Below are 56,642 nucleotides of genomic sequence, written 5' to 3' on the forward strand. Positions count from 1 at the left end.
GGCCACGGCCTCGCTGCAGTAGTCCACCATGATCGGGCCGTCAGGCACGTCCGCCGCCGCGAAGGCCGGCATCTCCGCATGCGCGGCGGGCATCAGGCCCACGGCCCCGCCCACGAAGTAGGCTTGGACGACGAACAGGCCGACCAGCGCCAGCGCGGTGAGCGATGCGTTGATGACGGATGCGATAGGGCGGCGCGGCCTCGCCATGGGATTCCTTCGGACGGTCGGCTCGGGTACGTTCGAATCAGTATAGGAACGGGCACCCGGACGATACCTATTCGTTGACAAAGCGAAACAAAGCTGAAGCTTGCGTGCCGAAGGTGTGGAGGGCGGACAAGTACCGGACGGTGCGTTGCAGACGTCCCTCTGGCGGGAGGAGCATAGGGTGACATCGGACGGCGTCGGGAAGAGCTGGGCGAGCGTCGGGCGGGGACGAAGTCGAATGCGCGACGAAGGAGAAGCAGGGCGCACGCTTGATCGGCAAACCAGGTGCTCAGGCGGCCTCGGGCAGCGCGGCGGTCGCTTGGCGGCGCGCCTTGACGTACGCGTCGATGGCGTCGGCGGTCTGCCCCTGCTGCTCTTCGGCCGAGACCGTGGCCTTGCCGTCGCCTTCCTGGGGGCCGTAGGCGCCGAAGCCCGCGTGGTTGCCGCCGGCGATCTCGATCGTCCGCGCGTCCCCTGGCATGAGCGCGGCGCTGTCGGCGAGTTTCCCGCGGTTGAGCACCTGGTCCTCCGAGCCGTACACGACGAGGGCGCCCAGGTCGCTGGCGGAAAGGTCGCTCGCGGTGTACGCGCCCAGCAGCACGAGGCCCGCGAGTGCGCCGTCTTCGGCGTGGTCGGCCGCGTAATGAGCCGCCATGGAGCCGCCGAGCGAATGCCCGCCGACCCACCACTCGCTCACCTGGGGAAAAGCTGCACGCACCTCGTCGGCCGCATCGATGCCGAAGAATGCGAAGTTGAAGGGCATCTCAACGACCACAGCCAGGTAGCCGCGTTCGGCCAAATCGCGCATGAGCGGGGCGTATGCCGTGTACTCCACCTTCGCGCCCGGGTAAAACACCAGCCCCGTCTCGGCCGCAGGGTCGCCGAAGGCCACGTAGTGTGCTCCCTGCTCGACGGGAAGCTGCGCCGTGGACGCAAGGTTCTCGTGCCCGGCGTCCGCGTCGCGGTAGTAGTCGCTCGCATACACGAGGAACGCCGCCACCGCCAGCACCGCCGCTACGACGAGCGCCACGAGCACGATGGCCACCCGCCGCGGCCAACGTCGGCGCGGCGCGACGGCGCCGGCCGTCGAAGCCGCAGCCGCATTTCCCGCCGCGTCCGAGGCGCTGGATTCGGCGACGGCCTTTCGGCCCTCGAAGTTGTTCTCGTTGCGTTCCATGCCCCCGATGATAGCAGGTTCCCGCCGCAAGTGCTTCCCCGGCTCCCGCACTTGCCGTACCGTCGACGTTCCGCACCCCTTGCGTTCCTTCGTTTTGCCAAGTATACTTAGCACTATGACAAGAAAACTTGTCATAGTGCGCAAACGAATGCTTAGTTTGAAACATTTGAGCGATAAGACTAGATAGCTCGGGAGGTGCGGCATGGGCAAAGAGGAGATCCTGAAGAAGAGCCGCGAGGAATGGGGCATCGCCGTCGAGCGCAAGTGCCGTGACGACCACTCTGCCGCAACGGCGCTGCTCTTCTTCGTCGCCTTCGTGAGTGTGCTTCTGTTCGCGTGGGACTTCGCTCACGGCCTCGATATAAGCGGTTGGGGCTCCATCTTGCTTTCCTTCGGGGCTGCCGGAGGTTTCTTCGCATGGCGAACAACCAGGTTCGGCGGCTATTTGTTCTGCGCTGCGCTCACAGGTCTTGGAGCACTCTCGATGCTGGCGGCGCACATCATGGGCACGTGGTAAGGAGGCATGGTCATGGACAAGAACGAGATCTTGGAGAAGAACCGCGAGGACAACCGCGGGGCTGACGAGCGGTTCCGCATCCTGAACCAGCGTCAAAGCTCGGTCATGGTCGGCGCCATGCTTGTGGTGTGGGCAGCGCTGTTCCTGTGGGATTTCGCTCACGGGCAGGATACGAGCGCGCCTGCCGCCATCATGCTGTCAGGCGTTGCGGCCATGGGCTTCTTCCAGTTCTACCAGATGCGCATGAAACTCAGCCTCGTGTGCGGTTTGCTGGCAGCGTTCGGCGTCGTCTCGTTCGCAGCAAAGCACATCATGCTGACGATGTAGGCGCAGGTTGCTATGATAAAGCTGCCTTCCTTCGGAATAGAAAAGGTGCATGACAACGACGGCGAACTGGAGCTGCGCAATCGCCTGAAAGCGGCGCGCGCCGAAGCGGGGCTGTCCCAGACCGACCTCGCACGTCTCGTCGGCGTGTCGCGCCAAACCATCTCTTCCATCGAAACGGGCCTGTTCAACCCTACCGCCAAGCTGGCGCTCGTCCTGTGCATCGCGCTCGACAAGAAGTTCGAGGACCTGTTCTATTTCGATTAACCGCATCAATTGAGGTGATTATCCTGGACATCAACTCGCTTATCATGTAGAGTAATAACATCAATTGAGGTGATTTTAAGCGAGGATCGATGTCGGGCAAGGTAGCCGAAAGATGGAAGGTCGAAGCCGTGCTGGCCTTGGTGCGGGCTGTACCTTATGAACGATTCGTCATCGCCGGATTGGGGAACCCGCAAGGAAAAACGAGGCGGTTCATGCAGCTTGTCGGATTCAGCGGTCGGCAGGTTCATGAGACCGTTTGCGACTTGCGCGTTTCCAATTACTCAACCGGTCCTCTTCCTGACGATAAGGGACGTCCTCATGACGTGTGAGGTGTACGTTAAGCTGGCTGCTTTCTTCTCGTCGGGATGCGTGCAAGCGGTGTGCGTCTCGTTTCATGAAGCCGAGCGCCGATTGTCGTATCCGTACCGAAGGGAGGGTTCCGAACTTGTCTGAAACCGTGAGAACCGTCTGCGATGCCTGCTACAACGAGGTCGATGCCCCGGTGGTTGCGGTTTGCGAGACGATCGATGTCAGGGGCGTCTCCGTAACCGACGAGTTCTGGTATCCTATTTGCCCCTTGTGCGGCAACCGCATCGGTTATGCGGCAACCATGGATCGCAATTTCGAGAAGATGTATGCGGCCTACCGCGAGGCCCGGGACGTTCCCCGGCCCGACGAGATCGTGGCCTTGCGGCGGCGCTACGGGTTCTCGCAGCGCGTTTTCGCAGCTATCCTCGGCATCGGGGTGGCCAGCGTGCAGCGCTACGAGGGCGGCGCCCTTCCCTCGGAGTCGCATGCCGAGCTGCTCCGCCAGGCGCGCGACCCCCAGATACTGCGCGAGCGCCTGCGCGGCGGCGCCCCGCGCCTCGGCGAGCGGGACCGGGAGCGCGCGCTGCGGGCCGTCGAGCAGCAGGCGGCCAGCAGGATAGACTATGCCGTGGTGCGCCTCGACCTGCTGGATTGCCTGCCGCGCACGGCCTCGCCGGAAACGGGCTTGCGCGCCTTCGACGCCGACCGTCTGCGAGAGGCGGTGGTCTACCTCGCGGCGCACGTGGGGAACCTGTTCGTGACGAAGCTCAACAAGGTGTTGTTCTATCTGGACTTCTCGGCCTACCGCGACGAGGGCGCCGGCTTCACGGGGCTGCGCTACGCCCGTGCCGACTATGGCCCGGTCCCCGATCAGTACGACCTCGTCATGGCCGCGCTCGTGGACGGGGCGGCGCTTGCGTACCGCGAGCAGGGCGACGGGCGCGTTATCGTCGCGCGCCGAGGCGCCGACCTCTCCGCCTTCTCCCCCCAGGAAGTCGCCCGCCTCGACGCTGTGGCCGCCTTCGCGAACGGCTTCGCCACCACCGCGGAGCTGTCCGCGTACTCGCACGAGGAACGCGCCTGGCTCGAAACTCCCTCGGGGGAGGTGATCGGCTACGACCTCGCCCAATACCTGCGCCTGCCCGAACCGTTGCCCGCCGAAGGCGCCCGCGCATAGGGCGCTTCCGCCTCCTGGATTCGCCCGCAGGCGTTCCCGTTTCGTGTGCACGGGGCGAGATGCGGTTCTTCGCGCGGGGCCCTCGTGCTAGAATAACTGGACGATGCGGCATCATGAGTCGCACGCAGACCGAAGGAAGAGGAAAGCACCATGTCAAAGGGAACCTACTCGTTCACCACCCCCATCTACTACGTCAACGCGGCCCCGCACCTCGGCACGGCGTACACCACCATCGCCGCCGACACCGTGGCGCGCTACCAGCGCATGAACGGTTACGACGTCGCGTTCGTCACGGGCATGGACGAGCACGGCCAGAAGGTGGCCGACACGGCCGCCGCCAAGGGCATGACCCCGCAGGCCTGGTGCGACTCCATGGAGCCTGCGTTCCGCGAGGCGTGGGACCTGCTGGGCATCACGTACACCGACTTCGTGCGCACCACCGAGCCCCGTCACGCGAAGAGCGTGCAGAAGTTCTGGCAGGACCTCTACGACAAGGGCTGGTGCTACAAGGGCAGCTACGAGGGCTGGTACTGCGTGCACGAGGAGACGTACTACGCCGAGAGCGACCTCGAGAAGAACGAGGAGGGGCAGCTCGTGTGCCCCGACTGCAAGCGCCCCGTGCAGAAGGCGGGCGGCGAGGAGAACTGGTTCTTCAAGCTGTCCGAGTTCGGCGACAAGCTGCTCGCGTTCTACGAGGAGAACCCCGACTTCATCCGTCCCGAGACGCGCAAGAACGAGATCGTCTCGTTCGTGAAGAGCGGCCTGAAGGACCTCTCCATCAGCCGCTCCACGTTCGACTGGGGCGTGCCGCTGCCGTTCGACGAGGGGCACGTGGCCTACGTGTGGGCCGACGCGCTGCTGGCCTACCTCACCGGCATCGGCTACGGCGACGAGGGCGAGCGCGCCGGCGAGTTCGACCGCCGCTGGCCCATGCAGTACCACTTCGTGGGCAAGGACATCACGCGCTTCCACTGCGTCATCTGGCCGGCCATGCTCATGGCGGCCGGGATGCCCATCACCCACACGGTGTTCGGCCACGGCTTCTTGCTCACGAAGGGCGAGAAGATGTCCAAGTCGAAGGGCAACGGGCTCATGCCGGCCGACCTGTGCCGCGTGTTCGGCGTGGACGCGTACCGCTACTACTTCATGAGCGACGTGCAGTTCGGCGCCGACGGCTCCATCTCGCTCGAGCGCATGGTGCAGGTGTACAACGCCGATCTGGCGAACACCTGGGGCAACCTCTGCAGCCGCGTGTTCAACATGACGAAGAAGTACTTCGACGGGCAGGTGCCGGAGGTGCCGGCGTCCGCCGCGGCGCTCGTGGAGGCCAACCCGCTGCGCGAGATATCGGACGAGCTCTACGCCGAGTACGACCGCGCCCTCGGCGACGTGGACTTCACGGCTGCGGCCGCCGCGGTGCAGAAGCTCGCGGGCCGCGTGAACCTGTACGTGGAGGAGTCCGCCCCGTGGAACCTGGCGAAGAGCGAGGAGACCGCCGACCAGCTGGCGGCCGTCATCTACAACGCGCTGGAGGCCATCCGCATCATCGCGCTGTACCTGGCGCCGTTTATGCCGAACACGTCGGCCGAGGTCTTCCGCCGCCTGAGCCTGGGCGACGTCACCGCCGTGACCGACATCGAGGCGGCGACCGCTTGGGGCCAGCTGCCCGCCGGCAACGCGGTGGAGATTGGCGACCCCCTGTTCCCGCGCCTGGACATGGACGCCGTCGACCTGGACATGGAGTAGCCTTCCGTGGCCGACGAAACGCAAACTGACCCCGTGTTCTTCGATACGCTGTTCCACCGCAAGCGCAAGCACGGCAAGTGGGACACCGTCGACGCGCCCCAGCTGGAGGGCCTTGTGGCCGACACGCATGCGCACCTGCAGCTGTTGGACGACCCGGCGCTTGCCTTGGCGCGCTGTGCCGCGCACGGCGTCGGTTTCCTCTGCACCATAACCGATGTGTACGAGGACGGCCCCGTCACGTACGACCGCCTCGATGCCTGGAGGCACGAGGCGGCGGTCGACGTGGCCAAGCTCGTCCACCGCTGTTGAGGCGACCCTTGCCCGCGCGTGCCGCGGGTGCGCATCGCAACCGGCTGCCATCCCCATAACGCGAAGCACTACGACGACGCGCTGGAGGCCGTCCTGCGCGAACGGCTGGCCGACCCGCGCACGGCTGCGGTGGGGGAGATCGGCCTGGACTCCCACTACGATTTCTCGCCGCGCGACGACCAGCGCTCGGCGTTCCGCCGCCAGCTGCGCGTGGCGAAGGAGTGCGGCCTGCCCGTCATCCTGCATGTGCGCGAGGCTCACGACGAGGCGCTGGCCATCATGCGCGACGAGGGCTTCCCCGAGGCGGGAACGCTGCTGCACTGCTTCAACTTGGATTGGGACGTGCTCGAGCCATGGGTCGAGGCAGGTTGCTACGTGGCATTCGGCGGACCGCTCACGTTCAAGAAGGGCGACGACACCCGCGAGGCTGCCGCCCGTGTGCCGGCAGACCGCCTGCTCACCGAAACGGACGCGCCCTACATGACGCCCGAGCCCCTGCGCGGAACCGTCTGCGGGCCCGAGCACGTCATCTTCACGGCCGAGCGTCTGGCCGAAGTGCGCGGCTGCGCGCCCGGCGAGGAACGCGCGGCGCTGCTGCGCCGGCTTTTGGAGAACGCCCGGAGCCTGCTCGACCGCGAGCCGACGGCTTGGCAGCAGCAGGCCGCCCGCCAGTTCTACGCCAACGCCTTCGCAACGCTGGGCGGAGCGGCCCCGGCCGCCGCCGACGGACAATAAGGAGCTGCCCTATGAACCGCCTGATCATCGTAGGTTCGCCCCGCATCGACGGCCGGAGCGCGCACCTTGCCGACCTGCTGTTCGAGTCGTGCATCGACGAGTGCCCCGACGACGAGCTGGCGCTCGCACCGGTGTCGACGCTTGCCATTGAGCCCTGTCAGGGGTGCGATGCGTGCAAGGCGCTCGCCGCGCGCGCCGCAGGCGGCGAGGCGGCGGAGGACGGGCAGACGGACGAGGCGCCCCGCCGCTGCGTCATCGACGACGACATGGCGGAGGTGTACGAGCTGATCGACGCCGCCGACGAGCTGGTCGTGGTGTCGCCCGTGTACTTCGCCGGCGCCCCCGCCCAGCTGAAAGCCCTGCTCGACCGCCTGCAGCCCTACTTCTGGACCGACGAGCGCCATCGGGAGAAGCGTCCGGCCACGCTGCACGTGGTGGGCGAGGGCGGCGACCCGCACGGTTTCGAGCCGCTGGTCGGCGTGGTGCGCTCGTCGCTGTCGTGCGCCGGCTTCGCCCTCGAGCGCGTATTGGACTGGGTGGGCAGGATCGACGAGGAAGGCGAGATCACGGCCGAGGCCGTCGAGCATCCGCTGGCGCCCCTGCCAGGGCGTTCCGCATCCGCCCCCGCGGCGTCCACGCCGCTCGGCGATGCCGAATCGGCCGATGACGGCAAGGATTACGCCCCCGCCTCCGTATCCGACGCCCCGTCCCGTCCCGCGCTGCGCCTCTCGCCGGAAGGCAAATCCTCCCCAGCGGCCGGCAACCCGCCTGCGAAGAACGCCTCCCGCGGCAAGCAGCACGCCTCCGGCACCGCTTCGCAGGGCACGAAGCGCCCCAAGCAGGGATCGGGCAAGCAAGGCTCCCGCAAGCCAGCCGCCGGCAAGCAGGGCCCCGGCAAGCAGGCCGACCGCCCGAAGCAGGGCGGCAAGCGCCGTGGGTAAGCTATCGCCGCTCGCAAGCGCTTCCGCCACGCGCGCCGTGCTGGAGGCCCACGGCCTGACCGCGAAGTACTCGCTCGGGCAGAACTTCCTCGTGAACGACGCCATCCTGCAGAAGATCGTCGCGCTGGCCGAGGTTGCGCCCGTCGACACGGTGCTGGAGGTGGGCCCCGGCATCGGTACGCTCACCATGGCTCTCCTGCAGCATGCGGGCCGCGTGGTGTCCGTGGAGCGCGATCCCGACCTGCCCGCTGTGCTCGCCGAGACGCTCGCGCCCTGGGCCGACCGCTTCGCCCTCGTGCAGAAAGACGCCCTCGACTTGACCGTTGACGACCTGCGCGACGCGCTCGGTCGGCTCGACCCTCCCGAGACCGCCCCCGGCAAGCTCGTGGCCAACCTGCCCTACGCGGTGGCCGCCACCGTCGTGCTCGACTACTTCGAGCGGTTCCCCTCGCTGGGAAGCGCCACCGTCATGGTGCAGAAAGAGGTGGCCGACCGCATGGCCGCGGTTCCCGGCACCAAGAACTACGGCGCCTATACCGTGAAGCTGCGCCTGTACGCCGAGCCGGCCGGCCGTTTCGGCGTGGGCCCCGGCAACTTCTTCCCGCCGCCGCGCGTGGAGAGCGCCGTGCTGCGCCTGGATCGCCGTCCGCTCCACGGTGAGGACGGGGCCCCGCTCGCCGCATCCACGCTCAAGGCGGCAGCAACCATGGCCGATGCGGCCTTCGCGAATCGCCGCAAGACGCTCTCGAACTCCTGCAAAACCTACTTCGCCTCCCGGGGGGTGCAAGGGGCACGCATCGCCGCCGCCCTCCCGCAGCTCCTCGAGCAAGCTGCCGTCGATCCGAAAATTCGCGGAGAGGCATTGGCTTTGGAGGATTTCATTCGCTTGGGAACGGCGCTGGAGGCATTGGGCGCATAAGGGGCGCGGGAGACGTAGAAAGGCTCCCCGTGTGCCGAAGGCGCCTGAATGCCGAATGGAGCCGAAAAGGTCATAGCCGATTCAGCCGAAAATAGTTCCTGAACGGCCGGCCGTCAACTTATGGTTTGCGAAAAGTAACATATCCGTGCAGATTCTGTAGAGTATTGACCAAGGTGGTATAATCTCGCTTTGTGATTTCTGCATAACGGCACACGCGAGAAAGAGTGAGCATGGATTTAGCTAAACAGGCCAAAATCGTCGACTCCATTCATGATACGTTACATGACTTCGTCGGTCAACGCCTGAAAGTGCGCGCCAATATGGGTCGCTCGAAGATCGTCGAGAGCGAAGGCGTGCTCATGCAGGTGCATCCCCAGCTGTTCATCTTGGAGGTCGACCGCAAGCGCGGGCGCACGGCACGGCAGTCCTACCAGTACGTGGACGTCCTCACCGGCATGGTGGAGCTCTCCCAGAACGGCGAGCCGCTGTTCGAGCCCTTCGTCCCGGAGAACCCGCTGGCCGACGCCTCGACGGCAGTCGACGAGCGTGAAGAGGAGACGGTGCTCTCCTAGCGCTCCTCTCACGAAAGACGCCTTTCGGAAGGCGTCGCAAGCTGCTCTCAAGACGGGCGCCGCATTGCGCGGTGCCCGTCTTGCATGCGGTGCCCGCAACTCGCTGACGGGAAGAGGGGGCGAGGCCGGTGGGGGACCTTCCCTACGCTGAATGCACCTTGCCCTCCGCGTCTACGAAGTGCGCCTCCATGATGGCCGGATGCGACTGCGCGAATGCCCGCCCGCGTTCGATGCCCAGCGCCAGCAGCGTGGTGGAGTACCCCTCGGCGTCCAGCGAGCGGCGCGCGATCACGGTGGCTCCCGCGGCATCCGTTTCTACCGGCAAGCCGGTTTCGGGGCAGAGTATATGGTGGTAGAAGGCGCCGTCGCGCTCGAAGCAGCGTTCGTACACCCCGCTCGTGACGGCCGAGGCGTCGCGCACCGCCACGGTGCCCACCACGCCCTCCTTGTCGCGCGGGTCCTGCAGCCCTATGCGCCAGGGCATCCCGCCCGGCTTCTCGCCATGCGCCACCACGTTGCCGCCGAGGTTCACGATGAACGCCTCCAGCCCGTGATCGGCCAGCAGGTCGGCCACGGCGTCGGCGATCCATCCTTTCGCGATGCCTCCCACATCCACCGCAGCCAAAGGGTCTTCCAGCTGCGCGAACGCCTGTCCGCCTGATCCGGTGACTCTATGTGTTTTCCCGCCCTCCGCGGCCGTCGCGGTCGGCTCGTCCCACACCCGCAGCGTGCGCCAGTCGACGTGCGCAAGCGCCTCGTCGATACGCTTGCGTTCGGGAACCGTTCCTTCGTGGAAGTTCCAGAGCCGCACGACGGCACCCATGGTGATGTCGAACCGTCCCTCGCTGTCCGCGCAATAGCCTTGGGCCGCGCGCAGCAGTGCGGCCGTGTCGGTCGCGATGGGCACGGGACGCCCCTTCGCGGCGTTCAGCCGGGCGATATCGGAGTGCGGCAGCGTGCGCGAGAGGCGCCGCTCGAACGAGCGACATGCGGCGCGTGCGGCAGCGTATGCCGTGCGACACTGCTCGGGAGTGCCGAATGCCTGCAGGGTGACGACGGTGTTGAACGCGTAGAACAGCTCCGTTGTCATTCCTCGCTCGTCGGGACCCGTCGTTTGGACGAATTCCTCCAAGGGGATGGGGTCGGATGTTTCCTCGAAGCTCATGCTCCCAGTATAGGCCAAAGGCCCCCTGCTGGAAGGCTGATCCGGATCGGTGTGCAACGCTGCAGCAGGCAAGCACGAAGCCTCGGCTGGAAAAAGGGGAAGGGCCGCTGCCTTAGCGGGCCCTTCCGCATGCGGTGTCGAGCTTAACCTTCGTGCGATGTGCGCTCGGATTCTGCGATGCTCTGGCGGGTGGCAGCGGCGCATTCGGCTATCCGGCGCAGCACCTCGTCGCGCATAGCGGCTACTTCTTCGGGAGTGTCCGCCGTGGAGAACAGCGCTTTTGCGGCTTCGCCGAAGGCGGTCAAGTCGGCGGCGCCGATCTCGGGATTCGTCTGAACGGGCATGATGGTGGCTTCTCTTTCCATAACGTGGTTGGACACAAGGGCTCGCAGGTTAGCGAGCCGAGGACCCGGCCGGGTGCGGGGGGGGGGGGGTTCTTTGCATGATCTCATTTTGATCGCCCCTTTCCGATGCGGGAGGCCGAACGCGCTGTCGCGGTGCGACAACGAGTCGCCTCGATAGCGTTGCTGGGGTAATGTATCATACTACATTAATCATTAAACGATAAATAGCGAACGGAAGCCGAGTTGTAGCGAACGGCATCGGCTTGTTCGGCTCGATTCCCCTTTTGAGCAACTGCGCTTTTCGCCTGAACTGATCGACAAGGCATAATCGAACCTATAGAATAACGGTTGACAACGGGTGCGTATCTGCCGCTTGCTCCTGGAGACGGCAAGCGGCTGGGGGAAGGCGCGAGGAGGCTCCATGAGGTTCAGAGACCAGGTGGTCGCGTTTGATTTCGCTGGCATTCCCATGGTCGGCAACATGAATACGGGATACGCCATCGGCCTGACCGCCGAAGGGGCTGACGTGTGCGAGCGCCTGCTTCGGGAAGAGGTCGCGGAAACCGAGGTAGCCGCCGTCGATGCGGCTCTGCTCGAGCATCTGGTGCGCGGCGGGTTCTTCAGCGACGAGAAACCGGCCGATGCCGTGGTGTCCGCCTACCTGCACGTCACGCAGCGCTGCAACTTGAACTGTGTGGGCTGCTACTCGTATGACGACCAGCGCAACTGCCTGCCCGATGCCCCGCTCGACGCCATCGAGCGCGCGCTCGACGAGCTGACGGCCGCCGGCCTGGCCACGCTCATCATCTCGGGTGGCGAGCCGTTCCTGCGCGACGACCTGCCCGACATTGTGGCCTATGCGAAGCGCACCTGCGGCATCAAGGCCGTCACCGTGCTTTCGAACGGCACCTGCCTTGCCGAAGGGGCCCTGGCTGCGCTCGCGCCGAACGTCGACTGCGTCTCCATCTCGTTCGACGGCTGCTCGGCGTCCGCCCCCGCCTACATTCGGGAAGAGCAGCGCTTCGACGAGCTGGTGGCCGCGGTCAAGGCCGTTCAAGCCGCCGGCATCCAGGCCCACATCATTCCCACGGTGCATGCCAGGAACATCGACGATTTGGCCGAATACGTTCGCCTGTCGAAAGACCTGGGCGCTACTTTGAACTTCAGCCTGCTCACGTGCGCGCCCGACGACGAGCTGGCCGCCCTGTTGCCCGACGAGGAGGCCCTGCGTAAGCTGGGCGCGAGCATCCTCACGCTGGACGGCGGAAAGCCGCTCGCCCTCATGGACGCCCCCGTCGGCCTGAACCTCACGGTGAAGAGGAGCTGCGGCGCCGGCTACCGTGGCGTGAGCATCGCCGCCGACGGCACCGTCTACCCGTGCCATATGCTTCACCGCACCGAGCTGGCGATGGGCAACGTCTTTGACGGCACGCTTGCCGAGGCGCTGGAGAGCGAGGTTTCCGCACGGTGCCGCGCCCTGGATGCCGCCAACTTCGAGGGCTGTGCCACATGCCGTTACGAGCGAATCTGCGGGGGAGGCTGTCGAGCCCGCTCGCTGTTCGCATCGGGCAGTCTGGAGTCGCCCGACTCCTACTGCGCGATGACCCTAGAGTTCTACGACCGTTTAGGAGCGGCCATGAACGCCGCAATAGAAAACAAGAAAGGAGGTGTGTGATATGCTGTTTTACAGTGAGGTTGAGCCGCGAGGGGCTTGTCCTGTCGTAGGGTTTGGTGGTATTTGTTTTGCGCCAGGCATTTAGTAATATTTTCGCCTATTACAGCAGAAAGGCTCTCGTTTCGCAGAGCCTTTTTTGTTTTTAGACATGAACCAGCAGGACGGTGAAATGATAGTATTCTCTTCGTCGCCCTACATAATTGAGAGGACCATAATGCTAAATGAGGATGCGCTCGAAACCCAAGAGTCAATCTCTAGAATAAATAAAGTATGCAAATTGATCAATGTGGTCTTCAAAGTTATTCTTGTCATCTTTTGTGCTTATTGGGTTGTCGCTATTGTGGGAATGATTTTTGGGGCCGCAAATAATGACTCGTCCCAACAGTTAGCGGGGACGATTTTTTTCCAGATACTCTTGTTTTCTACGCATGGTGTAGTCATAGCTTTTCTAATCGGGGTCTTGATAGCCATATTTTCTGACGCCTCCAAAGGAGAATCACCGTTCACTTTTATTCAGGTAAAGAGACTTCGGTGGATAGCGGGCCTCCTTTTGATTTATGCGGTTTTGGATTTCTTGATTACTCAAAACAATGCTTTGCTTAGTTACAGTGGTATGGATTCTGGTTATATATCGACAAGCGATATTTCGATTATTCAAGTAAATCTTGGTCCATTAATTGCAGCCGGAGCCGTTTACGCTTTTTCTTTCGTGTTCAAATACGGTGTCCTCCTACAAGAATTCTCGGACGAAACCCTTTAGGCGCCAACGATGTCCATCATCCTTCATCTGGATCGCATCATGGCCGATCGCAAGATGTCGCTCAACGACCTTGCGGATAAAGTCGGCATCACCAACGTGAACATGTCGCGCATAAAGACCGGCAAGATCAAGGCCATCCGCTTTTCCACGCTCAACGCCATATGCAAAGTCCTCGAATGCGAACCAGGCGACATCCTAAAATACCTCGACGACGATGACGATCCCGATCCCTCCGAAGAGGGCGAGGGCATCTAGCGCCTGCCAACACCCGCACGTTCTATGAACATTTCAAATCCCCATTTGACAAACGCCCCCAATACCGGCAAAATAAGTCCTCGCGCGAGAGCGCACATAACCCGTGGGGATGTAGCTCAGCTGGGAGAGCATCACGTTCGCAACGTGGGGGTCGTGGGTTCGAATCCCATCATCTCCACCACGGAAACTAGATCGGGTCGGAAGCTTGCTTCCGGCCCGATTTTCGTATGGAAGCTCTTTCTTGTCCGAGGGATGTACCTATTGGAATGCCTCCCAAAATGTGGTATAAGAATAGTGGTGGTTCCGAAAGGAGCTACTTCCAAGAGCCGGGGGAAGTCCCCCGGCAATTTCTTTTATGGGGGCCAATTGAGAGAGCTGTCGATCTTCGTTGACGAGTCAGGCGAGTTTGGTCCGGTCTCGAAATACTACCTGATAACTCTAGTCTTTCATGACCAAAGTGCAGCCATAGACTCTCACCTGGACAAATATCGACGCGTTCTGAACGATTGCGGAATGATGGACATAGCGTTTCACCTGTCGCCGCTCATGAACGGCCATTGCGAATATGCGGATCTCGGTTTGGGGGTCAGGAAAAGACATCTCTCGAAGTTCTTAGTTTTCACGCAGAGTCTTCCTTTCACGTATCAAACATTCGCATTCAAGAAGACGGGGTTTGACGGAGCGGACAAGCTGCTTGTTCGCATGAAACGGGATATCACCTCGTTTTTGTTCGATCACCTTGAATTCTTCCAAGCGTTCGATAAAGTTAAAGTATATTACGATGACGGCCAGCAGGCTGTCAGCGAAGTGATCCACGAAGCAATCCGCTATACGCTGTCGAAAGATGCGTACATGTTTAAGGACGCACATCCCTGCGATTATTGCTTATCTCAAGTTGCGGATTTCGCTTGCGGGATAGAGCTGACCGCTTTGAAGTATGATGCTTCTGAAGCCACTGCTACTGATGCAATATTTTTCGGCGGCTCAAATTCGTTCAAAAAGAACTACTTGAAAAAGATCCGCAAAAAGAGAATGGGATAGCTCGTATTCGGAGCAGGCCGTATGCGAGCGACAAGCAAAGGACGCGTCACCACTTTAGTTACTAAGGCAATTGTGATGGTGTGCGTACCTTCTGGGAGAGCATCACGTTCGCAACGTGGGGGTCGTGCGTTCGAATCCTGCCATCTCTACAGCGGAGACTCGATCCGCCTGGAAGCTTGCTTTCGGGCGGATTTCTGTAAACGAGTTGGTATTCCACACTTGATCGAGCCTCCCGTCCTCACTCGTCTTTGTAGAACTTGTTCAGGTTGATCGTCTCGCCTTGGAACTTGATCATCGTCCAAATCGCATAGGACTGCACGACCAAGATGATCCCGACGGTTGCGGAGACGAAAGACAAGAGGGCCTCCATGCTTGGATTGGGGGAGTTGGCGGCGAATGCGGCGGCGTATCCAAGGATCAGGATGACGGCGCTTGCCTTTTTGCTTGCTATCTCGGACGCCTTGATGCGCACCAGCTCGGTGGGCACCGAGTCTTCGGAAACCTCCCTCAAGAGCACCGGGGTCCCGAGCGTTCTGCGAAGCTGTTTTTCCTCGGACTCGCCGAAAACCTCGAGCACGAGGACCAGCGCTCCCGCGCATTGGGCGGCTATGGCAAAGATGTGCGCCACGTTCTCGGTGTTGCCCAACTGAGAATACGAGTACCAGATGCTCAGCAGCAGCACGACAACCGCCACCAGGCTGAATATGATGCAAACGACCTTCTCGTTAAACGAGGTCGAGAACAACTTCGCCCGAAGCGACCCTAGTTTCGTGACGTCGTCTTCCTGCATCTGCTCTCCTTAGCCAGGGGACCGGCGGTTTCGCTTCGCAAGTTGTGCCGCAAGAATGCAAGCGCGCCTTAAGGAGCCAGTTGCCTCCGCTCGGCATTATAGCCTGATCCCCGATGCGGGTCGGACGGCGAGCCGCCGTTGCATACGATTCCCACCGACAAAGCCGTGGGCGTCCATGCGGAAGCGGCGTACGCGCATCAATGTGAGGTCTTGCCGACGTGGCACCCGTTCCGTCGATCCGCCGCCCCAAGTTGGACCTCTTCGGAGGCGTTGCGCCCATGGCCTGCAAAGGGCCGAGGCGGGTTTTTCCCTATCCCGCCCGTGGGAATTCCCGACGTGGGTGCGGCGGCTCAGTATTCCCCGTTCGAAAAGTGTATATTTCGTGAAGGAGAGATCTATTGAAGGTCGAAGGGAGGAGATGCTTGATGAAAGCCATCTTTGCGAGCAAGAAGACGAGATTAGGGCTTTCCCTCACCTGCATCTGCGTTCTGGTCATGGGGTTGGCAGCGTGTGCGCCCCAGCAGCCCAGCAGCGAAGAAGCGAACAAGGGAGCCGAATCCGTGGTGGACTTCAAAATCCCCGCGGCGAACGAGAACGGCATCATCACTGCCGATGCGTGGCAAGAAGTGTACCCCGACGAGTACGCCACGTACAAGCAGAACGAAGAGAACAAGGATCCGGGCGATTACACGCAGATCTACCCGCAGATCCAAACCATTTGGGCGGGCTCGGCTTTCTCGAAGTTCTACGCCGAGCCGAACGGGCACGTCTACTCGCTGACCGACATCAGCGAGACGGGGCGCAACCCCAAGACGGCGAACTGCCTGACGTGCAAGTCGTCTGAGTTCATCCTGAAGCAGAACGCCGACCCCACGCTGAACACCTCGGACATCCACGAGATGGAGGCCCAGGTCACCGAGCCTATCAGCTGCTACGACTGCCATGAGAACAGCCCGGCCGAGGGCTCCAAGGCCATCCGCCAGTTCTTCGTGAACGCGGTGGGCGACGACGCGAGCAAGGTGCCCGAGGGCGCCATGTCCTGCGGCCAGTGCCACAACGAGTACCTGTTCCCGAACGAGAACAAGTCGGCCGAGAACCCGTGGAAGGGCCTGGCCGAGGCCACGCCGGAGAAGGTGCTGGCGTACGAGAACTCCATCAACTACGTCGACCACACGAACCCGACGAACGGCACGAAGCAGATCAAGGTGCAGCACCCCGAGTTCGAGACGATGTACGGTGGCGACATGGCCCCCATGGCCAAGCAGGGCTACAGCTGCTCCGACTGCCACATGGGCACGACGAAGAACGCTGACGGCAAGGAGTTCGACAACCACAACTGGTCGAGCCCGCTCGACAACGAGGAGCTCATCGCCAACGACTGCTCGCAGTGCCATGCCGACATCAAGGCCGAGGTCGCCGCGAAGCAGAAGGTTGCCATCGACCGCGTCAACAGCATCGGCAACAAGCTGGTCACGCTGAACAACAAGCTCTCCGAGATCGTTGCGAACGGCTCGATGGGCGAGGATCAGCTGAACAAGCTCCGCGACCTCAACCGCACGGCCCAGTTCTACTGGGATTGGGTCATGGTAGAGAACAGCGATGGCGCTCACAACTCCGCGCTCGCCCAGGACACGCTCAACAAGTCCGAGGCGGCGGTGGATCAAGCTCTGGCACAGATCTAAACGAAACGCGACCGGTCTCTCCGCCGCGCTGGAGAAGGGAAGGCCCTCCGCTTTCCCTTCCCGGCGTATTGCACCAAAACTCGGCCGCAACGGGCGTGCCTCACACGAAATTGGGGGCAAAACGGGCTAATTCCCCCCAAATGGGTGATAGGCGCATCGCCGGTCGAGGGCTAGTATGCATGAGGTAACGTGCCTGTGTCGAAGGTCGGGCGGGAAACCCGCGAGCCAGCCGGAACGCACGGGCAATCGAGGATGCAAGAAAGGGGGTTATGGAGATGAGCGAAGAGGAAACCAAAGTGGAAGCCGCCACCGAGACAGCCGCGACCAAGGACTCCACGACCGATGTGGAAACCACGGATGAAGCCGTGAAGGCGGAAGGCGCCGAAGCCGGCGAGGCCGCTCCCAAGAAGAAGGGGAAGAAGTGGCCGATCGTTGTCGGCGTCGTGGCGGTTGTTCTGATTGCAGCCGGTGCCGGCTTCTGGGTTTGGCATGAGCAGCCGAGCTTCTGCAATGCCATTTGCCACACGCCGATGGATCCGTATCTGCCGACGTACGAGGCGGAGCCGGGCCAGGCGGCTGTGGACAAGTGGGGCAACGACGTTGAGGACGCCAGCGGCATGATGGCCGCGGTGCACCGCGTCTCGAAGGATCAGGGCGGCGCCGAGGCCACGTGCATGAGCTGCCACGTTCCGACGATCGGCGAGCAGGTGTCCGAGGGCATGGCATGGATCACGGGCAACTACTACTACCCGCTCGAGGAGCGCGACGTCGACCAGCTGGTAGAGGCGCGCGGCTTGGAGAGCGGCGACGAGTTCTGCCTGAACGAGTCCTGCCACAATCTCACGCGCGAAGACCTGAAGCAGGCTACGTCCGAGCTGGGGCAGTACAACCCGCACCAGCCGCAGCACGGCGAACAGGAGTGCAGCAGCTGCCACAAGGCGCACCGCGCATCGGTGAACGCCTGCACGCAGTGCCACAGCGAGTCCTACGTGCCGGAAGGCTGGCTGACATACCAGCAGGCCAGCAAGCTTACCGCGTAAGGTTCGCCAGCGCCGAATAGCGTCCTCGGACGCAAACCGCATAACGAAGAGGGAGCCCGCCTCAAGCGTCTTGCTTGGACGGGCTCCCTCTTCAAAGGCTCGACGAACGGAAACGGCAAACCGGGCCGCATGGTCGGCGGGGGTTTGCACCGTGCCGAACGGGGAAAACCCGCGGCAACATGGTGAATCTTTGAATTCACCGTGCTTCCGTTCCTCGGAACTTTGGGGTACGTGACAATTGATCGTAAGACTCTTGAGGAGGAGGCGAGCGTGAACACGAAAACGAAGCGGCGGCTCGTGGTGGTCACCGGCATCATCGTCATCGTGCTGGTCGTTGTCCTGGCCGTCGTCGGGGGCAGTTCGTCGGCGAAGTCGGTGACGATTGCCGACATGGCGAACGGGCAGTATGCCGACCAGAAGGTCCAGGTGTCGGGCAACGTGGTGGAGAACTCCTTCTCCACGGAGGACAACGTGCTCACGTTCGATATGTACGACCCTGCGGGCGATCAGACGCAGTACCTGCGCGTCAAGTACGAGGGAGGCGTGGCGGCCACCTTCGGCAACGACGTCACGGCCATCTGCACGGGCAAGGTGGGCGCCGACGGCGTGCTGCATGCGACCGAGCTCGTGACGAAGTGCCCGTCAAAGTACGAGAATTCCAGCAACGCGCTCGGCGTGGCGCAGCTTGCGGATTACGGGGACAGCGTTCTGGACAAGCCCGTGAAGGTTACCGGCACGGTGAAGGACGGTACGCTTGCCGCGGCGGGACAGGGCGACCGCTTCGTCCTCGTGGACGCGGAGGGCGCGCCCGAGCTGTCCGTGCTGTTCGACGACGCGCTGTCCGACGAGGTGAGGGACGGCTCCACGCTCGTGCTCACCGGCTCGCTCAACGAAGACGGGAAGTTCCATGCCACCGAGGTCTCGCTCGCTGGATAGCATGAGCGGCCCGGCCATCTCGTAAGCTTGGCGGCCGCGCGCGCGGCCGCAACGAAGGGAAACCTACATGTCAACATTCGGTCTGATTGGACTGCTCATCTCGTTTGCGGCTGTCGTCGTGTCGATCGTCTGCCTCGTGGCGGGCGCGATTGCAGGGCACAAGCGTGCGAGCGGCGTGGCGGAGACGCTCACCTGGGGCGGCCATGTGGCGGCCCTCGTGTCCGCGGTGGGGCTCACGGCGTGCTGCGGCATCCTCGTGTACTGCTTCATGACGGGCGACACGTCCATCGAGTACGTGGTGCGCTACCACAGCAATGCGGCAGGCGCCGATGCATGGCTCTACCAGCTGGCGGGCCTGTGGGCCGGCCGCGAGGGCTCGCTTCTGTTCTGGGCCTGGCTCATCTCGCTGTTCAACTCCGTGGTGGCCGTGCGCAACCTGAAGCGGCAGGAGAAGCTGGATTCCATGGCGCTGCTCGTGGCGCAGATCGTGCTGGCGGCGTTCGTGGGCGTCACGCTGTTCTCCGAGAGCAACATGCCGTTCACGGCCCTGGCCGCCCAGTACCTCGACGCATCGGGCAACCTGCGCGGCGAGGCGGCGCTCTGGGGCATGAACACGCTCTTGGAGCACTGGGCCATGGCCATCCACCCGCCCACGCTGTTCGTGGGCTACGCCGGCCTCACCATCCCGTTCGCCTATGCCATCGCGGCCGTCATCGTGAACGATTCCTCGAAGGCATGGGTCGTGCGCTCGCAACGTTACGCGCTGTTCTCCTGGCTGTTCCTGGGCATCGGCATCGGCCTGGGCGCCGTATGGGCCTACGTGGTGCTCGGCTGGGGCGGCTACTGGGGCTGGGACCCCGTCGAGAACGCGAGCCTGCTGTCGTGGCTCGTGGGCGTGGCGCTCATCCACAGCTTCACCGTGTACCGCCAGCGCGGCGCGTTCAAGCGCTGGTCGGTCATGTGCGCGTGCCTCACCTTCGCGTTCGTTATCGTGGGCACGTTCATCTCGCGTTCGGGCCTCGTGCAGTCCGTGCACGCGTTCGAGGGCGACAACGTGTCGCTCGTGCTGTTCGGCGGCCTGATTGCCGCGTCGGTGCTGGCCGGCATCGTGGGCCTCATCGTGCGCTGGAAGTCGTTCGGGCCTGCCAAGGCGGGCGGCGACGATATCTCCAGCATGATGTCGAAGGACGCGGCCTACTACTTCAACAACCTCATCATGATCGTGTTCACCCTCATGCTCACGTTCATGACCATCGCGCCGGCGCTGCCGTTCAACCTGAAGTTCTCCACGGGAACCTACGACGCCATCGCGCGGCCCTTGGGCGTCCTGTACCTCATCGTACTCACGGTGTGCCCGCTGCTGTCGTGGGGCAAGACCGAGGGCAGGCAGTTCTGGAAGCGCGCCCGCATCCCCGGCGCCTGCGCGCTCGTGCTGTTCGCGGTGCTCATGTTCTACTTCGCCACGTACCTGCTTCCCAGCTACCAGGCGAACGTCGCGTACTACCAGGAGCTGGCGGCGCAGGGCAGCGTCTCTGCCTCCGATATGCTGTCGACGTTGAGCCCTGCCTGGTACTATAACGGCCTTGCGGTCGTGGGCCTGCTCGTTGCCAGCCTGCTGCTGTTCAACTCGCTGTTCATGCTGGGCCGCGGCATCCGCGCCTACCGCGAGAAGCACGGCGGCAACGTGTTCGGCGCCGCGTTCGGCATGCTGGCGAACCGCGCCGCCTCGTTCGGAGGCTTCGTGTCGCACCTGGCCATGGCCGTGATCCTGGTGGGCTTGATCGGCTCTTCCATGTACGTGACCGAGCGCGTGGGCTACGTGGGCTACGACGAGGCCACGGATTCGACCACCGAGGACTTCACCATCCAGGACTTCACGCTGAAATACACGTCGAACACCATCGAGGAGATGGCGAACGGCGACGACATCCTGTACACCGTGAACTACGACGTGTTCAAGGATGGCGAGTTCGTGGGCTCCGTGTCGCCGGCCGTGCAGCTGGTGCAGTCCACGCAGCAGCAGAAGCTCGTGGCGGGCGTGATCTCGTTTCCCACGGAGGACCTGTTCGTGGTGTACAAGGGCGTGAACACCAACGGCGACTTCTCCATGGACGTGCGCGTGAACCCGCTCATCACGCCCGTGTGGGTGGGCTTCGGCCTGCTGATGGTGGGCGTTCTGATAGCCACCGCTGGGCGCCGTGGCGCGAAGCGCAAGTTTGACGAGGAGCCTTCCGGCGACGATCTGCCGCACGAGGCTTCGGCCGCGAAGGTCGAGGGTTCGAGCGTGGCTTTCGAAACCGTTGCCGACGTGGTTACGGCCGACGGTGTGGTCGAGGCGGTGGTCAAGGGGGCCGTTGACGTCGCTCTGGGTTCCGCGTCGGTTGCGGCCGCATCGAAGGCCGACGAGAAGAAGAGGGAAGAGGCGTAACGCGCCATGGAAGCTGCGGTTGAGCCTGCGATCAGGACGAAGAAGCTCTCGAAGGTGTTCGGCAACCGCAAGGCGGTCGACAACGTGACCATCGAGGTGCCGCAAGGGGCGTTCCTGTCCATCTTCGGCCCGAACGGGGCGGGGAAGACGACGCTTCTGCGCGTGCTGTCGACGCTGTCCCGCGCCACGTCCGGCATGGCCACGCTGATGGGCGTGGATTTGAAGGACGAACCCGACAAGGCGCGCGACCACATCGGGCTCATCTCGCACAACTCGATGCTCTACCCGGATCTCACGGCGGAGCAGAACCTCATGATCTACGCGCGCCTCTACGGGGTGGCGAACCCCGAGGCGCGCGTCATGGAGCTCTTGGAGGCGGTGGAGCTGAAGCACCGCCGCCTCGACGTGGTGCGCACGTTCTCGCGCGGCATGACGCAGCGCCTCTCCATCGCCCGCGCGCTCATCCACGACCCCGGCGTGGTGTTCCTGGACGAGCCGTACTCGGGCCTCGACCCGCATGCGGTGGAGATATTCGACGAGCTCATCGAGCAGCAGCGCGAGGGGCGCACGTTCGTCATGGTGAGCCACGATCTGCAGAAGGGCTTCGCCATGTGCACGCACGCGCTCGTGCTGGCGCGCGGCCGCGTGGTGGCCTTCGACGAGAAGGGCTCGTTCGACTTCGACGAGTTCTCGGCGCTGTACCGCTCGACCGTTGGCATGGGGGTGGCTTGAGATGGCGGCCGAGAAGGGGGCGCCCGTGCGCACGGCGGGCGGCGTGGCGCTGAAGAAGCCCTCCACGTTCCAGCAGTACAAGACGCTTCTGCGCAAGGATTTGGAGCAGGAGTTCCGCACGAAGGAGATGCTCACGTCCATGGGCATCTACGCGCTGCTCGTGATCATCGTGTACGGCGCGGCGCTCGCGCAGACCTCGCAGACCACCGACGTGCTGCAGATGAGCGGCGGCCTCCTGTGGGCGCTCATCGTGTTCACGTCGCTGCTGGGCCTCAACCGCTCGTTCGCGCACGAGAAGGAGCAGGGCTGCCTGGAGGGCATCCTGCTCGTGCCCATGGACCGCTCGGTGGTGTTCCTGGCGAAGGCGACGTCGAACCTGCTGTTCCTGCTGGTGGTGGAAGTGATAGCCGTGCCGCTGTTCTACTTCTTCTTCCTGACCACCACCACGCCCTCGGAGAGCTTCTGGCTGCTGGTGGTGCCGCTGCTCGTGGGCACCGTGGGCGTGGCGGGCATCGGCACGCTCCTGTCCACCATCACCATCAACACGCGCGGCAAGGACGTCATGCTGGCCGTGCTGTTCATCCCGCTGATCTTCCCGCTGCTCTACGCCTGCGTGTCGGCGACGACCGCGGCCATCGTGGGCGCGGAGGGGTACGCGGACGTGATGCTGACGTCGCTGGTGCTCGCGGGCGGCTACGACGTGATCATGATCCTCGCATCGTGGGTTCTGTACGATTTTGTAATCAGCGCTTAGCGTTCCGGCGGCCTAACGGCCGTCGGAACTGCCCGACGCTGCGAGGCGCCGAGGCACCCCGCCTTGCCGCTTCTTCGCTTGCCCTCACGTGCGAAAGCACGCTCGGCCGCGAAGCACGGCAATTCGGGGCACCTCAACGCCTCTCGCTGACAGGGCAGGACCTATAATAGTTGGACGAGTAGAGAGAAGGGGTGTTCATGTCCGAAAAGAAAAAGGCGCCCAAGCTTCCGGAGGCGGGGCAGTGGCCCGACCGGATTGCGCCGGCGGTGCTCGTGGCGGGCATCGTGCTGTCGACGGTGGGCTTGCTGCTGGCGTTTTTCTGGGCCTCGCCCGTGAACGGCGCCGCGGTGAACGGCGTCGAGATGATCGGCGGGCAGATGGTCACCAACGTGCTGCTGCTGTCGCAGAAGATCTTCTACTTCCACATGCCGGTGGCCATCACGTCGTTCGTGGCGCTGGCGTTCGCAGGCTACTACGCGGTGCGCTTCCTCATGACGAAGAACCGCCGCTTCGACACCTGCTCGAAGATAGCGATGGAGGTCGCGCTTTTGTTCGTGGCGTGCACGATGATCACGGGAGACTTGTGGACGAGGTTCGAGTGGGGCGTGTGGTGGACGTGGGATCCGCGCCTGACCACGTACCTCATCCTCATGCTCATCATCATCGCGTACTTCATCCTGCGCAACGCCATCGACGAGCCCGAGCGCCGCGCCACCTACGGCGCCGTGCTCGCCATCATCGCGCTTATCGACGTGCCGATCTGCTTCATGGTGACGCGCCTCATCCCCTCGAGCATCCACCCGGTGGTCGTGCGCGAGGGCGGCATGTCGGGCGACATGGGCATCACGCTCATGTTCTGCCTGGCCGGCATTGCCATGGTGGGCTTCGCGCTGTACCGCCTCCGCTTCCGCCAGGTGCGCTTGGCCGAGCGCGTGGAGGCCCTGAAGGAGCAGTTGGAGGACTGATTGGTTCCCCCGTTCTGCCGAACGGCAGAACGGCTCGACGCTGCGGCGCTCCGCAGCACCCCGCCTCGCCGACGTTGAAACGACCTATGAGTTGAGAAGGAGATTGACCTATGAATCCGGTTCTCGTTGAGATTTACAGCACCGTTGCCCCGTCCATGCCGTTCATCATCGGCGCGTACGCGCTCATGTGGGTGGCCATCCTGGTGTACGTGCTCATCATCATGTTCGGCTTCAAGAAGGCCGAGAAGCAGATGGCCGTGCTGGAGGAGGCCCTGGCCGAGCAGCAGGGCAGGTAGCCGTCTGATGACGGCCTGTCCGCTCGTGCTACAATAGCCCAAGCGATTTTCACGAGGCGCCGCAGGATCGCGGCGCCTCTTCTGTTGTCGGAGAAGAAAGGTTTCCATCCATGAAGGCTCTCATTCCCGCGGCCGGCCTCGGCACGCGCTTCCTGCCCGCCACGAAGGCCCAGCCCAAGGAGATGCTGCTCGTCGTGGACCGTCCGGCCATCCAGTACGTGGTGGAGGAGGGCCTGGCGTCGGCCGCCGACGAGGTGGTCATCATCAACAGCCGCGAGAAGAAGGCCATCGAGGAGCACTTCTCGCCGAACCCGGAGCTCGTGGCCACGCTGCGCGCCCGCGGCAAGGACGCCTACGCCGACCTCGTGGAGCGGGTGGGCGCCTACAACGTGAGCTACGTGTACCAGGACGAGGCCCTGGGCCTGGGCCATGCCGTGCGCTGCGCGGCCGAGAAGACGGGCGACGAGCCGTTCTACGTGCTTTTGGGCGACGTGCTGGTGCCCGACAACCAGATGCTGCCGCGCATGCAGGAGGTGTCCGACGCGCACGGCGGCGCGAGCGTTATCGCGGTCATGCCGGTGCCCGACGACCAGGTGAGCCGCTTCGGCGTCATCGCGGGTGCGGCCGTGTCCGACGACGTGTGGAAGGTCGACGCGCTGGTGGAGAAGCCGGCGCTCGAGGACGCGCCGTCGAACCTGGCCGTGTTCGGCCGCTACCTTTTGAGCGCGCGCGTGATGGAACTTCTGGCCGACGTGGAGCCCGGCGTGGGCGGCGAGATCCAGCTGACCGACGCGCTCGACGCCGTGCTGCGCGAGGAGGAGATGTACGCGCTGGTCATCGATCCCGCCGACGGCTTCGACACCGGCACCGTGGAGAGCTGGCTCGAAACCAACAACGTGCTGTTCGCCCGCAAGAACGGATAGCGGGCGATCGGGCGGTCGAGCAGAGCATTTTACATGGAATGAACGCAGATCGTTATCGTGTTGTGACAACTGCTGTACAATAAACCAGTTTGAGTGTTGCCCGCCGCCCCGCGCGGCGGGTTTTCGATAGCGGCGCCAAGGAGCAAGGAACCACCACTATGACGGACTTCATGAACGAATACTGCATGCACACCGCCACGTGCGGCGAGCTGCGCAAAAGCGACGTGGGGCGCGAGGTCGTGCTGACCGGCTGGGCCTGGCACAACCGCGACCACGGCGGCCTCATCTTCATCGACCTGCGCGACCGCGCGGGCTACACGCAGGTGGTCGTCGACCCCGACTGCGTGAGCGCCGACGACTTCGCGAAAGCCGAGCACCTGGGCCGCGAGTACGTGCTGAAGATCGCGGGCACGGTGCGCGATCGCGGCGCGGAGGCCGTGAACCCCAACATGGCTACGGGCGAGATCGAGGTGCTGGCGAAGTCCGTCGAGGTCCTGAACACGAGCGTCACCCCGCCGTTTGCCATTGAAGACGGCATCGAGACGGACGAGACCACGCGCATGAAGTGGCGCTACCTGGACATCCGCCGCCCGGAGATGTTCGAGGCCCTGCACCTGCGCCACAAGGTGGCCCAGGCCATGCGCGGCGCGCTGAACGAGCGCGGCTTCCTCGAGGTGGAGACGCCCATCCTGGCGAACTCCACGCCCGAGGGCGCGCGCGACTACATCGTGCCGAGCCGCCCGAACCCGGGCCGCTTCTACGCGCTGCCGCAGAGCCCGCAGCAGTTCAAGCAGATGCTCATGGTGGGCGGCATCGAGCGCTACTACCAGATCGCCCGATGCTTCCGCGACGAGGATCTGCGCGCCGACCGTCAGCCCGAGTTCACGCAGGTGGACATCGAGATGGGCTTCGTGCAGGGCGAGGACGTGATGAACCTCATGGAGGACGTCATGGCCGAGACGCTGCAAGCCGTGGGCGTCGACCACGAGTTCCCGCTGCAGCGCATGCAGTACCGCGAGTCCATGGACCGCTTCGGCAACGACCGTCCCGACACGCGCTTCGGCATGGAGCTCGTCGACATCACCGACATCGTGAAGAACACGGGCTTCAAGGTGTTCTCGAGCGTGGCGCAGTCCGGCGGCGTGGTGAAGGCCATCAACGCGAAGGGCGCGGGCGACTGGAGCCGCGGCGATGTGGAGAAGCTGGCCGACATCGCGGCCGAGAACGGCGCGAAGGGCATGGCCTGGATCGCGTTCACGACCGACGGCAAGGAGAAGAGCCCCATCATCAAGTTCTTCAGCGACGAGGAGTTCGCCGCGCTGAAGGAGGCCATGGACGTGGAGCCGGGCGACCTGCTGCTGTTCGCCGCCGACACTTACGAGGTGGCGAGCGCCGTGCTCTCCGCCCTGCGCCTGCACATGGCCGAGGCGCTGAACGTGCCGCGCGAGGGCCATCAGCTCTTGTGGGTGGTGAACTTCCCCATGTTCCGCTACGACGAGGACGAGAAGAAGTACGCCGCCGAGCACCATCCGTTCACCCATGTGCTGGACGAGGACGTGGACAAGATCGAGAGCGACCCGCTGGCGTGCGGCAGCTACAGCTACGACCTGGTGATGGACGGCTTCGAAGTGGGCGGCGGCACCATCCGTATCCACAATGCCGACGAGCAGCGTGCGGTGCTGCGCATGTGCGGCCTCACCGACGAGGAGATCGAGGAGAAGTTCGGCCACCTCATCCATGCGCTCGAGCTGGGCGCTCCGCCGCACGGCGGCATCGCGCTGGGCCTCGACCGCCTGGTCATGCTGCTGGGCGGCAAGGCGTCCATCCGCGACGTCATCGCCTTCCCGAAGACGAGCTCCGCGAGCGACCCGATGACGGGCGCCCCGAGCGCCGTGACGGGCCGCCAGCTCAAGGAAGTGAACCTGCGCACGCTGTAGCGCTTGCACGCTCGGCGGGAACGCGGTACAATCCTGCCAACGGCAGCGCCCGCCAGCGCGGGTGGTGCGTGTTATCTAGTTAAGCCGGTCGTCCTTGGTGTGGGGGCCGGCTTTACTATTTCCATCGTCACCATTTTCAAATCGCCTTACTGCAAAGAGTGTCTTCAACACGATCAGCCAGAACCAGAGGTCAACCTGATCGACAACGAGTGTTGCGTGGATATCGAGCATGCCCATAGCGGCACCGTCCTTTCCGGCACCACCCAGCAGGCGAACACTGCCGCCAAGGAAAGTATAGCATGATAGCATTATTGTCTGGCACATGAAGGCTATGTGCTTTTGGTTGCGCGCGAGGCCGGGAGAGGGCGCTCGCCCCCGCTTTCGACTATACTTAAGCACCGTATGAACCGAGTACCTCGGATGGGCCGGGCGGCGCCATGTTCCGAACCTGGTCAGGTCCGGGAGGAAGCAGCCATAAGGGACCGCTGACGAGCGCCCTGCCTATCCGGGTTACTCGGTTCCGTCAGTCTGACGACCGACGGAACGGCTCGACGCTGCGAAGGGCTGTGGTACCGGAATTGCCCCTTTCACGCTTGCCCTCACGTGCCAAAGCACGCTCGGCCGCATGACGGGGCAATTCCGGTACCACAGCCCTTCTCGCTGGCATGTCCGGGCTGGTGGTTTGGCAACCTGTGGCACTGAAGGGCGTACATGGACATCATCAATTTCTTCGTCGACCTGCTCAGCGATCCGCGCGGGGCCATTGCAGGCTGGATTATCGCGCTGGGCCCGGTGTGGGTGTACTCGCCGCTGTTCCTCATCGTGTTCGTGGAGACAGGGCTCGTGTTCTTCCCGTTCCTGCCGGGCGACTCGCTGCTGTTCGCGGCCGGCGTGTTCTCGGCCGACGGCGGGGGCTTGAACGTATGGGCCACGCTCATCGTGTTCTACGTGGCGGCCATCCTGGGCAACACGTCGAACTACTGGATCGCGCGGTTCTTCGGCACTCGCATCATCGACTCCGGCAAGGTGAAGGCGCTCACGCCCGAGCGCATGGCCAAGCTCGACCACTTCTTCGCGAAGTACGGCGGCCTGACCATCGTCATCACGCGCTTCATGCCGTTCTTCCGCACGTTCGCCCCGTTCATTGCCGGTACCGGCCACATGAATTTCGCGAAGTTCACGCTGTTCAACGTCATCGGCGGCGTGTCGTGGGTGAGCTTGTTCGTGCTGGTGGGGTACTTCTTCGGCGGCATCCCGATCGTGCAGGAGCACTTCGAGGTCATCGTGCTGGGCATCGTGGCCGTGTCGGTGGCACCGGCCATCATCGGCGCGGTTAAGGCCGCCCTGGGCTCGCGCAAGAAGAAGGCGGACGACGGACGCACGCAGGTCCAGGCCGAGATCGACGCCGACGTGGCCGAGGAGCGGGAGCTGCGCGCCGCGCATGCGGCCGTGGCCGAGGAGGCGGTTGCCGGCAAGCATGCGGCCCCTGCAGCGGCAGGCGCGGAGGCGCCGCGCGGCGCGCATGCCAGGGCGGATTCGAAGACGGAGTAGCAGGGAAGCGAGCATACGCGATGGCAGAGGCACTTTACCGCAAATACCGGCCGCAGATCTTCGAGGACGTCGTCGGCCAAGAGCACATCGAGCGCACCATCAAGAACGCCATCGAGCAGGACAAGGTGAGCCACGCCTACCTGTTCACGGGCCCGCGCGGCACCGGCAAGACCACCACCGCGCGCCTGCTGGCGAAGGCGCTCTTGTGCGAGAGGGGCCCCACGCCCGAGCCCGACGGCACGTGCGACGACTGCGTGATGATCGCGAACGGCGAGCATCCGGACGTCTACGAGCTGGACGCCGCGAGCCGCACCGGCGTGGAGAACGTGCGCGAGGAGATCATCGGGCGCGTGCAGTTCGCCCCCACGCGCGGACGCTACAAGATCTATATCATCGACGAGGTCCACATGCTGTCGACGGCGGCGTTCAACGCGCTGCTGAAGACGCTCGAGGAGCCGCCGAGCCATGTGGTGTTCATCCTGGCCACCACCGACCCGCAGAAGGTACCCGAGACCATCCACTCGCGCTGCCAGCGCTTCGACTTCCGCCGCATCTCGTCGGAGTCCATCGTGTCGCGCCTCGGCGCCATCTGCGTGGCGGAGGACGTGGAGTTCGAGGGGGAGGCGCTCGACCTTATCGCGCATCGCGCCGAAGGCGGCATGCGCAACGCGCTCACCTCGCTCGAGCAGCTCATCGCGTTCGGCGAGGGCAAGGTCACGCTGGAGGTGGCCGAGCGCATGCTGGGCGGCGTGGACACGAGCGACGTGGCCGAGATCGTGCGAGCCATCGGCACGCGCGATGTGGCCGCCTGCTTCCGCTGGACGGCCGACTACGTGGAGACGGGCGCCGACCTCGCGCAGTTCGTGCGCGACCTGGCCGAGCACGTGCGCAACATGTACGTGCTGACGCTGGCAGGCGCCGACGTGGCGCTGGAGGTGAGCGACGCCACGCGCCGCGAGCTGGCCCACGAGATGCAGTGGTTCGGCCCCGATAGGCTCTCTCGGCTGCTCGGCGTGCTGGGCGACCTCTCGGCCGAGCTCAAAACGTCCACGAATCCGCGCCTGTCGTTCGAGATCGCGCTCACGCGCATGGTGCGCCCGGATTCCGACCTGACGCTCGAGGCCCTTGCCGAGCGCATCGAGGCGCTGGAGAGCGGCCATTCGGCCGTTGCGCACGTGGTGTCCGCCGCAGCGAGCCAGGCCCAGCCGGCGATGCCGGCGGGCACGCAGGGGGCGTCATCTGCCGATGCGCGCGCGGGCTTTTCTGCGGGTGCGGGTACCGCTGCCTCCGGGGCACCGGGCGCGGCCTCCCTCGGCGCGCACGAAAGCGCCCGAGCAGGGCAACCTGATCGCGCGCGCGCGGGCGGGGAGTCCCCGGCCGCGCAGGCGTCTCCCGCCTCGCACATGCCGGAGCCTTCCTTCCCCGCAAGCGCGCAGGGGTCCGCCCCGGTGCCGTCCGGAGCATCCGCGCCCGCAGGCGTTGCCGTTGCTGCCGATGCGGCCCAGAGCGCCCCGCCCGCGCAGGCCGATTCCGCTGCCGTGCCGGCAGCGAGCGGCGCCGCGCCCTCTGCCGAGCTCGCCGCAAGCCTCCAGAACCCGGCGGCGCTCCAGCGCATCTGGCAGGCGACGCTGTCCACGCTCAAGAAGAACAAGGCGGCGTACGGCGTGCTGTTCCTGAACACGAAGGCCCTCTACCGGGCCGACAAGGGCCTGTTCGTCATCGAGTTTCCCGCTGAGAACTCGTTCGCCTTCAAAGCCGTGCAGAAACCCGACGTGCAGGACGCCGTCCTGACGGCGCTCACGCAGGCGTGTGGCGCGGCGCTGCCGTTCACGTACACCCAAGGGTCCGACGGCGCGGGGGCTGCAGCCTCGGTCGCCGTCGCAATGCCGTCGGCTGCGCCCGCAGCGTCCTCGGCGCCTGCAGCTTCTGCGTCCCAGCCGGCCGCGTCGGCCCCCGCGCAGGCGGTCGCTTCGAATCCGGCAGCCGCCGCGCTCGCACGGGCCGCGGCCTCTTCCGTGCCGGAACAGGCCGCTTCCAAGACGTCGGCCGCAGCGGCCTCCTCGGGCGCCCGGCATGCCGCATCGTCGGCTTACGCGGTTCCGGAGCCCGATCCGGCCCCTGTCGATGCCTACGACTTCCCCCCGTACGAGGACGAAATGGTTCCCTACGACGATTACGGCACCGTCGCCTCGCCGGGCGTCCCGTCGCCCGGCGGCACGGCGGCTCCCGCGGCCACCCCGGGTGCCCGGCCAGCCGTCTCGGAGCCCCGGCCGGTCGCGACGTCCACGACGCCCGACGTCGTCCCGGCGTCTGCCGCGACGCCCGCGCCGCGCCCGGACCTGCCGCCGGAGCCCGATACGCGCACCTCGCCTTCCGTGGACATGACGGCTCCCGCGCAGTCGCCCGGAGAGCTGGAGGCCATTTTGGCGGCGGGTTTCGGCGATGGCGTGATCGTCGAAGAAGTGAGAGAATAGCGCGAGGCAACGAAGCAACAGGCGGCATTCGATAAACGACGACCGATACCGACGAGCAAAGAGCAGATAGGAGAGCACGATGGCGAAACGAGGCGGGTTCCCCGGAGGCGGCGGCATGGGCAACATGGGCGCCATGATGAAGCAGGCCCAGAAGATGCAGGCCGAGCTGGCGAAGGCCCAGGACGAGATCAAGGACATGGAGTACGAGGCCACGGCCGGCGGCGGCATGGTGAAAGTGGTGGCCACCGGCGACATGGCCATCAAGAGCATCGTCATCGACCCCGAGGCCGTGGACCCCGAGGACGTGGACATGCTCCAGGACATGGTGCTGGCGGCGGTGAACGAGGCCCTGCGCGGCATGTCCGAGGTGAGCGCCCAGCGCCTGAACTCCGTGACCGGCGGCATGAACATCCCCGGCCTGATGTAGGCGCGGTCGGCAGCCATGTACGCAGCGCCGTCCATCCAGAAGCTCCTCGACGAGCTTGAGCGCCTGCCCGGCATCGGCCCGAAGTCGGCGCAGCGCATCGCCTACTGGATACTCAATACCGACAAGGCCACGGCGCTGCGCCTGTCCGAGGCCATCGCGGAAGTGAAGGACCAGGTCCACTTCTGCCGGCAGTGCTTCAACTACGCCGAGGACGACCTGTGCGAGATCTGCCGGTCGTCCCGGCGCGACGCGAGCATCATCTGCGTGGTCAGCGAGCCCCGCGACATCCCGCCCATCGAGCGCACGGCCGTGTTCTCGGGCGTGTACCACGTGCTGGGCGGCGCCCTGTCGCCCATGGAGGGCATCGGCCCGGACAACCTGCGCATCGCCGAGCTCATGAAGCGCCTGGCGTCGGGCGAGGTGCAGGAAGTGGTGCTGGCCACGAACCCGAACGTGGAGGGCGAGACGACGGCGGCCTACCTGGCGCGCCTCATCAAGCCGCTCGGGGTGAGCGTGACGCGTCCCGCCAGCGGCCTGCCGGTGGGCGGCGACCTGGAGTTCGCCGACGAGGTGACGCTCGGCCGCGCCATCGAGGCGCGCCGGCCGCTGTAGCTCGGACGCGCGACCGAGTTTCCGAGCGACCGAGCGCGGGTTTTCTGCTCGGGGCATGAGGAAGGCCAGGGCGCGCGTCGTCGAATCGAACGGGATGGACGCGCCGAGTCCGAACAGGCAAGAGGCCGCCGCGCTCTCGCGCGGCGGCCTCTTCGCACCCAAGAAAAGACGAAGGGTTCTGCCCCCTCCAAAAAACAGAACCCCTATCTTTACCGAAGCAACAAAGCCTCTGTAAATGCAGGACTCAGTATACCACCCTCCTTCACAAAATAACAACACTTTTTTTCGGCGAAAGAACGTCCCGTGGTCGGAGGCGCGCGAAGGTCCCGGGCAATGGCCCGGTAACCGTGTCGTTGCGGCCTTGCAACGAAAAGGGCGACGACTGCCCGGTTCGTGGCATGCTGGATGCGATGACGGCTGCGCGCATGATTCTGCCGAGGTAGCGCTAAAGGGATCCTCCTCTGCCTGCGGGGGGGGCTCGCCCGTCGCACCTGCCGCCAACAAGCCCCGACCCGAAGGAAGCGAAGCCATGGAACGTTCCCGCACCAGCCTGCTCGCCCCGCTCCTCGTCATGCTGGCGCTCGCCGTGGCGGCATGCTGCGTCGCGCTCGTTCCGTGCTCCGCCTTCGCCGCCGTGCCGACGAAGGTGCTCGGCAACGGCGTTGACCTGGTAGCCCATCCTGGGCAACCCGGCGATCCCCTGTACTACGACGGTGCGGGCACGCTCTGCCTGACGGGCGCGACGATCGACCGGACCACGTCCGTCACCACGCCCGACGGCGACGAGGTGGCCTGCGCCCTGTACGCCGACGACGATCTGAACGTGGTGCTGGCAGGCGCGAGCACGCTGGCGTTCCACGACTCGCAGGACTCGCCGGACGATCCCACCACCGGCCTCTACGTCCAGGGTGCGGCCACGCTCTCGGGTGGCGGCTCTCTGCGTGCCGACAACGGCTATCGCGTGTTCAAAGGCATCGTTGCGAGTCGGGGCATCGAGGCGTCGGGCGTCATGCTTGTGCTCGATTGCGTGGCGAACTGCCTGGTGGTGGATGACGAGGGGGGAGATGTCGTGCTCTCCGGCTGCACCGTGGCTCTCGATTGCAGCTACGAGGCCAAGGACTCGCCCTTCGGCGCGAACGCCATTCTCGTGACGGAGGGAACGTGCAACGTCGATGGCTGCGACCTCGCCGTCGTGGCGAACGGGCGGCTGGGCAACGCCATGCGCGCGAACGAAGGGCTCGCCCTCTCGTCCTCTCGGGTGGAGGCGCAGGGGCAGGTGGGGGCGCTGTACTCGGAGGGCCCGGTGCGACTTGCGGATGTGACGGGCTCGCTGAGCGGCCTCGTGCAGGGCGGGATCTACGCTGCGCAGGACCTCTCGTTCACAGGGGCATGTGCGTTGGAGGTGTCGAACCTGCTGGAGGGCCCGGGGGAGACGTCGGCGGCCATCCAGGCGGCGCGTCATCTGTCTTTCGACCTGGCGCCCGGCGGCTTCGTCACCGCTCGCGGGTCGGCAGAGGGCTACACGAACGACTTCGAGCACGTGCCCGCCATCATGTCGTACGGCCTGGACGGCCCCTCGTTCACGCTCGCCGCGAGCAACGTTGTGACGGAGCCGGCTGGCGGGAAGGTCGTCTCCGCCACGTTCGATCCGTTCGAAGCCTTCTTCACCACGGCGGCGGACGGGTCGTTCGCCCGCACCGTCACCATCGCCTACCGGGCGAAGCCCGTGCCCACGCCCGTGGACTACGCGGTGCCCGCCGTACGCAAGGCCCTCGCCGGCGACGAGCCCGCCGCAACGCCCGTGTTCACGTTCGCCCTTGAGGCTGCAGCCTCCGGCCAGCCCCTGCCGGACACGATACGTGCCAGCGTGCGCGGTGCGGGCGTGGCCTCCTTCGGCACCATTACGTTCGCGCAGGCCGGCGTCTACCGCTATACCATTGCCGAGGTGCAGGACGCGCAGCGCGGGTGGACGTACAGCACCGCGGTGTACGAGCTGTCCGTGACCGTGGAGGAGACTGACGAGGGGCCGCTAAGGGCCGTGGGCGCGCTCACGCTCCGAGGGCAGCCCGTCTCCGAGCCCCTGTTCCAGAACGCCTACCGCAAGCCCGGCGTGCTTGCCGACACCGGCGACCCGTTGGCGGGCGCGTCGGTTGGAGCGGCGGCAGCGGCGGCGGCGATAGCGTTTGCAGCAAGTCGTATCGCGGAAAAGGGCGCCGAAAGGAGATAGGGGAATGCCGGGACGGGCGCTGCGCCATGCTATACTTATGCGCCGAAAGGACGGGTGCATGAACATGGTGAACATCCCCAGCCCGGCCCTCGCTATCGTGGGCCGCCATAACTCGGGCAAGACGACGCTTATCGAGCAGCTCATAGCCGAGCTGGTCGCGCGCGGTTACGACGTGGGCAGCGTGAAGCACCACAGCCACGTGGGCTTCGACATCGACTATCCCGGTAAGGACTCGTACCGCCACCGCGCCGCCGGGGCGAGCGAGACGGTGATCGCCGCGCCGGGGCAGATGGCGCGCATCAAGACGGTGGAGGGCGAGATGGAGTGCTCCGACATCGTGCGCAGCATGCACGGGCACGACATCGTCATCGTGGAAGGCTACCGCAAGAGCGGGCTGCCCACCGTGGAGATCATGCGCTCGGGCAACGAGGCGGACGCGCGGGTGGCCGACGTGTTCGCGGAAGGAGCCCGTCGCGGCTGGCCGCTGGGCACCGACTTCACCCAGTTCTCGCGCGGCACCGTGCCGCCCGCGGACGACGAGGACGCGCGCGAGGCGCTGCGCCGCGTCATGGAGGGCGACGACGTGCCGGCCGACGCTTCGGCGGTGAGCGCCCACTTCAAGACGCAGCACCCCGACCACGTGGACATCTCCAACAAGCTGCCCACGTCGGACACGGTGGCCGTGGTCACCGACATCGCCGAGGCCGTGCATGCCGCCAAACTGTACAACGTGCCGTCGTTCGACCTGTGCGACGTGGCCAGCCTCGCCGACTTCGTGGAGGAGCACTACGTGCGCCCGCGTGTGACCGTGGTCATCCAGGCGGGCGGCGAGAGCCGGCGCATGGGGCGCAGCAAGGCCACCGTGCCCTTCGCGGGGCGCCCGCTCATCTGCCGCCTCGTGGAGCGTTTGGCGCCGGTGTCCGACGACCTGGTCATCACCACGAACGAGCCGGACAACCTGGCGTTCCTGCACGCAGAGTTCCCGCAGTACCGCATCCAGCTCGTGTGCGACGCGTTCGACTACCGCGGCGCGCTGCCCGGCCTCTACACGGCCATGCAGGCCGCCCGCAACCCCTACGTGGCCGTGGTGGCGTGCGACATGGTGTTCGCCTCGGGGTCGCTCGTGGTGGCCGAGGCTCTGGCCATGAACGAGTCGGGCGCCGACGTGGTGGTGCCCGTGAACAAGCACGGCTACGAGCCGTTCCACGCCCTGTACCGCCGCATGGCCTGCCTGCCCGCCGTGCGCCGCGCGCTCGACCGGGGCGAGAAGCGCGCCCAGGCGTTCTTCGACGACGTGAAGGTGCTCGAGTTCCCGCAGAGCAAGGTGTTGGAGGCGGAGCCCATGGGCGGCTGCTTCATCAACGCGAACACGCCCGACGAGCTGCACGCGCTCGAGGAGTCGTTCCTGGAAGGATAGGCATGCCCAACCTCATCGACATCGTGGAAGTTGCCGAGGCCCTGGAGAGCAAGGCCGTGTTCTTGGCGCCCGACCGCTGCACGGTGGTGCGCAACCGCCATTCCTCGTGCCGGAAGTGCACCGACGCGTGCCCGACGGATGCCGTGGGTGCGAAGGACAACGTGCTCGCCCTCGACAACGAACGGTGCGTGGCGTGCGGAGCCTGCACGACCGTGTGCCCCACCGAGGCGCTCATCCCGCTCGCACCCCTCGACGAGGACCTGGCCGCAGCGGTGGCCGACGCCGTGGTGGCCTCGGGCGGGCGCGCCGTGTTCGCGTGCGCCCGCATCGCCTCGAAGCGCAAGGGCGACCCGACGAAGTTCGCCGAGGTGCCGTGCCTTGCGCGCATGGAGGAGAGCGTGCTGTTGGAGCTGGCGGCCCGCGGCGTGGAGGACATCCTGCTGGTGGACGGCACCTGCGCGACCTGCAAGTTCCGTGCCTGCGTGCCGGGCATCGACGCCACGGTGGCCTCGGCGAACCAGCTGCTTGCCGCCCAGGGGTCGGGCATCTGCGTGGAGCGCGCCTCGGCGTTTCCGGACGACGTGCTGCTGGAGGACGCGCGCAGCCTGCTGGGCGCCTCGCGCCGCGGCTTCTTCTCGCAGGCCAAGGGCACGGCGCTGGACGCGGCCGGAAAGACGGTGGAGGTTGCCTTCAAGAAGACCGGCATGGCGAACGCGCCGTCGCTGCGCGATAGGCTGCGCATGTCCGATGCGGGCACGTTGCCCCAGTTCAATCCTGTACGGCGCATGCACGTGCTGGATGCCATGGACAGCCTGGGCCCGTCGGTGGTGCCCGAGATAGACACGCGCCTGTTCGGCAGCGTGCACGTGGACGGCGAGGCGTGCTCGTCGTGCGGCATGTGCGCGGTGTTCTGCCCCACCGGCGCGCTCAAGAAGAGCGACCTCGTGCCCGAGGAAGGGGAGGGCAGCTTCCTGGAGTTCTCGGCAGCCGACTGCGTGCAGTGCAACCTGTGCGCCGACGCCTGCCTGAAGGGTTGCCTGACCGTGAGCCCCATCGTGTCGACCGACGAGCTGTTCGACTTCGAGCCGCGGCTGATCCACCTGCCGAATCCGCCTGCGCGCCCGGGCATCCTGTCGAGCTTGAAGCGGTAAGCCGCGCAGGGTCGCCGACGGAGAATTCGTGCCTTTCATGAACTGTACCTTCTCTTTGTACAGAACATACTGTATAAGTTAGGTGAACAGTTAAGCAAACCTTCGGCGCAGGCGCCGAGTGCGAATGAAGGCGGGCGGGTCTACATGAACAGCGATTTCATCGTGGCGGTACATGCGCTGGTGTTCCTGAACCACAAGAAGAGCGTCGTGTCGAGCGAGGCCTTGGCGGAGAACGTGTGCACGAACGCCGCCCGGGTTCGCAAGGTCATGGCGCCGCTCAAGCGGGCAGGGCTCGTGGAGACGCGAGAGGGCAACGAGGGAGGCTACCGGTTCGCGGCCGACCCGGCCGGAACCGATCTGGCGTCCATCGCCGAGGCCCTGGGCGTGCGCTTCGTCGAGGCGCGCTGGCATAGCGGCGATGCCGACAAGGAGTGCCTCGTGGCTTCCGGCATGGGCGGCATCATGGATGACGTCTTCGCCGACTTGGACGAGTGCTGCCGTGAGCGCCTGAAACGAGTGACGGTGGCGTCTATCGACGGCCGCATCTTCGGCGGGGCGTCTGCGGCAAAGTCCGCGTAGGGTCGCCCCCCCCCCTTTTTTTTTTCGCGTTCGGCTTCGTGCCGACGACGACCGATGAGGAGCAATCATGGGTTTCTCGCTTGAAACGAGCGTTCCGGCGCTCACCGTGTTCATCCAGGGCCTGTTGAGCTTCTTCTCGCCCTGCGTGCTACCGCTCATCCCGCTGTACGTGGGCTACCTCGCCGGCGGCGCGGCAAAGGAGGGCGACGACGGCACCATCGAGTACCCGCGCAAGAAGGTGCTGGTGAACACGCTGTTCTTCGTCGTCGGCGTCAGCTTCGCCTTCTTCCTGCTGGGCTTCGGGTTCACGGCGCTCGGCCAGTTCTTCACGGGCAACCAGCGCGTGTTCTCGGTGGTTGCGGGCATCGTCATGGCGGCGTTCGGCTTGTACATGCTGGGCGCCTTCGGCAAGACGCGCGTCATCGAGACGGAGCACCGCCTGCCGTTCAACTTGGGGCGCTTCGCCATGAACCCGCTGGTGGCGCTCGTGCTGGGCTTCACGTTCAGCTTCGCGTGGACGCCGTGCGTGGGCCCGGTGCTGGCCAGCGTGCTGCTCATGGCGTCGTCCAGCGCGTCGGCTGCGACGGGCTTCGCGCTCGTGGGCGTGTACACGGTCGGGTTCGTGCTGCCGTTCTTGGCGGTGGGCCTGTTCACGGGCGAGGTGCTGCGGTTCTTCCGCACGCACGGCAACGTGGTGAAGTACACGGTGAAAGTGGGCGGCGCGCTGCTCATCGTCATGGGCGTGATGACCGTGACCGGGTGGATGAACGGCGTGACCAGCTACCTGTCGAGCTTCGGCGCCGCGCCGGCGGCCCAGGAGCAGCCGGCCGACCAGGGCGCGGCCGACGCCGAGAACGGCGGCGGCCCCGATGGGGGCGGCCCCTCCGATGGCGCTTCCGGGTCGGACAGGCCGTCCGGGGGCGGTTCGGCCGACGCGGGCGCGGCCTCCAAGGACGGCATGAGGATGGCCCCGAACGCCGACCTCGTGCTGGTCGACCAGGACGGGACGGAGCACCGGCTGTCCGACTACCGCGGCAAGACAGTGTTCCTGAATTTCTTCGCCACCTGGTGCGGGCCGTGCCAGCGCGAGATACCCGACATCGAGGCGCTGTACCGCGACCGCGGCGAGAACGCGAGTGAGGTGGTGGTGCTGGGCGTGGCGAACCCCAAGACGTCCGAGCATCCGCAGAACAGCGACGTGGGCGTGGACGAGGTCGAGGCGTTCATCGACGAGTACGGCATCACGTATCCCGTGCTCATGGACACCACGGGGCAGCTGTTCTCGTCGTTCGGCGTGAGCTCGTTCCCCACCACGTTCATGATCGACAAGGACGGCTACGTGTTCGGCTACGCGGCAGGAATGCTCACCGCCGACGTCATGGACAATATCGTCGACCAGACCATTTCCGGCGTGCGGAAGTAGCGTTCGCGCGCCGCCCGCCGGGTTGGCGCGACGCATTCCCGCGCATTCCCATTCTCGGGCTCTTCCCCTTCCCGGGAGCTGTGCTATACTGCCTGCAACGCTTTAGCGCAGTAAAGTAGAAAAGCGGTCGAGGGGCGCGCAGCCAGGGGAGGCGTGCGTCGGGCCGCAGGGACATGGGAGGAACGACCTATGAAGAAGAAACTCAAGGGCATCGTCGTTGCCGCGGCGACGCTTGCACTGGCTGCCGTCATGCTGGCCGGCTGTTCGGGCGGCGGCGACGCGCAGAAGAGCGACGAGGGCAACGCGGGCGACGCCCCGTTCACGCTCACGGTGGGCTTCGACCAGAGCTACCCGCCCTACGGCTACGTGGGCGATGACGGCCAGTTCACCGGTTTCGATCTGGACCTGGCGAAGGCCGTGTGCGAGAAGATGGGCTGGGAGCTGAAGCTGGAGCCTATCGATTGGGATGCGAAGGACGCGCTGCTGGGCAGCGGCTCCATCAACTGCATCTGGAACGGCTTCACCATGGAGGGTCGCGAGGACGGCTACACGTTCTCCGAGCCGTACATGCTGAACGAGCAGGTGGTGGTTGCGAAGGCCGACAGCGGCATCAAGACGCTCGAAGACCTGAACGGCAAGGTGGTCATGACGCAGGTTGACTCCGCGGCGCTCGACGTGCTGGAGAACGAGGAAGAGGGCGGCCAGGCCGCGCTCGCCGCTACGTTCAAGGAGCTGCAGACCATCGGCGACTACAACAACGCGTTCATGCAGCTCGAATCCGGCATGGTGGACGCCGTGGCGTGCGACCTGTCCATCGCGGCGTTCCAGATGGCTGCCAAGTCCGGCGCCTACGTGCAGATGGACGAGCCGCTGTCCACCGAGCACTACGCCGTGGGCTTCAAGAAGGGCGACTCCGACCTGGCCAAGCAGGTTACCGATGCTCTCAAGGCTCTCGACGAGGATGGCACCGTCAAGCAGCTGTGCGAGAAGTACGCCGACCAGGGCATCACCTACGACAACTGGGTTCTGTAGCGTTTCGGCGGCCCGCCGGCCGCCGAAACTGCTCGACGCTGCGAAGCGCTGACGCACCCCGCCTTGCCCCTTTTTCGCTTGCCCTCACGTGCACAAGCACGCTCGGCCGCGAAACGGGGCAATCCGGGGCACGTCAGCGCTTCTCGCTGACTTTGATGGACCTGTGATGATTGAGAAAGGCCGGACATGGAATTCGCAACCATGTTGGAACTGCTGGGATCGGGGCTGGTGTTCACGATCCAGATATTCCTGACCACGCTCGTGGGAGCGCTGCCCCTCGGCATCGTGGTGGCGTTCTGCCGTATGAGCAGGTTCAAGCCGCTTGCGCTCGTCACCCGCTTCTACATCTCGGTCATGCGCGGCACGCCGCTCATGCTGCAGCTCATGGCGCTCATGTTCGGGCCGTACTACCTTTTCGGCATGCAGATGGGCAACGACTGGAAGTACATCGCTTGCAGCGTGGGCTTCATCGTGAACTATGCGGCCTATTTCGGCGAGATCTACCGCGGCGGCATCCAGTCCATCCCGCGCGGGCAGTACGAGGCGGCCGAGGTGCTGGGCTACTCGAAGTTCCAGACGTTCATGAAGATCGTGCTTCCCCAGGTGGTCAAGCGTATCCTGCCTGCCATGAGCAACGAGATCATCACGCTGGTGAAGGATACGTCGCTCGCGTTCGTGCTCGGCATCATGGAGATGTTCAGCCAGGCGAAGGCCATCGCCGCCTCGCAGGTGAGCATGCTTCCCTACGTGATTGCCGGCGTGATCTACTGGGTGTTCAACTTCGTTGTGGAGATCGTGCTCACGCGCATCGAGAAGAAGCTGAACTACTACCATGACTGATGGTCCCGCCGCTCTGACGAACAGCGGAACGGCCGACGCTGCGGAAGCCCTCGCTGACTTTGGCGGACCTGGAAGGAGCTGGAAGTTGTGACAAGCGAACAGCCGCTCGTGCTCTTGGAGCACGCGAGGAAGAGCTTCGGCGGCACGCCGGTGCTGAAGGATATCTCGCTCTCGGTGCGCCGGGGCGAGGTCGTGGCCGTGATCGGGCCGTCGGGCGGCGGCAAGTCCACGCTTCTGCGCTGCTGCACGCTGCTGGAGACGCTGGACGGCGGGCGCCTGGCCTACGGCGACCTGGTGGTGGCCGAGGAGGACGCGGACGGCCGCGCCGTCTACGCGGGCAAGGCCGCGCTCAAGGAGGCCAAGACGCGCTTCGGCCTGGTGTTCCAGAACTTCAACCTGTTCCCGCACTACACGGTGCTGAAGAACGTGACCGACGCGCCGCTGCACGTGCAGCGGCGCCCGAAAGACGAGGTCATGGAGCATGCGCGCGCCCTGCTGGCGAAGATGGGGCTGGCGGGCACGGAGAACAAGGTGCCCTGCGAGCTGTCGGGCGGCATGCAGCAGCGCGTGGCCATCGCCCGCGCGCTCGCGCTCGACCCCGACGTCCTGTTCTTCGACGAGCCCACGAGCGCGCTCGACCCGGAGCTCACCAAGGACGTGCTGAAGGTCATCCGCGATTTGGCCGCCGAGCGCATGACCATGGTGATCGTGACGCACGAGATGAGCTTCGCGCGCGACGTAGCCGACCACATCGTGTTCATGGACGGCGGCGTGATAGTGGAGGAGGGTCCCGCCGAGCAGGTCATCAACAGCCCTCGGCACCAGCGCACCCGTGCGTTCCTGGCGAAGTACGAAGGGGAGTAGGGGCTCTCTCGCCCCGTGGCGCGACGGCGGCTTCGAGGTTCGAGCGTCGGGAGATGAGGCTCCCCGCTTATTGCCTATGATTGAAAGGGTCATGGGCAGAAACGGGGAGTATTCTCAAGATTTCGGACGGGAATCGGGGAAGCGCGCGTTCAGCGTCTGCATAACACCTGATGATAAACTTGGCGGATCGATCATCTACGCATCAGGATAAAGAAAACTCGGGCTTTTTGTCCACAGCGCGAAACGAGGGCAGAGTAGAGGCGATTGGGCACCGGCGGAGCGGCGCGCTGCCGATTCACGGGCGCGCCCTTCGCCGCATTGCGGGATGCCGCGCTATACTGGTGGCGTAACCTATCCGGAAAGCGGGGAGAGACGATGGCTATCGACAGGGTGAAGGCGTATTTGCGCGAGCGGGGCATGGAGGCACGCGTGCTCGAGTTCGAGACGTCGAGCGCCACCGTCGAGCTGGCCGCGCAGGCCGTGGGGTGCGAGCCGGCGCGCATCGCGAAGACGCTGTCGTTCCATGTGGGCGACCGCGTCGCGCTCGTGGTGGCCGCGGGCGACGCGCGCATCGACAACCCCAAGTACAAGGCGCAGTTCGGGTGCAAGGCGAAGATGCTCGCCGCCGACGAGGCCGAGCCGCTCATCGGCCACGGCGTGGGCGGGGTGTGCCCGTTCGCGGTGAACGAGGGCGTGGACGTGTTCTTGGATGAGTCGCTGCGCCGCTTCGACACGGTGTACCCGGCGGCCGGCAGCGCGGCGAGCGCCGTGCGCCTCTCGCCCGACGAGCTCGAGCGCTGCGCCGAGCCCTGCACGTGGGTCGACGTGTGCAAGCTGCCATGACGGGACAGGACGGTGCCGCGCGTGCCGACGAGCGGCATGCGGAAGGCGCCGCCGGGAGATCTGCGCCCCGTGCGGCCGGCCTGCTTCCTGCGGCCCGCTTCGGCGCGGACGGGGCGCCCGTGACGTTCTACGTGGTGCGCCACGGCCAGACGTTGTTCAATGTCATGGGCAAGGTGCAGGGTTGGTGCGACACGCCGCTCACGGACGAGGGCGTGCGCGCCGCCGAGGCACTCGGCCGCGGTCTGGCCGGCGTCGACTTCACCGCCGCGTTCTCCAGCGACAGCGGGCGGGCCGTGCAGACGCTCGATGCGCTGCTGGGCGCGCGGGCCGCGCAGCGCGGCGAGTCGTACGCACCGCCCGAGACCTTCCCGCCCACCTGCGTCCCGAACGGCCCCTCGTCGGCCATCGAGTACGGCGCGCTGCATCCCCTGCTCTGCGTCGAGACGCCGTTTCCCCTGGCACACGATCCGCGCCTGCGCGAGTGGTGCTACGGCGACCTGGAGGGAGAGCCGGGCGAGCAGCTGCGGGCGGCGCTTGCCGGCGGGTTCGGCGCGGAATTGAGCTTCGAGGAGCATAACCGCCGCCTGCCCGAGGTGGCCGACGTACTCGCGCGCGCCGACACGTCGGGGCGCGCCGAGCGCTTCGACGCCATCGAGCGCCGCCTGTCCGGCTTCTTCGCCGAGGCCGGCGAGGCCGTGCGCTTGGCCGGCGGCGGCAACGCGCTCGTGGTCACGCACTCGTTCGTGGTGCGCACGCTGGTGTACCTGCTGGATCCTGCCCGCGTGAACGACCCGGCGAAGATCCCCAACGCCAGCGTCACGCGCATCGGCTACGACGGCCATGCGTTCTCCCTGGCCGAGATAGGCTCCACGGACTGGCAGCGGTGAGGCAGGGGGACGGGGATGACGTCTCATTCGCTCGCGAATGAGACGTCATCCCCGTCCCCCTGCCTCACCCCGTGCCCCTTACAGCTTGGCCTCCACCATGTCGATCAATTCCTGCTGCGAATGCACGTCCAGCTTCTTGTAGATATGGTAGGTGTGGGTCTTTATGGTGTGCGGCGATATGACCAGCTCTTCCGCAATATAGTGCTGGTTTCGCCCGCGCGCCAGCATCGTGTGGATCCGCGTCTCCTGGTTGGTCAGCTCGTACGCCTCCGCAATCTCGGCGCACGCTGCCTTCCACTTGTCCAAAAACGCGTCCGCCTGCGGCTCGCCGGACTCCTCCTTGCGGCTTTTCACGAGGTCCCACACCAGCAGCATGACCAGGGCGATCACGATGATGATAGAGAAGATGGCGTACCCGGTGTCGAACCCCGCCTTTCCCAGCCCGGCGTACAGCAGCGCCCCGACCGACCACCCGATGAAGATACCCGCGAAATTGCCGATGGTGGGAGGCGCGTACGACGCGTACACGGGCAGCTGGCGGTCGCTTATCTCGTCGGCCAAATCGCCCCAGGTAATGGCATCGTAGCAGGTGAACCCGAAGATGATCAGCGCCAGGAAGAAGACCTTCAGCATCTCCGGCACGTAGGGAAACGGCAGCACCGCCAGGGCGATGAGCGGAAGCAGGAGCATGCGGTACAGGTCGGAGTCGGCCTCCACCTTCTTCGACAGCACGTACACCGCGAACGCCAAAGACGATACGGCGATCGAGGCGGCAATCACCACCACCAGCCCGTTCCCCACGGCAAGGCTGAGCACGGTATAGGAGGTCACGCCGAATACGAGCGTGTACAGGAGGGTGCGCGGCAACGTGGGGACGAACTCCCGGAACCGATCGAGTACCGCCTCGAGGTAGGCTCGGTAGGACGCGGCATCTTCGAGCCGTTTAGGGCCGATGCCCTTGCCCGCCAAGTGCGAGCACGCGACGGAGACGGCAGGGAAGGAGGCTATCATGACGATGCCCACGACGGGGTCCATGAACAGCGGCAGAACATACAAAAGCGAGGCCAGCAGGAATGCGAGCGCAATGCTGCGCATGAGCTTGGCGCGCCGCAGCCATACGAAGAAGGGACCGGTCTTCAGATAGACGAACGAGGACGCAAGCCCCCCGAGGGCGAAGAGCATGCCTGCCTGCAGGAAACCGAGCTCGCTTCCCATCTGCCCCAGAAATGCCGGAACCTCCGCCAAAATCGACAGCAGGGCGACGCCGATTCCGAACCAAAGGCGGTCGACCACGTGCTGCAGGTACCAGCCGGCCAAAGCGAAGACGACCATGCTGAGCGCAGAGGCACCCGCAACGATCACGCAGAGCAGAAGGTAGGCGCTGAAATCCGCCGTGGCGAACGGGTTCAGCACGTTCGCGTGGAATATCGAGAAGATCCAGGCCCAGTAGGCGGCCAGCGCGACGATGCCCAAGATCACGCGTCTCGAGCTGTTGCCGATGAGCAGGTCGCGGGCGTCGCCCTCGGCCGGCGCGGCGCTCTTGGTAGCGGGGAGCAGTTGCCTCTCTTGAGCAGTCAACGGTCTTCTCCTGTGGTCTCGGCTAAACCTCGTCATGCTGCGCAGTGCGGCGAAGGCTGCCCAAGCCTCCTTTCACCCCCGGCGGTTCGGGGAATACGAAGCCGCAGATTTCGCAGGTCTTCGCACCGCTCCTGCTCATGCCCAGGCAAACAGGGCACAACCCCTGGCGGTAAGGGGGATGGCATTTCCCGCAGTTACGGCACGGAAAGCAATGTTCCCTCACAACGGTACCCCATCTCGAATCCTCGAGGTGGGCGCCGGCCGAAACCGACGCCCACCGTTTTAACGTGCGTATGCGGCCTGTCGCTATTCGCGCGTGCTGCGGATGCTCTTATTGTAGATGCGGCGGAACACGAGAAGGCAGATCGCGCATGCCGCAAGGGACAGCGCGCCCATGGTCATAGCCGCCGCTCCGTAGCCGGCGCTGTCGAGGATCATGCCGACGATCGCGGGTACCGCCAGCGTGCCGCCGTTCTGTCCAAGCACCACGACGGCGGTTGCGGCGCCCACCGTCTTCGGCGAGCGCGCGACTTCGGGGGCCATTGCGAAGAAGACGGTCGGGGCCGCCCCGAGGAAGCACCCGAGGACGAAGGCGATGACGTACGTTCCCACCACGCCGATGTCCAGGTTGAACCACAGGAAGAGGCCGATTGCGCACACCAGCATGTCAACGAACAGCAGCAGGCCCTTGTCCTTCGTCCGTGCGAGGACCAGGCCCATGGCCGTGCCGCCGACCAGCATGCCGGCGGCCGCGATGGTCGCGCACAGGTTCGCCGCGCCCTCGGTCCAGCCGTTCTCGACGCTCAGGAACGGGATGGTGAAGGAGTTGAACGCGTCGGTCGAACCGCCGACGAGGAAGAACATGACGGCGCTTAGGAGGGACAGCGGTGCAAGGTAGCCCCACAGGACCCCGTGCTTCTCGGGATCTTCCTTGACGCCGGCAGACTCCTCCAGATCCTTGCGCTCGGATTCGGCGGGGGCCTTCACGCATACGACCACCAGCAGGAATGCCAGCACGGCGCCGATGAGGCCGAACACCCACATGCCGGTCCAGTTGCCGTTCTCCATGATGGGGGTGGCGGAAAGCGTTACGATCATCATGGCGAAGCCGACGTTCGCGCCCCACACGCCGTTGGCGAGGCCGCGCTTCTTCGGCTCGTACCACATGGCGATGATGCCCGGCCCGGCGGTCATGGCCGCTCCGTACCCGCAGCCCTCGAGCGCACGGGTTACGAGAATTCCCAAGTCGCTGGTCCAGAACAGGCCTGCGACGTTGCCCACGATGGAGACGAGCAGGGCGATGCTCACCACCTTGCGCGCGCCGAAGCGGTCCATGAGCGCGCCGCCGAACAGCGCCATGACCACGGCCGCGATGGAGAACATCGTCATCATGAGGCCCTGGGTGGTGTAGGAGATGCCGAGCACCTCCATCATGTTGGGTGCGGCGGGCGGCACCTTGCCGTACTCGAACGCGATGAGCACGCTGGCTATGATGATGGCCCATACGGGAATCCATGCCCGGTTTTTCTTACTCATTGTGTCCCCTTTCTTGATGGTGCCGGCGCCTCGCGGTCGTTTCCCCTCGTGTCGGGCGCCGGCACGAGCATCGTTGGTTTAGTTCTCCGCCTCGCAGGAGAACAGGGTCTGCTTCGGCTTGCGGGCAAGCTCCTTTGCCAAGTCCTCGAGGTCCCCGTACTTCAGAACCTGCGCCTGGCAATGCTTCACGCAGGTGGGCTCATGCCCCTTCGCAACGCGGCCGGCGCACAGGTCGCACTGGTCGGTGGGCGCGGGCAGATAGCTGTACTGCCACGTCTTCGGGGCGTATTCCCACGGGCCCACCTCGTGCACCTTGATGCCCCACTGGTCGCTCGGGTAGCCATGCTCAAGCTGGCAGGCCACCTCGCAGGTGTGGCAGCCCGAGCACCACTCGTAATCGACGAGCAATCCTTTTGCTCCCATTGCCTATTCTCCTTCCCCTGCCGGATACATCTTGCAGATGGTGTTCTTGTAGTTCGCGCCGAAGCCGGAGGTGCCGCAGTCGTAGGGCAGGAGGTTCTCCACGGTGAGGTCCCACAGGTCGTAGAGCCCCTCGTCCAGCTCGCAGGGCGCCTCCGGGCGCCACCAGGCGTGGTCGGTGCTCACGGTGCGCTCGTTCACGATGGGGGTCCCGCAGACCTGGCGCTTGCAGCGTCCGTGCTGGTTCTCCAGCCACACCCAGTCCCCGTCTTTCACGCCGTGCCGCGCAGCCGTGTTCGGGTTGACGTACACGAGCGGCTCGGGATGAAGGGCGCGCAGGCGCGGTATCTGGCGGTGCTCCGAGTGGAACATGCTCCAAACGCGGGCGCCCGTGGTGAGCACGAGCGGGTATTCCTCGGCGAGCTCCGGTGTCGACCGGGGGCTGGGAACGGGCTCCTCGTACGAGGGGAGCGGGTCGAGGCCCAGGGAGTTGTACAGGGTGCTCCACAGCTCGATGCGCCCGGTTGCGGTCTGGAAACCGGGGTTGCCGTCGGTGCGCAGCAGGCCCTTCTCGTGCATGCGGTAGTCGAACGGCGGGTAGCCGGGTGCCAGCTCCTGCATCTCCTCGAAGGAATGCCCCGTCTCCTCCAGGATATCGGAGTACATATCCTCCACGGTTTCCCATGGCCAGGCTTCAGGCGAGATGCGCTTGCCGATGTCCAGGGTGATCTGCATGTCGGACCTCGACTCGCCCAGGGGCTCTATGGCCTTGTTGATGGTCTCGGCGCGCTGCGCCCCATCGCCGATGCGCAGGCCGTTGCGCTCCGCGTACGTGCAGGCGGGCAGAAAGTAGTCGGCCAGCGCCATGGCCGTCGGCGTCATGAACAGGTCGACGCACACGATGGTGTCGATGTTCATATGCGCGGCGAGGGTGCGCTTCGCATCGACGCCGGTGCAGGCCAGCGGGTTGGTGGTCTGCATCCAGGCGACCTTGATGGGATAGGGTTCGCCCGTTTCCAGGCACCTGATGTAGTCGTCGGTCACGCATTCCTGGAAGCCCATCTTGATGAGCGGGTGGGCCTCCTGTCCGATGCGCTTCGCCTCCTGCTCCGGCGTGAGGAACTCGGAGCCCCAGCCGGCGGCGTAGTTGAGGATGCTCGCAGGCTGCTGCATCGTGCCGGGCTTGCCGATGTTGCCGGTAATCTCGAACAGGGAGAGCACGGCCTGCGCCGTGGGGATGGTTTCCTTGATCTGGTCGATGGCCACGCCCCACTGGAGGATGGCCCGCTCGGCCGCTCCGATGCGACGGGCTGCGGCGGCTATCTCCTCTGCCGGGATCTCCGTGATCTCGGCGACCTCGTCAAGCGGGTAGTCCCGCGCGCGTTCCGCCAGCTCCTCGAAGCCGTAGCACCACAGGTCCACGAACTCGCGGTCGTACAGGTTGTTCTCCACAAGGTAGTTCACCATGCCGAGGGCCAGCGCGCCGTCGGTGCCGGGACGGATCTGCAGGAAGAGCTCGGCCCGCGCGGCGAGCCAGGTGAGGCGAGGATCGACGACGATGGCCTTCGTGCCCCGCTTCATGCAGTCCACGACCCAGTGCCCGTACAGGCCGTCGGAATTCGAGACGACGGGATTGTTGCCCCATATGACGATGAGGTCGGGACGCTCCCACTGCGGGTTGTCGTAGCGGTCGGGGAACTGCTGCGCGTAGTCGCCGACCCAAAACGACCCCGAGGTGGAGAAGCAGCCGGCGACGCGGGGCGAATAGCACGACTGCCCCGACATCATGAACACGAAGTTGGGGCTGTTGAACCCCCAGCACAAACGCGTGATGTACTGCCCGATGTCACGGCCGGTGCCGGAGTAGAACGCCACGGATTCCGGGCCGTATTCCTCCTTGGCGGCAAGGATCTTCCCGGCGATCTCGTCGAGCGCCTCGTCCCAGCCTATTTGCTCCCACTGGTTCTTGCCGCGATTCTCGGGGTCGCGCTTCAGGGGATGCAGGATGCGGTCCGGGGAATAGACGACCTCGGGCAGGTCGAGACAGCGGACGCACAGGCGTCCCTGGTTGAAGGGGTTCTCCGGATCTCCCTCCACTTTGACGAGCTTGCCGTCGTCATCGGTGTACAGCAGGACCCCGCACCCCAGGTGGCATCCCGGTGCCGACCAGCCGCACCCCCTGGTCACGTGGAGCCCGTCTTCTTCGTAGCGATAAGGCTTCTTGTGCTCGACGGTGGTGTAGTCTTTTTTCTCTGCCATCACACTCCCTCTCCTTCCGTCTCCCCATGCCTGCGGCTTCGGGCTCGGCGTCCGCCCGAGGCGGGATGCGCCAGGCCGAAGCCTTCGGGCACACCATCCCACAGCGGCGCGTGGCGGAAAATCGGGTGCGGGGCGTAAAGAGGGGTTTCGAGAGGTGATTTATGTATGTCTGCCCTCCTCATACCATCGGTATGAGGAGGGCAGATGTTCTTGAACGTGCAGGTCAGATGCGTCTACTTGGCGAAGGGGCCGTGCCAGGCGAAGCGGCCGAGGCTCGCGGGCAGCCCGTCGCGGGTGGGGCCGTGGTGGTGTCCGGAGGCGGGATGGAAGCCCTTGCCGCGCGCCTGCCCGCGCTGCGGGTCCTGCGCCTGCTGAGCCTCTTGGCGGCCTTGGCGCGCTTGCGCTCCCTGCCCGTTTTGCTCGCGCCGCCCATCCGATGCTCCGTGGGCTGCGGACGAGCCGTGCTGGCGGAACATCGCGCACCCGAGCGTGGCCGCGCGCCAGCCGCGGCCTCCTCCGCAGGGATCCTGCGGGCGCGCCGTCTCGGGCCATGGCTCGGGCTCGTGGTCGGTTCCGGAATCGCCGCCGCGGTAGAAGCCGCGCTTGCCGTCGCGTCCGAGCGGGTGCTTGCGCTCGTAGCGCTTGCCGCCCTTTCCGGATGCGCCGCCTTCCCGCTGCTCCGCCTTCTTCTTGCCGTCGCTTCCATCGCGGCCGTCCTTGCCTTCGCCCTGCTCCTTGCCCTTGCCGTTGCGTGTGCCGGAAGCCTCGGTTCCCTCGTGGTCAAGCGGGTGCTTCCGCTTGCCCATGAGCCATTCGCCGGCGGAGAGCTGCACGCCCATGGGCATGAAGCGCACGGAGACGGCCCCCACCTTGTTGTACCAGCCGGTCACGGCGCACAGCTCGCCGCGCATGAGCGCACGGTACACGCGGATGGCCGTCTCGTCGGCGTCCATGGAGAAGTACTTCCAAGCGGGCGCGTTCTGGATCCCGGCGTTCTTCGCGAAGTTCGTGCGCGTGGCGCCGGGGCAGGCGGTGGTCACGCTCACGCCCGTGCCGCGCAGCTCGCGGGCGAGCGCGGTGGAGAACGACAGCACGAACACCTTGGCGGCGCCGTAGAGCGCGTTGTAGGGGCAGGGGGTCTTCGCCATCATGGAGCTCATGTTGAGGATGCGGCCGTGGCCGCGTTCGAGCATGGGCTGCAGGAACACGCGCGTGAGCTCGGCCAGGCTCGTGACGCTCACCTGGATCATGGCGCGGATGTCCGCGACTGGCAGGTCCGAGAACTGGCCGGCGGGGCTGTACCCCGCGTCGTTCACAAGGATGTCGATATCCTTGCCCGCCTTGCATACGCGCTTGAAGATGGTGCGCGCGGAATCCGGGTCGGACAGGTCGCAGGCTACGGGCAGCACGTCGACGCCGAGGATGCGCAGCTCCTCGGCCTGCTTCTCGAGAGCCTCCTCGTCGCGGGCTACGGTTACGAGATCGTATCCGTCGCTGGCGAACAGCAGGCACAGGGATTCGCCGATGCCGCTCGTCGCGCCGGTTACCAAAGCGGTTTGGGACATAGTGGTGCTCCTTTCGATCAGGGCGGCGGGAGCCGCATGCCGCGGCCTGCCCGGCGTCCGGACGTTTGCCCTCGCATCATAAAAGCGCCCAGCCGGTCCGTTCCGGACGTCGGCTGGGCGTTGCGAAGGCGCGACGCGCGCGCCACCGCCGCGAAATGCTCGGTGCGCGGGTCAGGCTTGCGCGCTGGGCGCCTCTGCCTCGGCTGCGGAAGGGGACGCCTCGTCGAGGCGCCGCATGCCCTTCGCGCCCACGGCGAGCACGGTGATGACGAACCAGCACGCCACCAGGCCGTAAGCGGCCGGCGCCTCGCCGAAGGCCGTCACAGCTGCCGAGGTGGCGAACACGGCCATGGGCGCCGCCACCACCACGAGCGAGTTCTGCGTGCCGAGCGCGCTGCCGCGGTCCTGCTCGGGGATGCGGTCGAGCATGAAGAACCCGAGGAGCGCCGAGGCGGGCCCGGCGCTCACGCCCAGGAGCACCGCGCCGAGCAGCATGACGGGGAAGTCGGGCAGCGTGCCGAGCACCGCCACGCCGGCCGCCATGCCCGCGAGCGAGAGCAGGTACCACGTGCGGCGCGCGAGGCGCGGCGCGAGGGCGGCGTAGCCGAGCGAGCTGGCCAAGAGGCCCAGCGACATGGCCGACAGCACGTAGCCCAGAAGCTCCGGCCGGCCGAGCTCGGTGAAGTGCACCGGCAGCACGAGCCCCTGGAACGATCCCATCACCATGATGATGCCGAAGGAGAGCAGCGTGGAGGCCGTGAGCACGCCGTCGGTGCGGAAGAGCACGCGCGCGCCGGTGCGCAGGGCGTCGAGCGCGGACGCCACGGCGCTGCGGCCCTCCGACGCACCTCCGTCCCGACGCAGGCCCTCCGCGCCCACCGAGCGCGGCACCGTGCAGGTGACGACGGCGGCTGCGAACGACAGTGCGGCCGTGAACCACAGCGACGTCACGCCGCCCACCGTGCCGATGAGGAACGCCGCGACGGCCGGCCCCACGATGGTGGTGAGCGAGTCGAGCGACTGGGTGAGGCCCATGAAACGCTGCAGGTCGGCCTTGTCGCGGGCCACCACGGCGGGCAGCAGGGCGTCGCGCGCCGTCATGCCGGGGATGTCGCCGATGGCTCCCAGCAGGCCGAGCGCCACGAACCAGCCGAAGTCGAGGCCCCACAGCATATCGACCACGGGGATGAGCGCGACGCTCGCCGCAGAGACGAGGTCGGACAGGATGGAGATGTCGCGACGGTTGAAGCGATCGAGGGCCGCGCCGCCCACGATACCGATGACCATCTGCGGCACGGCGCAGATGAGCGCGAGCGTGCCGGCGGCCAGCGCGTCGCCGGTGGTGGCCAGCAGGATGAGCGGCAGCGCCACCGCGGCGATGGAGTTGCCGAGGAGCGAGAGCGCGTTCGATGCCAAAAAGCGCGGCGCGATGCGGGTCGGGTGCGGGTTCGTGTGCATGGGAGGTTCCTTTCCGTTTCCGTCAGAAAGGAAGTAAAAACTACGACGTTGCGTCGGGGTCAAGCGAGCTGTGGTGGAATTATGAGGGAGGTCCGCGCTTGCGAGCGAACGAAGACTCGCCTACGGGGAACACCTTGAGGCTGTCGTTAGCGAATCGAAAGATCCCGTGCGGCTTCGCCATCTTCGCCCGTGGGATGACGCCCGCTCCCCCGATGACGATCGCCGAGGACGGCCCTTCGTCGAAAGCCCCTCTCCGAGTCACAGTAATCACCGCTGTGAAGCGTTTTGGCGGGTTTCAGTGCTCCCGCGCGTGCACTCGCGGCTTTCGCAAGAGCGTTTCCCCTGGTCGGGAAAGGCAAGGATGGGCAAACGCTCCTTGCGAGCTTCACCGCGGTGATTTCTGTGCATCCGAGACCCCGAAAACGCGAAGAACCGCGTCCGGCCGGAGTCCAATTGTGGGTAGGCGCCCTTTGCCGTTAAAGCGACCCTTTACAGTAAAGGGTCGCTTTTCAGCACGTGGGACCGTTGGCCTTCTTTGCGGGCGAGGATGCGGGATTTCATCTCCTCTTCCAGGCGATCTTCCGCATAGAGTTGAGCGGGGTTCAGACCCTTGCGCATAAGCTCGTCGACGAAGCGTTCCAGCTCGATGTCTTCCGGATTGGTCACGTCTTCCCAGTTGGCGGAATCGAGGCAGTCGATGAACGGGCCGATCATATCCAGCGCTTCCTCGACGAGCTGGTCGAGCTCCTCGCGTGGCGTATCGGCGGGCAGCTTGTCGAACCGATCGCTCATCGCCTTCATCTCCCCGAACAAGCCGAGTTGGTGGATTTTCTCCATCACGCGCTCGAGCTCGGCGGTGTCGGACTCGGTGTAGAGATGCCCCGTGATGAGCAGGGCTTCGCGCTCGCCGCTGGTGATGGCTCCCTCTTTGTAGTCGATGAGCGTCCGCACCGCTTGCGCGAACCGCACCGGTAGGTCGGGGTCGAGCCGCTCGGCCTTCAGCAGCGCGATCGTGCGGCGCTGCTCCTCTAGGCGCTCGATCTGGGCGGCCAGCTCGCGGTCGAGCTCGTCGAGGGCGTCGTCGGCACCCGCGCCGGCCGCGTGGGCGGGGCTCGCGTCCATCTGCTCGAGCACCTCGCCGATGCGGTCGAGCGAGAACCCGAGCGACGCGAGCCGTTTCACGCGCAGCACGCGCGCGAGGTCCTCCGCGCCGTAGTCGCGGTAGCCGTTCTGACCGCGCGGCGGCTCGGGCAGAAGGCCGATGGCGTGGTAGTGGCGCAGCGTGCGCACCGTGCAACCGGCCAGCTTCGCAATCTCGCTCGACTTCACAGGACGCCCCCCCCCGGCTATGGGCGCGGCGCGCGCACCATGCAGCGCTCCACCAGGTCGAATCCCGGCGCGCCTCGGCGCTCGACCGTCTCGAAGCCGAAGTGGCCGTAGATCTGCTCGAGGCGGTCGGTGTAGCAATCGAGGTAGCAGCGCAAGCCGCGCCGATCGGCCTCGTCCAGAAACGGCGTGAACAGGCGGCGGAACGCGCCCGTGCCGCGGCGGGCAGGATCGACGCCGGCCGAGATGAAGTAGATGAAATCCTCGTCGGCCCGTGCGCGCTCGAGCGGCCAGCTGGTGGAGGAGGCGAGGTCCATCGCTTCGGCGCGCGGCCCGAGGACCGCACCTTCCTCAGGCGTGAGCGTGGCGGCCATGAGCAGCGCCGACTTCCCCTCCAGCCGCTCCCAGCCGCCTTCGGGAAGCTCGCTGCGCAGGTAGACGTTCGCGGCCCCTGCATGGTCGGGCAGCGCATAGACGCACTGGTACGGCGCGGTGACGGCATAGTCCGACCGGATGGCGGCTTGCGTGACGGCCAGCTTGCGCTCATCGCTCATGCCGGGCACGTCGAGCCAGGTGACGTACCACATCTCCTCGAGGAAGCACGTGCCCACCATCTGGGCGAGGGCGTCAAGCTCGTCGGTTTGCTCGGGGCGCAGGGTGTCGAGTCCGGGCAGGTTCATGATCGATCCTTTGTCGCGATTCGGTTTCGGTTCGCCCTCGATTCTCGCATGACTTCCCGTCCCTGTCGAGCCGCGCTGCACAGCGCCTCCATACCGACACCCATGGCGCGGCCGTGCTGCAATCCGGCAGCACCGCTTCTTTTGTCGGACCGACCGCCCATCCGACGTCGCGCTTTGCGCGCGTTCCCGCCTGCGCAACGGTTGGTTGATTGCGCGGCAACGGCGGTGTTGCAAACGGGGCTGGCTCCCCGGGAGGCGGTGCGCCGTCCGGCAGAATCGTTCCCGTTCTCTCTAGACCATTCGGCTTGAAGGAGGCCCGTCGCTATGACTGCCAAAGATTTTCTCGACACCAACGATTTCACCAAGGACCAGCTGCTCGACATGATAGAGCTTTCCCGCGTGCTCAAGCGCTGCGTGAAGGCCGGCTACTTTCCCGAACTGTTGAGGCACAAGGCGCTCGGCATGATCTTCCAGCAGGTGTCAACCCGCACGCGCCTGTCGTTCGAGGGCGCCATGGCCGACCTCGGCGGCGATGCGCAGTTCTACGCGCCCGGCACCATCCAGCTGGGCGGCCACGAGACCATCGAGGACTCCGCGCGCGTGATGGGGCGCCTCCTCGACGTCATCATGGCGCGTGTCGACCGTCACGAGGACCTCGTCGAGCTGGCGAAGTACTCGCAGGTGCCTGTGATCAACGGCATGTCCGACTACAACCACCCCACACAGGAGATGGGCGACCTCCTCACCATGATCGAGCACTTGCCCGAGGGCAAGCGCATCGAGAACTGCAAGATGGTGTTCGTGGGCGACGCCACCCAGGTGTGCGTGTCCGAGATGTTCATCTGCTCGAAGATGGGCATGGACTTCGTGCAGTACGGCCCCGAGGGGCACCAGATCCGCGAGGACCTGCTTGAGATCGGCCGCAAGAACTGCGAGGAGTCCGGCGGCAGCGTCACCGTCACCGACAACCGCGAGGAGGCCATGAAGGACGCCGACTTCGTGTACACCGACGTGTGGTACGGCCTGTACGACAAGGAGCTGTCGAAGGACGAGCGCATGGCCATCTTCTACCCGACGTACCAGGTGACCGAAGAGCTCATGGCGATGGCCGCCCCGGACGCCAAGTTCATGCACTGCCTGCCCGCCTCGCGCGGCGAGGAGGTCACCGACGAGGTCATCGACGGTGCGCAGTCCATCTGCTGGGACGAGGCCGAGAACCGCAAGCACTCCATCCGCGGCCTGCTGGCGTGGTTCTGCCCGCAGGCGAAGGTCGACGAACCCGAGGCCGATGACGCTCGCGAGCAGCTGAACTACCTGCTGGAGGGCCTTGGGAAGCAAGGGGTTCCGACGGCCTGACGGCCCTCGGAACGAGTCGATGCTGCGGGCAGCCGCGGCGCCCGATCCTCGCGCGATGACGCGGGCTCGCGTACCGAAGCACGCGCCGCCCGCGCCATTCCACGAATCTGAAGCATCGCGGCTGCCCTCGCTGACTGACTACGCAAACCTGTGCGTGAAAGAAGGAAACCTATGGCAAAGAACAAGAAATTCCGCCTTATCGACGCGATCCTGTCGGTCATCACGGTCGTGTTCGTGGCGGAGGCGGCGGCGCCGGCCGCCGCTATCGGCAACTCGCAGTTCTTCTGGTGGATATTCCTCATTGTCGCATTCCTGCTGCCGTACGGCCTGGTGGTGAGCGAGCTCGGCACCACCTACGACGACGAGGGCGGTCTGTACGACTGGGTGCGCCGTGCGTTCGGCGACAAATGGGGCAGCCGCGTGAGCTGGTACTACTGGATCAACTTCCCGCTGTGGATGGCCTCGCTCGCGTTCCTCTTCCCCGAGACCATCGCCATGATCACGGGCATGGAGATAGGGCTGGTGCCGTCGCTCGTCATAGAGCTGGCGTTCATCTGGATCGTCGTGTTCCTCAGCTTCTCGAAGGTGTCGGACTCGGCGTGGATCCTCAACCTGGCGGCCGTGCTCAAGGTGGGCATCGCCGTGGTGGTGGGCGGCTTGGGCATCTGGTACGCCGTGAACTACGGCTTCGCGAACGACATGGCGCCGGCCACGTTCCTGCCGTCGCTCGACTCGAACAGCCTCACGTACCTGTCCATCATCCTGTTCAACTTCATGGGCTTCGAGGTCATAACCACCTACGTGGGCTCCATGGAGAACCCCAGCAAGCAGATTCCGAAGGCCATCATCGCCGGCGGCATTGCCATCGCGGCGCTGTACCTGTTCAGCTCGTTCGGCATCGCGGCGGCCATCCCGGCGCTCGACATCTCGCTCGACTCCGGCATCATGGACGCGGTGGGCATCATGGCCGGCGTGGGCAGCGTGCTGTTCGTCGTGGTGGGCATCGTGTTCCTCATCACGCTGTTCGGCAACATGGTCAGCTGGTCGTTCGGCGTGAACTTCGTGGCCGAGCACGCCGCACGCAAGCAGAACATGCCGCATGTGTTCGCGCACGAGAGCAAGAAGAACCAGATGCCCACCGGCGCGGCCATCGTCAACGGCATCGTGGCCAGCGTGCTCGTGCTGCTGTCGCCCGTGATGGAGCTGGCCGGCTTCGA

At 65.4% G+C, this 56,642-nt stretch carries 54 protein-coding genes, 1 tRNA gene and 1 other RNA gene (2 of these 56 only partly in view); 42 read left to right on the forward strand and 14 right to left on the reverse strand.

Translation table 11 applies throughout. The annotated features are described in order from the left end of the window. Together K9U15_RS03650 and K9U15_RS03655 are read right to left on the reverse strand one after the other, a co-directional pair. On the reverse strand, positions 1–207 hold the start of the coding sequence (locus K9U15_RS03650) for a lipase family protein (RefSeq protein ID WP_123674467.1). The gene continues 1,155 nt to the left of window position 1, outside the view; the window shows 207 of its 1,362 coding nt (coding positions 1–207); its start codon is at positions 205–207; its stop codon lies off the left edge, out of view. A gap of 286 nt (positions 208–493) precedes the next feature. Beyond that, on the reverse strand, positions 494–1,381 hold the full coding sequence (locus K9U15_RS03655) for an alpha/beta hydrolase (RefSeq protein ID WP_301155620.1): 888 nt from the start codon (positions 1,379–1,381) through the stop codon (positions 494–496). Positions 1,382–1,583: 202 nt separating this feature from the next. Here K9U15_RS03655 and K9U15_RS03660 point away from each other — a divergent pair, with 202 nt between their 5' ends. The 10 genes from K9U15_RS03660 (at position 1,584) to K9U15_RS03705 (ending at position 9,197) form a co-directional block, all read left to right on the forward strand. Further along, on the forward strand, positions 1,584–1,898 hold the full coding sequence (locus K9U15_RS03660) for a DUF6442 family protein (protein WP_301155621.1): 315 nt from the start codon (positions 1,584–1,586) through the stop codon (positions 1,896–1,898). A 12-nt stretch (positions 1,899–1,910) separates the two neighbouring features. Next, the gene (locus K9U15_RS03665; RefSeq protein WP_301155622.1) at positions 1,911–2,225 is read left to right on the forward strand and encodes a DUF6442 family protein; all 315 of its coding nucleotides are present in this window, start codon (positions 1,911–1,913) and stop codon (positions 2,223–2,225) included. Positions 2,226–2,237: 12 nt separating this feature from the next. Next, entirely contained in the window at positions 2,238–2,489 is a 252-nt protein-coding gene (locus tag K9U15_RS03670; protein WP_096227264.1) for a helix-turn-helix transcriptional regulator, read from the forward strand. A gap of 445 nt (positions 2,490–2,934) precedes the next feature. After that, on the forward strand, positions 2,935–3,975 hold the full coding sequence (locus K9U15_RS03675) for a type II TA system antitoxin MqsA family protein (RefSeq protein WP_227115028.1): 1,041 nt from the start codon (positions 2,935–2,937) through the stop codon (positions 3,973–3,975). Between the two features lie 150 nt (positions 3,976–4,125). Then, positions 4,126–5,721, forward strand: coding sequence for a methionine--tRNA ligase (gene metG / locus K9U15_RS03680; RefSeq protein ID WP_096227262.1), 1,596 nt, complete (start codon positions 4,126–4,128; stop codon positions 5,719–5,721). Between the two features lie 6 nt (positions 5,722–5,727). Beyond that, the gene (locus tag K9U15_RS03685; RefSeq protein WP_087192038.1) at positions 5,728–6,030 is read left to right on the forward strand and encodes a nitrate ABC transporter substrate-binding protein; all 303 of its coding nucleotides are present in this window, start codon (positions 5,728–5,730) and stop codon (positions 6,028–6,030) included. An 18-nt stretch (positions 6,031–6,048) separates the two neighbouring features. After that, positions 6,049–6,765 (forward strand): TatD family hydrolase, encoded by a 717-nt coding sequence (locus K9U15_RS03690; RefSeq protein ID WP_096227261.1) that lies wholly within the window; start codon positions 6,049–6,051, stop codon positions 6,763–6,765. 11 nt (positions 6,766–6,776) lie between these two features. Further along, entirely contained in the window at positions 6,777–7,706 is a 930-nt protein-coding gene (locus K9U15_RS03695) for a flavodoxin family protein (protein WP_096227260.1), read from the forward strand. Beyond that, positions 7,699–8,625, forward strand: a complete 927-nt coding sequence (rsmA, locus tag K9U15_RS03700; protein WP_096227259.1) for a 16S rRNA (adenine(1518)-N(6)/adenine(1519)-N(6))-dimethyltransferase RsmA — start codon at positions 7,699–7,701, stop codon at positions 8,623–8,625. Before K9U15_RS03695 ends, rsmA begins: the two co-directional genes overlap by 8 nt. A 230-nt stretch (positions 8,626–8,855) precedes the next feature. Further along, on the forward strand, positions 8,856–9,197 hold the full coding sequence (locus K9U15_RS03705; protein WP_096227258.1) for a Veg family protein: 342 nt from the start codon (positions 8,856–8,858) through the stop codon (positions 9,195–9,197). A gap of 142 nt (positions 9,198–9,339) precedes the next feature. Here K9U15_RS03705 and K9U15_RS03710 read toward each other — a convergent pair whose 3' ends face one another. Together K9U15_RS03710 and K9U15_RS03715 are read right to left on the reverse strand one after the other, a co-directional pair. After that, a complete protein-coding gene (locus tag K9U15_RS03710) occupies positions 9,340–10,287 on the reverse strand; it encodes an FAD:protein FMN transferase (protein ID WP_227115029.1) in 948 nt (315 codons plus the stop codon). A 218-nt stretch (positions 10,288–10,505) separates the two neighbouring features. Next, positions 10,506–10,706, reverse strand: coding sequence for a hypothetical protein (locus K9U15_RS03715; RefSeq protein ID WP_087192044.1), 201 nt, complete (start codon positions 10,704–10,706; stop codon positions 10,506–10,508). A gap of 421 nt (positions 10,707–11,127) precedes the next feature. Here K9U15_RS03715 and K9U15_RS03720 point away from each other — a divergent pair, with 421 nt between their 5' ends. From K9U15_RS03720 to K9U15_RS03740, 5 genes are all read left to right on the forward strand, one after another. After that, the gene (locus K9U15_RS03720; protein WP_301155623.1) at positions 11,128–12,381 is read left to right on the forward strand and encodes a radical SAM protein; all 1,254 of its coding nucleotides are present in this window, start codon (positions 11,128–11,130) and stop codon (positions 12,379–12,381) included. Between the two features lie 214 nt (positions 12,382–12,595). Further along, complete coding sequence (locus K9U15_RS03725) at positions 12,596–13,141, forward strand: hypothetical protein (RefSeq protein ID WP_227154052.1); 546 nt, start codon at positions 12,596–12,598, stop codon at positions 13,139–13,141. Positions 13,142–13,150: 9 nt separating this feature from the next. Next, complete coding sequence (locus K9U15_RS03730; protein WP_096227255.1) at positions 13,151–13,396, forward strand: helix-turn-helix transcriptional regulator; 246 nt, start codon at positions 13,151–13,153, stop codon at positions 13,394–13,396. Positions 13,397–13,501: 105 nt separating this feature from the next. Next, positions 13,502–13,577: transfer RNA gene (locus K9U15_RS03735), tRNA-Ala, on the forward strand. A gap of 71 nt (positions 13,578–13,648) precedes the next feature. Beyond that, entirely contained in the window at positions 13,649–14,437 is a 789-nt protein-coding gene (locus K9U15_RS03740) for a DUF3800 domain-containing protein (RefSeq protein ID WP_338121281.1), read from the forward strand. A gap of 238 nt (positions 14,438–14,675) precedes the next feature. On the opposite strand, the gene K9U15_RS03745 is transcribed toward K9U15_RS03740, so the two are convergent. Next, a complete protein-coding gene (locus K9U15_RS03745) occupies positions 14,676–15,227 on the reverse strand; it encodes a hypothetical protein (RefSeq protein ID WP_123673785.1) in 552 nt (183 codons plus the stop codon). 425 nt (positions 15,228–15,652) lie between these two features. Here K9U15_RS03745 and K9U15_RS03750 point away from each other — a divergent pair, with 425 nt between their 5' ends. The 10 genes from K9U15_RS03750 to aspS all read left to right on the forward strand — a co-directional run bounded on the left by K9U15_RS03750 (position 15,653) and on the right by aspS (position 26,920). Then, on the forward strand, positions 15,653–16,909 hold the full coding sequence (locus K9U15_RS03750; protein ID WP_096227253.1) for an ammonia-forming cytochrome c nitrite reductase subunit c552: 1,257 nt from the start codon (positions 15,653–15,655) through the stop codon (positions 16,907–16,909). A gap of 275 nt (positions 16,910–17,184) precedes the next feature. Next, the gene (locus tag K9U15_RS03755) at positions 17,185–17,949 is read left to right on the forward strand and encodes a cytochrome c3 family protein (protein WP_096228587.1); all 765 of its coding nucleotides are present in this window, start codon (positions 17,185–17,187) and stop codon (positions 17,947–17,949) included. 270 nt (positions 17,950–18,219) lie between these two features. Then, positions 18,220–18,885 (forward strand): cytochrome c maturation protein CcmE, encoded by a 666-nt coding sequence (locus K9U15_RS03760; protein ID WP_087191368.1) that lies wholly within the window; start codon positions 18,220–18,222, stop codon positions 18,883–18,885. A 67-nt stretch (positions 18,886–18,952) separates the two neighbouring features. Next, positions 18,953–21,313 (forward strand): heme lyase CcmF/NrfE family subunit, encoded by a 2,361-nt coding sequence (locus K9U15_RS03765; protein WP_231897346.1) that lies wholly within the window; start codon positions 18,953–18,955, stop codon positions 21,311–21,313. 6 nt (positions 21,314–21,319) lie between these two features. After that, positions 21,320–22,045 carry an ABC transporter ATP-binding protein gene (locus tag K9U15_RS03770; protein WP_123673783.1) on the forward strand — a complete coding sequence of 242 codons (726 nt, stop codon included), beginning with the start codon at positions 21,320–21,322 and terminating at the stop codon, positions 22,043–22,045. A 1-nt stretch (position 22,046) separates the two neighbouring features. After that, positions 22,047–22,799 (forward strand): heme exporter protein CcmB, encoded by a 753-nt coding sequence (locus K9U15_RS03775; RefSeq protein ID WP_096227250.1) that lies wholly within the window; start codon positions 22,047–22,049, stop codon positions 22,797–22,799. Between the two features lie 197 nt (positions 22,800–22,996). Further along, the gene (locus K9U15_RS03780; RefSeq protein WP_096227249.1) at positions 22,997–23,764 is read left to right on the forward strand and encodes a cytochrome c biogenesis protein; all 768 of its coding nucleotides are present in this window, start codon (positions 22,997–22,999) and stop codon (positions 23,762–23,764) included. 110 nt (positions 23,765–23,874) lie between these two features. Further along, positions 23,875–24,060: a hypothetical protein gene (locus K9U15_RS03785; RefSeq protein WP_096227248.1), complete on the forward strand. Its 186-nt coding sequence runs from the start codon at positions 23,875–23,877 to the stop codon at positions 24,058–24,060. A gap of 110 nt (positions 24,061–24,170) precedes the next feature. Then, positions 24,171–24,983 carry a UTP--glucose-1-phosphate uridylyltransferase gene (locus K9U15_RS03790; RefSeq protein ID WP_096227247.1) on the forward strand — a complete coding sequence of 271 codons (813 nt, stop codon included), beginning with the start codon at positions 24,171–24,173 and terminating at the stop codon, positions 24,981–24,983. 158 nt (positions 24,984–25,141) lie between these two features. Then, the gene (gene aspS / locus K9U15_RS03795; RefSeq protein WP_301155624.1) at positions 25,142–26,920 is read left to right on the forward strand and encodes an aspartate--tRNA ligase; all 1,779 of its coding nucleotides are present in this window, start codon (positions 25,142–25,144) and stop codon (positions 26,918–26,920) included. Positions 26,921–26,995: 75 nt separating this feature from the next. On the opposite strand, the gene K9U15_RS03800 is transcribed toward aspS, so the two are convergent. Further along, complete coding sequence (locus K9U15_RS03800; protein ID WP_154270426.1) at positions 26,996–27,157, reverse strand: hypothetical protein; 162 nt, start codon at positions 27,155–27,157, stop codon at positions 26,996–26,998. Between the two features lie 181 nt (positions 27,158–27,338). Between K9U15_RS03800 and ffs the strand changes: the two genes are divergently transcribed. The 15 genes from ffs (at position 27,339) to K9U15_RS03875 (ending at position 43,247) form a co-directional block, all read left to right on the forward strand. Then, an RNA gene (ffs, locus tag K9U15_RS03805) (signal recognition particle sRNA small type) lies at positions 27,339–27,430 on the forward strand. A gap of 201 nt (positions 27,431–27,631) precedes the next feature. Next, positions 27,632–28,471, forward strand: coding sequence for a VTT domain-containing protein (locus K9U15_RS03810; protein ID WP_096227245.1), 840 nt, complete (start codon positions 27,632–27,634; stop codon positions 28,469–28,471). 20 nt (positions 28,472–28,491) lie between these two features. After that, a complete protein-coding gene (dnaX, locus tag K9U15_RS03815; protein ID WP_096227244.1) occupies positions 28,492–30,945 on the forward strand; it encodes a DNA polymerase III subunit gamma/tau in 2,454 nt (817 codons plus the stop codon). A 79-nt stretch (positions 30,946–31,024) separates the two neighbouring features. Beyond that, the gene (locus K9U15_RS03820; RefSeq protein WP_096227243.1) at positions 31,025–31,372 is read left to right on the forward strand and encodes a YbaB/EbfC family nucleoid-associated protein; all 348 of its coding nucleotides are present in this window, start codon (positions 31,025–31,027) and stop codon (positions 31,370–31,372) included. A gap of 15 nt (positions 31,373–31,387) precedes the next feature. Further along, a complete protein-coding gene (recR, locus tag K9U15_RS03825) occupies positions 31,388–31,984 on the forward strand; it encodes a recombination mediator RecR (RefSeq protein WP_096227242.1) in 597 nt (198 codons plus the stop codon). 529 nt (positions 31,985–32,513) lie between these two features. Then, a complete protein-coding gene (locus K9U15_RS03830) occupies positions 32,514–34,211 on the forward strand; it encodes an FctA domain-containing protein (protein WP_301155625.1) in 1,698 nt (565 codons plus the stop codon). 58 nt (positions 34,212–34,269) lie between these two features. Next, positions 34,270–35,628 (forward strand): molybdopterin-guanine dinucleotide biosynthesis protein B, encoded by a 1,359-nt coding sequence (gene mobB / locus K9U15_RS03835; protein WP_224767909.1) that lies wholly within the window; start codon positions 34,270–34,272, stop codon positions 35,626–35,628. A gap of 2 nt (positions 35,629–35,630) precedes the next feature. Then, positions 35,631–36,779 (forward strand): 4Fe-4S binding protein, encoded by a 1,149-nt coding sequence (locus tag K9U15_RS03840; protein ID WP_123673779.1) that lies wholly within the window; start codon positions 35,631–35,633, stop codon positions 36,777–36,779. Positions 36,780–36,923: 144 nt separating this feature from the next. After that, a complete protein-coding gene (locus K9U15_RS03845) occupies positions 36,924–37,358 on the forward strand; it encodes an Rrf2 family transcriptional regulator (RefSeq protein WP_096227240.1) in 435 nt (144 codons plus the stop codon). A gap of 67 nt (positions 37,359–37,425) precedes the next feature. Further along, on the forward strand, positions 37,426–38,781 hold the full coding sequence (locus tag K9U15_RS03850; RefSeq protein WP_096227239.1) for a cytochrome c biogenesis protein CcdA: 1,356 nt from the start codon (positions 37,426–37,428) through the stop codon (positions 38,779–38,781). A 189-nt stretch (positions 38,782–38,970) separates the two neighbouring features. Then, the gene (locus tag K9U15_RS03855; RefSeq protein WP_096227238.1) at positions 38,971–39,813 is read left to right on the forward strand and encodes a transporter substrate-binding domain-containing protein; all 843 of its coding nucleotides are present in this window, start codon (positions 38,971–38,973) and stop codon (positions 39,811–39,813) included. A 186-nt stretch (positions 39,814–39,999) separates the two neighbouring features. After that, on the forward strand, positions 40,000–40,653 hold the full coding sequence (locus K9U15_RS03860; protein WP_096227237.1) for an amino acid ABC transporter permease: 654 nt from the start codon (positions 40,000–40,002) through the stop codon (positions 40,651–40,653). 87 nt (positions 40,654–40,740) lie between these two features. Continuing rightward, positions 40,741–41,517: an amino acid ABC transporter ATP-binding protein gene (locus K9U15_RS03865; protein ID WP_096227236.1), complete on the forward strand. Its 777-nt coding sequence runs from the start codon at positions 40,741–40,743 to the stop codon at positions 41,515–41,517. 375 nt (positions 41,518–41,892) lie between these two features. Next, positions 41,893–42,360 carry a YbaK/EbsC family protein gene (locus tag K9U15_RS03870; protein ID WP_087191384.1) on the forward strand — a complete coding sequence of 156 codons (468 nt, stop codon included), beginning with the start codon at positions 41,893–41,895 and terminating at the stop codon, positions 42,358–42,360. After that, positions 42,357–43,247, forward strand: a complete 891-nt coding sequence (locus K9U15_RS03875) for a histidine phosphatase family protein (protein ID WP_123673776.1) — start codon at positions 42,357–42,359, stop codon at positions 43,245–43,247. Before K9U15_RS03870 ends, K9U15_RS03875 begins: the two co-directional genes overlap by 4 nt. Positions 43,248–43,325: 78 nt before the next feature. Here K9U15_RS03875 and K9U15_RS03880 read toward each other — a convergent pair whose 3' ends face one another. The 8 genes from K9U15_RS03880 to K9U15_RS03915 form a co-directional block, all read right to left on the reverse strand. Next, positions 43,326–44,825, reverse strand: a complete 1,500-nt coding sequence (locus K9U15_RS03880; RefSeq protein ID WP_301155626.1) for a helix-turn-helix transcriptional regulator — start codon at positions 44,823–44,825, stop codon at positions 43,326–43,328. 306 nt (positions 44,826–45,131) lie between these two features. Beyond that, positions 45,132–46,361, reverse strand: coding sequence for an MFS transporter (locus K9U15_RS03885; RefSeq protein ID WP_087191388.1), 1,230 nt, complete (start codon positions 46,359–46,361; stop codon positions 45,132–45,134). 78 nt (positions 46,362–46,439) lie between these two features. Beyond that, positions 46,440–46,784, reverse strand: coding sequence for an oxidoreductase (locus tag K9U15_RS03890; RefSeq protein WP_096227233.1), 345 nt, complete (start codon positions 46,782–46,784; stop codon positions 46,440–46,442). Between the two features lie 3 nt (positions 46,785–46,787). Then, the gene (locus K9U15_RS03895) at positions 46,788–49,040 is read right to left on the reverse strand and encodes a molybdopterin-dependent oxidoreductase (protein ID WP_301155627.1); all 2,253 of its coding nucleotides are present in this window, start codon (positions 49,038–49,040) and stop codon (positions 46,788–46,790) included. A gap of 233 nt (positions 49,041–49,273) precedes the next feature. Beyond that, positions 49,274–50,605 (reverse strand): SDR family NAD(P)-dependent oxidoreductase, encoded by a 1,332-nt coding sequence (locus tag K9U15_RS03900; RefSeq protein ID WP_231897345.1) that lies wholly within the window; start codon positions 50,603–50,605, stop codon positions 49,274–49,276. Positions 50,606–50,776: 171 nt separating this feature from the next. Further along, positions 50,777–52,063 (reverse strand): MFS transporter, encoded by a 1,287-nt coding sequence (locus tag K9U15_RS03905; protein WP_301155628.1) that lies wholly within the window; start codon positions 52,061–52,063, stop codon positions 50,777–50,779. 489 nt (positions 52,064–52,552) lie between these two features. Next, the gene (locus K9U15_RS03910) at positions 52,553–53,392 is read right to left on the reverse strand and encodes a MerR family transcriptional regulator (RefSeq protein WP_096227230.1); all 840 of its coding nucleotides are present in this window, start codon (positions 53,390–53,392) and stop codon (positions 52,553–52,555) included. A 17-nt stretch (positions 53,393–53,409) separates the two neighbouring features. Continuing rightward, positions 53,410–54,069, reverse strand: a complete 660-nt coding sequence (locus K9U15_RS03915) for a GNAT family N-acetyltransferase (protein ID WP_096227229.1) — start codon at positions 54,067–54,069, stop codon at positions 53,410–53,412. A gap of 324 nt (positions 54,070–54,393) precedes the next feature. On the opposite strand from K9U15_RS03915, the gene ptcA reads away from it, so the two are divergent. Further along, positions 54,394–55,425, forward strand: a complete 1,032-nt coding sequence (gene ptcA / locus K9U15_RS03920) for a putrescine carbamoyltransferase (protein ID WP_096227228.1) — start codon at positions 54,394–54,396, stop codon at positions 55,423–55,425. Positions 55,426–55,596: 171 nt separating this feature from the next. Next, on the forward strand, positions 55,597–56,642 hold the 5' portion of the coding sequence (locus K9U15_RS03925; protein WP_301155629.1) for an APC family permease. It continues 457 nt past the right edge of the window; 1,046 of the gene's 1,503 nt are visible here — the first part of the coding sequence; its start codon is at positions 55,597–55,599; the stop codon falls past the right edge of the window.

Origin of the sequence: Gordonibacter sp. RACS_AR68 (assembly GCF_030418485.1) — a bacterium.
Lineage (GTDB): Bacteria > Actinomycetota > Coriobacteriia > Coriobacteriales > Eggerthellaceae > Gordonibacter > Gordonibacter urolithinfaciens.

What these genes read in the sequence shown, in the direction of transcription:
- K9U15_RS03850 (WP_096227239.1), top strand. Translation starts at nt 37,426, where the DNA reads ATGGGTTTCTCGCTTGAAACGAGCGTTCCGGCGCTCACCGTGTTCATC.
- K9U15_RS03905 (WP_301155628.1), bottom strand. Translation starts at nt 52,063, where the DNA reads ATGCACACGAACCCGCACCCGACCCGCATCGCGCCGCGCTTTTTGGCA.
- K9U15_RS03705 (WP_096227258.1), top strand. Translation starts at nt 8,856, where the DNA reads ATGGATTTAGCTAAACAGGCCAAAATCGTCGACTCCATTCATGATACG.
- K9U15_RS03665 (WP_301155622.1), top strand. Translation starts at nt 1,911, where the DNA reads ATGGACAAGAACGAGATCTTGGAGAAGAACCGCGAGGACAACCGCGGG.
- mobB (WP_224767909.1), top strand. Translation starts at nt 34,270, where the DNA reads ATGAACATGGTGAACATCCCCAGCCCGGCCCTCGCTATCGTGGGCCGC.
- K9U15_RS03710 (WP_227115029.1), bottom strand. Translation starts at nt 10,287, where the DNA reads ATGACAACGGAGCTGTTCTACGCGTTCAACACCGTCGTCACCCTGCAG.
- ptcA (WP_096227228.1), top strand. Translation starts at nt 54,394, where the DNA reads ATGACTGCCAAAGATTTTCTCGACACCAACGATTTCACCAAGGACCAG.
- K9U15_RS03695 (WP_096227260.1), top strand. Translation starts at nt 6,777, where the DNA reads ATGAACCGCCTGATCATCGTAGGTTCGCCCCGCATCGACGGCCGGAGC.
- K9U15_RS03820 (WP_096227243.1), top strand. Translation starts at nt 31,025, where the DNA reads ATGGCGAAACGAGGCGGGTTCCCCGGAGGCGGCGGCATGGGCAACATG.
- K9U15_RS03725 (WP_227154052.1), top strand. Translation starts at nt 12,596, where the DNA reads ATGCTAAATGAGGATGCGCTCGAAACCCAAGAGTCAATCTCTAGAATA.
- K9U15_RS03780 (WP_096227249.1), top strand. Translation starts at nt 22,997, where the DNA reads ATGTCCGAAAAGAAAAAGGCGCCCAAGCTTCCGGAGGCGGGGCAGTGG.
- K9U15_RS03655 (WP_301155620.1), bottom strand. Translation starts at nt 1,381, where the DNA reads ATGGAACGCAACGAGAACAACTTCGAGGGCCGAAAGGCCGTCGCCGAA.
- K9U15_RS03890 (WP_096227233.1), bottom strand. Translation starts at nt 46,784, where the DNA reads ATGGGAGCAAAAGGATTGCTCGTCGATTACGAGTGGTGCTCGGGCTGC.
- K9U15_RS03730 (WP_096227255.1), top strand. Translation starts at nt 13,151, where the DNA reads ATGTCCATCATCCTTCATCTGGATCGCATCATGGCCGATCGCAAGATG.
- K9U15_RS03785 (WP_096227248.1), top strand. Translation starts at nt 23,875, where the DNA reads ATGAATCCGGTTCTCGTTGAGATTTACAGCACCGTTGCCCCGTCCATG.
- K9U15_RS03720 (WP_301155623.1), top strand. Translation starts at nt 11,128, where the DNA reads ATGAGGTTCAGAGACCAGGTGGTCGCGTTTGATTTCGCTGGCATTCCC.
- K9U15_RS03840 (WP_123673779.1), top strand. Translation starts at nt 35,631, where the DNA reads ATGCCCAACCTCATCGACATCGTGGAAGTTGCCGAGGCCCTGGAGAGC.
- K9U15_RS03875 (WP_123673776.1), top strand. Translation starts at nt 42,357, where the DNA reads ATGACGGGACAGGACGGTGCCGCGCGTGCCGACGAGCGGCATGCGGAA.
- K9U15_RS03885 (WP_087191388.1), bottom strand. Translation starts at nt 46,361, where the DNA reads ATGAGTAAGAAAAACCGGGCATGGATTCCCGTATGGGCCATCATCATA.
- K9U15_RS03800 (WP_154270426.1), bottom strand. Translation starts at nt 27,157, where the DNA reads ATGGGCATGCTCGATATCCACGCAACACTCGTTGTCGATCAGGTTGAC.
- K9U15_RS03750 (WP_096227253.1), top strand. Translation starts at nt 15,653, where the DNA reads ATGAAAGCCATCTTTGCGAGCAAGAAGACGAGATTAGGGCTTTCCCTC.
- K9U15_RS03740 (WP_338121281.1), top strand. Translation starts at nt 13,649, where the DNA reads ATGTACCTATTGGAATGCCTCCCAAAATGTGGTATAAGAATAGTGGTG.
- K9U15_RS03790 (WP_096227247.1), top strand. Translation starts at nt 24,171, where the DNA reads ATGAAGGCTCTCATTCCCGCGGCCGGCCTCGGCACGCGCTTCCTGCCC.
- K9U15_RS03855 (WP_096227238.1), top strand. Translation starts at nt 38,971, where the DNA reads ATGAAGAAGAAACTCAAGGGCATCGTCGTTGCCGCGGCGACGCTTGCA.
- K9U15_RS03755 (WP_096228587.1), top strand. Translation starts at nt 17,185, where the DNA reads ATGAGCGAAGAGGAAACCAAAGTGGAAGCCGCCACCGAGACAGCCGCG.
- dnaX (WP_096227244.1), top strand. Translation starts at nt 28,492, where the DNA reads ATGGCAGAGGCACTTTACCGCAAATACCGGCCGCAGATCTTCGAGGAC.
- K9U15_RS03860 (WP_096227237.1), top strand. Translation starts at nt 40,000, where the DNA reads ATGGAATTCGCAACCATGTTGGAACTGCTGGGATCGGGGCTGGTGTTC.
- recR (WP_096227242.1), top strand. Translation starts at nt 31,388, where the DNA reads ATGTACGCAGCGCCGTCCATCCAGAAGCTCCTCGACGAGCTTGAGCGC.
- K9U15_RS03900 (WP_231897345.1), bottom strand. Translation starts at nt 50,605, where the DNA reads ATGTCCCAAACCGCTTTGGTAACCGGCGCGACGAGCGGCATCGGCGAA.
- K9U15_RS03830 (WP_301155625.1), top strand. Translation starts at nt 32,514, where the DNA reads ATGGAACGTTCCCGCACCAGCCTGCTCGCCCCGCTCCTCGTCATGCTG.
- K9U15_RS03745 (WP_123673785.1), bottom strand. Translation starts at nt 15,227, where the DNA reads ATGCAGGAAGACGACGTCACGAAACTAGGGTCGCTTCGGGCGAAGTTG.
- K9U15_RS03765 (WP_231897346.1), top strand. Translation starts at nt 18,953, where the DNA reads ATGTCAACATTCGGTCTGATTGGACTGCTCATCTCGTTTGCGGCTGTC.
- K9U15_RS03775 (WP_096227250.1), top strand. Translation starts at nt 22,047, where the DNA reads ATGGCGGCCGAGAAGGGGGCGCCCGTGCGCACGGCGGGCGGCGTGGCG.
- aspS (WP_301155624.1), top strand. Translation starts at nt 25,142, where the DNA reads ATGACGGACTTCATGAACGAATACTGCATGCACACCGCCACGTGCGGC.
- K9U15_RS03670 (WP_096227264.1), top strand. Translation starts at nt 2,238, where the DNA reads ATGATAAAGCTGCCTTCCTTCGGAATAGAAAAGGTGCATGACAACGAC.
- metG (WP_096227262.1), top strand. Translation starts at nt 4,126, where the DNA reads ATGTCAAAGGGAACCTACTCGTTCACCACCCCCATCTACTACGTCAAC.
- K9U15_RS03915 (WP_096227229.1), bottom strand. Translation starts at nt 54,069, where the DNA reads ATGAACCTGCCCGGACTCGACACCCTGCGCCCCGAGCAAACCGACGAG.
- K9U15_RS03895 (WP_301155627.1), bottom strand. Translation starts at nt 49,040, where the DNA reads ATGGCAGAGAAAAAAGACTACACCACCGTCGAGCACAAGAAGCCTTAT.
- K9U15_RS03870 (WP_087191384.1), top strand. Translation starts at nt 41,893, where the DNA reads ATGGCTATCGACAGGGTGAAGGCGTATTTGCGCGAGCGGGGCATGGAG.
- K9U15_RS03845 (WP_096227240.1), top strand. Translation starts at nt 36,924, where the DNA reads ATGAACAGCGATTTCATCGTGGCGGTACATGCGCTGGTGTTCCTGAAC.
- K9U15_RS03715 (WP_087192044.1), bottom strand. Translation starts at nt 10,706, where the DNA reads ATGCCCGTTCAGACGAATCCCGAGATCGGCGCCGCCGACTTGACCGCC.
- K9U15_RS03660 (WP_301155621.1), top strand. Translation starts at nt 1,584, where the DNA reads ATGGGCAAAGAGGAGATCCTGAAGAAGAGCCGCGAGGAATGGGGCATC.
- K9U15_RS03770 (WP_123673783.1), top strand. Translation starts at nt 21,320, where the DNA reads ATGGAAGCTGCGGTTGAGCCTGCGATCAGGACGAAGAAGCTCTCGAAG.
- K9U15_RS03810 (WP_096227245.1), top strand. Translation starts at nt 27,632, where the DNA reads ATGGACATCATCAATTTCTTCGTCGACCTGCTCAGCGATCCGCGCGGG.